The 56651-nt window shown below is 70.6% G+C and carries 56 protein-coding genes and 1 pseudogene (1 of these 57 running past the window's edge); 24 read left to right on the top strand and 33 right to left on the bottom strand.

The features are described from left to right. Nucleotides 1-782, top strand: the 3' portion of a protein-coding gene (locus ACWFNE_RS20420) for a ParA family protein (RefSeq protein ID WP_452124257.1). Its footprint begins 73 nt before the window's first position; the window shows 782 of its 855 coding nt (coding positions 74-855); its start codon lies beyond the left edge, outside the window; its stop codon occupies nt 780-782. A 797-nt stretch (nt 783-1579) separates the two neighbouring features. Here the strand turns inward: ACWFNE_RS20420 and ACWFNE_RS20415 are convergent. The 6 genes from ACWFNE_RS20415 to ACWFNE_RS20390 all read right to left on the bottom strand — a co-directional run bounded on the left by ACWFNE_RS20415 (nt 1580) and on the right by ACWFNE_RS20390 (nt 8377). Beyond that, complete coding sequence (locus tag ACWFNE_RS20415) at nt 1580-3250, bottom strand: hypothetical protein (RefSeq protein WP_452124256.1); 1671 nt, start codon at nt 3248-3250, stop codon at nt 1580-1582. 241 nt (nt 3251-3491) lie between these two features. After that, complete coding sequence (locus ACWFNE_RS20410; RefSeq protein ID WP_452124255.1) at nt 3492-5309, bottom strand: MarR family transcriptional regulator; 1818 nt, start codon at nt 5307-5309, stop codon at nt 3492-3494. A gap of 528 nt (nt 5310-5837) precedes the next feature. Next, entirely contained in the window at nt 5838-6473 is a 636-nt protein-coding gene (locus ACWFNE_RS20405; RefSeq protein ID WP_452124254.1) for an FHA domain-containing protein, read from the bottom strand. Beyond that, the gene (locus tag ACWFNE_RS20400) at nt 6470-7522 is read right to left on the bottom strand and encodes a M23 family metallopeptidase (RefSeq protein ID WP_452124253.1); all 1053 of its coding nucleotides are present in this window, start codon (nt 7520-7522) and stop codon (nt 6470-6472) included. The genes ACWFNE_RS20405 and ACWFNE_RS20400 overlap by 4 nt, the downstream gene beginning before the upstream one ends. A 2-nt stretch (nt 7523-7524) precedes the next feature. Next, nucleotides 7525-8082: a hypothetical protein gene (locus ACWFNE_RS20395; RefSeq protein WP_452124252.1), complete on the bottom strand. Its 558-nt coding sequence runs from the start codon at nt 8080-8082 to the stop codon at nt 7525-7527. Nucleotides 8083-8104: 22 nt separating this feature from the next. Continuing rightward, nucleotides 8105-8377, bottom strand: coding sequence for a helix-turn-helix domain-containing protein (locus ACWFNE_RS20390; RefSeq protein ID WP_452124251.1), 273 nt, complete (start codon nt 8375-8377; stop codon nt 8105-8107). Between the two features lie 136 nt (nt 8378-8513). Here ACWFNE_RS20390 and ACWFNE_RS20385 point away from each other — a divergent pair, with 136 nt between their 5' ends. The 8 genes from ACWFNE_RS20385 to ACWFNE_RS20350 all read left to right on the top strand — a co-directional run bounded on the left by ACWFNE_RS20385 (nt 8514) and on the right by ACWFNE_RS20350 (nt 17082). Then, nucleotides 8514-9146 (top strand): DUF6668 family protein, encoded by a 633-nt coding sequence (locus ACWFNE_RS20385; protein WP_452124250.1) that lies wholly within the window; start codon nt 8514-8516, stop codon nt 9144-9146. Between the two features lie 14 nt (nt 9147-9160). Next, nucleotides 9161-9451: a hypothetical protein gene (locus ACWFNE_RS20380; RefSeq protein WP_452124249.1), complete on the top strand. Its 291-nt coding sequence runs from the start codon at nt 9161-9163 to the stop codon at nt 9449-9451. Between the two features lie 13 nt (nt 9452-9464). Further along, nucleotides 9465-10211: a hypothetical protein gene (locus ACWFNE_RS20375; protein WP_452124248.1), complete on the top strand. Its 747-nt coding sequence runs from the start codon at nt 9465-9467 to the stop codon at nt 10209-10211. Nucleotides 10212-10292: 81 nt separating this feature from the next. Continuing rightward, entirely contained in the window at nt 10293-11861 is a 1569-nt protein-coding gene (locus tag ACWFNE_RS20370; RefSeq protein WP_452124247.1) for a hypothetical protein, read from the top strand. Continuing rightward, entirely contained in the window at nt 11848-13356 is a 1509-nt protein-coding gene (locus ACWFNE_RS20365) for an SCO6880 family protein (RefSeq protein WP_452124246.1), read from the top strand. Before ACWFNE_RS20370 ends, ACWFNE_RS20365 begins: the two co-directional genes overlap by 14 nt. Nucleotides 13357-13424: 68 nt before the next feature. Next, nucleotides 13425-14915: an ATP/GTP-binding protein gene (locus ACWFNE_RS20360; protein WP_452124260.1), complete on the top strand. Its 1491-nt coding sequence runs from the start codon at nt 13425-13427 to the stop codon at nt 14913-14915. Then, nucleotides 14912-16693: a type IV secretory system conjugative DNA transfer family protein gene (locus ACWFNE_RS20355; RefSeq protein WP_452124245.1), complete on the top strand. Its 1782-nt coding sequence runs from the start codon at nt 14912-14914 to the stop codon at nt 16691-16693. Before ACWFNE_RS20360 ends, ACWFNE_RS20355 begins: the two co-directional genes overlap by 4 nt. Then, the gene (locus ACWFNE_RS20350) at nt 16690-17082 is read left to right on the top strand and encodes a DUF4913 domain-containing protein (protein ID WP_452124244.1); all 393 of its coding nucleotides are present in this window, start codon (nt 16690-16692) and stop codon (nt 17080-17082) included. The genes ACWFNE_RS20355 and ACWFNE_RS20350 overlap by 4 nt, the downstream gene beginning before the upstream one ends. Nucleotides 17083-17175: 93 nt before the next feature. Here ACWFNE_RS20350 and ACWFNE_RS20345 read toward each other — a convergent pair whose 3' ends face one another. Then, entirely contained in the window at nt 17176-17898 is a 723-nt protein-coding gene (locus ACWFNE_RS20345) for a hypothetical protein (RefSeq protein ID WP_452124243.1), read from the bottom strand. A gap of 368 nt (nt 17899-18266) precedes the next feature. On the opposite strand from ACWFNE_RS20345, the gene ACWFNE_RS20340 reads away from it, so the two are divergent. The 6 genes and pseudogenes from ACWFNE_RS20340 (at nt 18267) to ACWFNE_RS20315 (ending at nt 22095) form a co-directional block, all read left to right on the top strand. Then, nucleotides 18267-18758 carry a hypothetical protein gene (locus ACWFNE_RS20340; RefSeq protein ID WP_452124242.1) on the top strand — a complete coding sequence of 164 codons (492 nt, stop codon included), beginning with the start codon at nt 18267-18269 and terminating at the stop codon, nt 18756-18758. Nucleotides 18759-18835: 77 nt separating this feature from the next. Further along, nucleotides 18836-19864, top strand: coding sequence for a zeta toxin family protein (locus ACWFNE_RS20335; RefSeq protein ID WP_452124241.1), 1029 nt, complete (start codon nt 18836-18838; stop codon nt 19862-19864). Nucleotides 19865-19894: 30 nt separating this feature from the next. Next, on the top strand, nt 19895-20959 hold the full coding sequence (locus tag ACWFNE_RS20330) for a PDDEXK nuclease domain-containing protein (RefSeq protein WP_452124240.1): 1065 nt from the start codon (nt 19895-19897) through the stop codon (nt 20957-20959). Nucleotides 20960-21153: 194 nt separating this feature from the next. Next, nucleotides 21154-21408, top strand: coding sequence for a hypothetical protein (locus ACWFNE_RS20325; RefSeq protein WP_452124239.1), 255 nt, complete (start codon nt 21154-21156; stop codon nt 21406-21408). A 49-nt stretch (nt 21409-21457) separates the two neighbouring features. Continuing rightward, a pseudogene (locus ACWFNE_RS20320) lies at nt 21458-21703 on the top strand (HNH endonuclease family protein); the annotation flags it as partial. A gap of 71 nt (nt 21704-21774) precedes the next feature. Further along, complete coding sequence (locus ACWFNE_RS20315) at nt 21775-22095, top strand: excalibur calcium-binding domain-containing protein (RefSeq protein ID WP_452124238.1); 321 nt, start codon at nt 21775-21777, stop codon at nt 22093-22095. A 40-nt stretch (nt 22096-22135) separates the two neighbouring features. On the opposite strand, the gene ACWFNE_RS20310 is transcribed toward ACWFNE_RS20315, so the two are convergent. Continuing rightward, a complete protein-coding gene (locus ACWFNE_RS20310; RefSeq protein ID WP_452124237.1) occupies nt 22136-22588 on the bottom strand; it encodes a hypothetical protein in 453 nt (150 codons plus the stop codon). 205 nt (nt 22589-22793) lie between these two features. Continuing rightward, nucleotides 22794-23957, bottom strand: a complete 1164-nt coding sequence (locus ACWFNE_RS20305; protein ID WP_452124236.1) for a hypothetical protein — start codon at nt 23955-23957, stop codon at nt 22794-22796. A 225-nt stretch (nt 23958-24182) separates the two neighbouring features. On the opposite strand from ACWFNE_RS20305, the gene ACWFNE_RS20300 reads away from it, so the two are divergent. Together ACWFNE_RS20300 and ACWFNE_RS20295 are read left to right on the top strand one after the other, a co-directional pair. After that, complete coding sequence (locus tag ACWFNE_RS20300) at nt 24183-24791, top strand: hypothetical protein (protein WP_452124235.1); 609 nt, start codon at nt 24183-24185, stop codon at nt 24789-24791. Between the two features lie 838 nt (nt 24792-25629). Continuing rightward, nucleotides 25630-26673 (top strand): hypothetical protein, encoded by a 1044-nt coding sequence (locus ACWFNE_RS20295; RefSeq protein ID WP_452124234.1) that lies wholly within the window; start codon nt 25630-25632, stop codon nt 26671-26673. Nucleotides 26674-27488: 815 nt separating this feature from the next. Here the strand turns inward: ACWFNE_RS20295 and ACWFNE_RS20290 are convergent. The 3 genes from ACWFNE_RS20290 to ACWFNE_RS20280 form a co-directional block, all read right to left on the bottom strand. Then, nucleotides 27489-28334: a hypothetical protein gene (locus ACWFNE_RS20290; RefSeq protein ID WP_452124233.1), complete on the bottom strand. Its 846-nt coding sequence runs from the start codon at nt 28332-28334 to the stop codon at nt 27489-27491. Nucleotides 28335-28495: 161 nt separating this feature from the next. Continuing rightward, a complete protein-coding gene (locus tag ACWFNE_RS20285) occupies nt 28496-30082 on the bottom strand; it encodes a relaxase/mobilization nuclease domain-containing protein (protein ID WP_452124232.1) in 1587 nt (528 codons plus the stop codon). A 26-nt stretch (nt 30083-30108) separates the two neighbouring features. Further along, a complete protein-coding gene (locus tag ACWFNE_RS20280) occupies nt 30109-30507 on the bottom strand; it encodes a MobC family plasmid mobilization relaxosome protein (protein WP_452124231.1) in 399 nt (132 codons plus the stop codon). 258 nt (nt 30508-30765) lie between these two features. Here ACWFNE_RS20280 and ACWFNE_RS20275 point away from each other — a divergent pair, with 258 nt between their 5' ends. Then, nucleotides 30766-31131 carry a hypothetical protein gene (locus ACWFNE_RS20275; RefSeq protein ID WP_452124230.1) on the top strand — a complete coding sequence of 122 codons (366 nt, stop codon included), beginning with the start codon at nt 30766-30768 and terminating at the stop codon, nt 31129-31131. Between the two features lie 240 nt (nt 31132-31371). Here ACWFNE_RS20275 and ACWFNE_RS20270 read toward each other — a convergent pair whose 3' ends face one another. The 5 genes from ACWFNE_RS20270 to ACWFNE_RS20250 all read right to left on the bottom strand — a co-directional run bounded on the left by ACWFNE_RS20270 (nt 31372) and on the right by ACWFNE_RS20250 (nt 36756). Continuing rightward, on the bottom strand, nt 31372-32145 hold the full coding sequence (locus ACWFNE_RS20270; protein WP_452124229.1) for a helix-turn-helix domain-containing protein: 774 nt from the start codon (nt 32143-32145) through the stop codon (nt 31372-31374). A 67-nt stretch (nt 32146-32212) separates the two neighbouring features. Further along, nucleotides 32213-34099 carry an ABC transporter ATP-binding protein/permease gene (locus tag ACWFNE_RS20265; RefSeq protein ID WP_452124228.1) on the bottom strand — a complete coding sequence of 629 codons (1887 nt, stop codon included), beginning with the start codon at nt 34097-34099 and terminating at the stop codon, nt 32213-32215. Then, nucleotides 34100-35140 carry a peptidoglycan-binding domain-containing protein gene (locus ACWFNE_RS20260; protein WP_452124227.1) on the bottom strand — a complete coding sequence of 347 codons (1041 nt, stop codon included), beginning with the start codon at nt 35138-35140 and terminating at the stop codon, nt 34100-34102. It abuts the gene before it with no gap. Between the two features lie 152 nt (nt 35141-35292). After that, nucleotides 35293-36201 carry a hypothetical protein gene (locus tag ACWFNE_RS20255; protein WP_452124226.1) on the bottom strand — a complete coding sequence of 303 codons (909 nt, stop codon included), beginning with the start codon at nt 36199-36201 and terminating at the stop codon, nt 35293-35295. Between the two features lie 102 nt (nt 36202-36303). After that, the gene (locus ACWFNE_RS20250) at nt 36304-36756 is read right to left on the bottom strand and encodes a peptidase inhibitor family I36 protein (protein ID WP_452124225.1); all 453 of its coding nucleotides are present in this window, start codon (nt 36754-36756) and stop codon (nt 36304-36306) included. A 553-nt stretch (nt 36757-37309) separates the two neighbouring features. Between ACWFNE_RS20250 and ACWFNE_RS20245 the strand changes: the two genes are divergently transcribed. From ACWFNE_RS20245 to ACWFNE_RS20235, 3 genes are all read left to right on the top strand, one after another. After that, a complete protein-coding gene (locus ACWFNE_RS20245; RefSeq protein WP_452124224.1) occupies nt 37310-37927 on the top strand; it encodes a recombinase family protein in 618 nt (205 codons plus the stop codon). Then, nucleotides 37924-38460 carry a DUF1990 family protein gene (locus tag ACWFNE_RS20240; RefSeq protein WP_452124223.1) on the top strand — a complete coding sequence of 179 codons (537 nt, stop codon included), beginning with the start codon at nt 37924-37926 and terminating at the stop codon, nt 38458-38460. The genes ACWFNE_RS20245 and ACWFNE_RS20240 overlap by 4 nt, the downstream gene beginning before the upstream one ends. 197 nt (nt 38461-38657) lie before the next feature. Next, entirely contained in the window at nt 38658-39809 is a 1152-nt protein-coding gene (locus ACWFNE_RS20235; RefSeq protein WP_452124222.1) for an IS30 family transposase, read from the top strand. Nucleotides 39810-40276: 467 nt separating this feature from the next. Here the strand turns inward: ACWFNE_RS20235 and ACWFNE_RS20230 are convergent, their stop codons facing one another. From ACWFNE_RS20230 to ACWFNE_RS20220, 3 genes are all read right to left on the bottom strand, one after another. Continuing rightward, entirely contained in the window at nt 40277-42412 is a 2136-nt protein-coding gene (locus ACWFNE_RS20230; protein WP_452124221.1) for a site-specific DNA-methyltransferase, read from the bottom strand. Between the two features lie 2 nt (nt 42413-42414). Continuing rightward, the gene (locus ACWFNE_RS20225) at nt 42415-45156 is read right to left on the bottom strand and encodes a DEAD/DEAH box helicase (protein WP_452124220.1); all 2742 of its coding nucleotides are present in this window, start codon (nt 45154-45156) and stop codon (nt 42415-42417) included. A gap of 316 nt (nt 45157-45472) precedes the next feature. After that, entirely contained in the window at nt 45473-46027 is a 555-nt protein-coding gene (locus tag ACWFNE_RS20220) for a hypothetical protein (protein WP_452124219.1), read from the bottom strand. A 302-nt stretch (nt 46028-46329) separates the two neighbouring features. Here ACWFNE_RS20220 and ACWFNE_RS20215 point away from each other — a divergent pair, with 302 nt between their 5' ends. Then, a complete protein-coding gene (locus tag ACWFNE_RS20215; RefSeq protein ID WP_452124218.1) occupies nt 46330-47886 on the top strand; it encodes a hypothetical protein in 1557 nt (518 codons plus the stop codon). Between the two features lie 96 nt (nt 47887-47982). Here the strand turns inward: ACWFNE_RS20215 and ACWFNE_RS20210 are convergent, their stop codons facing one another. The 7 genes from ACWFNE_RS20210 to ACWFNE_RS20180 form a co-directional block, all read right to left on the bottom strand. After that, nucleotides 47983-48315, bottom strand: coding sequence for a hypothetical protein (locus tag ACWFNE_RS20210; protein WP_452124217.1), 333 nt, complete (start codon nt 48313-48315; stop codon nt 47983-47985). Beyond that, a complete protein-coding gene (locus ACWFNE_RS20205) occupies nt 48312-48872 on the bottom strand; it encodes a hypothetical protein (RefSeq protein ID WP_452124216.1) in 561 nt (186 codons plus the stop codon). Before ACWFNE_RS20205 ends, ACWFNE_RS20210 begins: the two co-directional genes overlap by 4 nt. Before the next feature lie 152 nt (nt 48873-49024). Beyond that, complete coding sequence (locus ACWFNE_RS20200; RefSeq protein ID WP_452124215.1) at nt 49025-50107, bottom strand: hypothetical protein; 1083 nt, start codon at nt 50105-50107, stop codon at nt 49025-49027. After that, on the bottom strand, nt 50104-50247 hold the full coding sequence (locus tag ACWFNE_RS20195; protein WP_452124214.1) for a hypothetical protein: 144 nt from the start codon (nt 50245-50247) through the stop codon (nt 50104-50106). Before ACWFNE_RS20195 ends, ACWFNE_RS20200 begins: the two co-directional genes overlap by 4 nt. Nucleotides 50248-50365: 118 nt before the next feature. Next, nucleotides 50366-50731 carry a ribbon-helix-helix protein, CopG family gene (locus ACWFNE_RS20190; RefSeq protein WP_452124213.1) on the bottom strand — a complete coding sequence of 122 codons (366 nt, stop codon included), beginning with the start codon at nt 50729-50731 and terminating at the stop codon, nt 50366-50368. Nucleotides 50732-51088: 357 nt separating this feature from the next. Next, nucleotides 51089-51628, bottom strand: coding sequence for a nuclease-related domain-containing protein (locus ACWFNE_RS20185; RefSeq protein WP_452124212.1), 540 nt, complete (start codon nt 51626-51628; stop codon nt 51089-51091). Between the two features lie 508 nt (nt 51629-52136). Next, the gene (locus ACWFNE_RS20180; protein ID WP_452124211.1) at nt 52137-52721 is read right to left on the bottom strand and encodes a hypothetical protein; all 585 of its coding nucleotides are present in this window, start codon (nt 52719-52721) and stop codon (nt 52137-52139) included. A 134-nt stretch (nt 52722-52855) separates the two neighbouring features. Between ACWFNE_RS20180 and ACWFNE_RS20175 the strand changes: the two genes are divergently transcribed. Beyond that, nucleotides 52856-53137, top strand: a complete 282-nt coding sequence (locus tag ACWFNE_RS20175) for a hypothetical protein (protein WP_452124210.1) — start codon at nt 52856-52858, stop codon at nt 53135-53137. Between the two features lie 31 nt (nt 53138-53168). Next, a complete protein-coding gene (locus ACWFNE_RS20170) occupies nt 53169-53429 on the top strand; it encodes a hypothetical protein (RefSeq protein ID WP_452124209.1) in 261 nt (86 codons plus the stop codon). A gap of 23 nt (nt 53430-53452) precedes the next feature. Here ACWFNE_RS20170 and ACWFNE_RS20165 read toward each other — a convergent pair whose 3' ends face one another. The 6 genes from ACWFNE_RS20165 to ACWFNE_RS20140 all read right to left on the bottom strand — a co-directional run bounded on the left by ACWFNE_RS20165 (nt 53453) and on the right by ACWFNE_RS20140 (nt 56091). Then, nucleotides 53453-53686: a hypothetical protein gene (locus tag ACWFNE_RS20165; RefSeq protein ID WP_452124208.1), complete on the bottom strand. Its 234-nt coding sequence runs from the start codon at nt 53684-53686 to the stop codon at nt 53453-53455. A gap of 137 nt (nt 53687-53823) precedes the next feature. Next, the gene (locus tag ACWFNE_RS20160) at nt 53824-54159 is read right to left on the bottom strand and encodes a hypothetical protein (RefSeq protein WP_452124207.1); all 336 of its coding nucleotides are present in this window, start codon (nt 54157-54159) and stop codon (nt 53824-53826) included. Nucleotides 54160-54192: 33 nt separating this feature from the next. After that, the gene (locus tag ACWFNE_RS20155; RefSeq protein ID WP_452124206.1) at nt 54193-54900 is read right to left on the bottom strand and encodes a hypothetical protein; all 708 of its coding nucleotides are present in this window, start codon (nt 54898-54900) and stop codon (nt 54193-54195) included. A 177-nt stretch (nt 54901-55077) separates the two neighbouring features. Beyond that, complete coding sequence (locus tag ACWFNE_RS20150) at nt 55078-55599, bottom strand: hypothetical protein (RefSeq protein ID WP_452124205.1); 522 nt, start codon at nt 55597-55599, stop codon at nt 55078-55080. A gap of 89 nt (nt 55600-55688) precedes the next feature. Continuing rightward, nucleotides 55689-55820: a hypothetical protein gene (locus ACWFNE_RS20145; protein ID WP_452124204.1), complete on the bottom strand. Its 132-nt coding sequence runs from the start codon at nt 55818-55820 to the stop codon at nt 55689-55691. A gap of 1 nt (nt 55821) precedes the next feature. Further along, on the bottom strand, nt 55822-56091 hold the full coding sequence (locus ACWFNE_RS20140) for a glutaredoxin family protein (protein ID WP_452124203.1): 270 nt from the start codon (nt 56089-56091) through the stop codon (nt 55822-55824). Nucleotides 56092-56651: the final 560 nt, after the last annotated feature.

Genomic DNA, 56651 nt, shown 5'->3' with positions numbered 1-56651 from the left:
CCGCGCTCGCTCGAGCGGGGCGGCGGGTCCTAGTCGTCGACATGGACCCGCAGGCGAACGCCACGAGGCGGCTGGGGATCACCTGGGATCCGGAGGAGCCGTTCGCGACGATGTCCGAGGTCTTGAAGGCTGAGGCTGCCGGGGCAGGGGAGGGCGCGGTGCTGGGCTGCGCCTGGACGACCGCGGAGGCTGAGCACATAGACGTGCTCCCGTCGCGGTTCGACCTGATCAACCGCGAGAGCGAGGCGGGGGTCGTCGGCGCGACGTTCCGGCTGAAGAAGGCGCTGGCTGGGTGGACCGGGGAGTACGACGTCGTCCTCATTGACACCCGGCCAGATCTTGGGCATCTCGTCCAGATGGCGATGGCGGCTGCCGACACGGTCCTCATCGTGGCGGCGCCGGAGTACGACGCTGTCGAGGCGGCGGTGCGCGTGCGCGACTTCGTGGTGCGGCACGCAGCAGACCTCGCGAACCCCGGCTTGAGCGTCGGGGGAGTGCTGGTGACGATGCGCCGCCCGACCGCGGAGCACCTGTTCCAGCTCGAAGGGTTGGCTGAGACGTTCGGGGACGTGGTGTGGGATCTGCGGACGACTCGTCCTTTGCTCGACGGCTCAGACGTCGAGGTCACGCCGTCCCATGTGCCAGCGTGGTCGAGGTTCGCTGAGGCTGACAGTGCTGCAGCGTCGCTCGCGGCGTGGACCGATACGCGGGGTCGTGAGACGACCGCGATCTTCGATGTGCTTGGTGCGCGGTTCGCTGACCGCTTCTTGAAGACGGCCTAGGGGAGGACTGGTCATGGCTGCACCCGTACGTCGCCGTCCCGGCGCTGGTAGCCCGTTGGCTGTGGAGGTCGAGCCGGTGCGCACGCCGGCCACGGTGCCGGACCCGCCGGCGGCGCCGGCGGTCGAGAAGGCACCGCTCGCCGACGCGCCAACCCCGGATGGCCCGACGCCGGCGGGAGAGTCGCCTAGGGCCGCGACCCCCGTGAAGCGTCCTCGTCGCGTGTCGTCCGCTGCGTCGCCGATGACTCTCGAGCCGTCCAGTGAGCCCGACCCCAAGTCGGCGGTCACCGTTCAGCTTCGGACTTCTCTGCGGCAACGGGCGCAGACGGCGGTGCTGCAGACCGCTGGCCGTCCAGGTGGGCATCGCTCCTTCGCGGCCCTGATTGACGAGGCGCTCGAGCGTGAGTTGGCGCGTCTGGCGACGGAGTTCAACGACGGGGAGCCCTTCGAGCGGAACGCGGGTCAGTTCCGGACTGGGCGGCCGTTCGGAAGTTAGCTTCGTGGCCTGCAAGGGGGAGCACCCTGGGTACAGCGGCAGTTCGGTCTGAAGGCGGCGCTCGGCGCTCCGTCCCGGTCGACGTTGGTTGCCGCAGCCTTCGCCATGCGAGCCATCAACCGGGGTTCCGACGGACAAGTACGTCAACGCGCACGACCGATTCCTGAACTACCTGGGCGTGCGCACGGGAGTGCTGCGCACCCGATCGCTGCCCTGAGCGTCGTCGCACCCTTCGCGACGGCGCTCGTCACGGCCCTCGTCCCCACGGAACCGACCCGCACCTGGGGGGCGTCAGACCCCGTCATGGCAGTGCCACGGTCGCTGCGGAGGTCCCGGCTGCGGCTGTTGCGGTGTTGGAGCCGACGGTACCGGCCTGTCCTTGCTTGATGAGACGGAAGAGGAACTTCCCGGGTCGGGAGGGGTCCTCTTCCACTATGCGGGTGATGACGAAGCCGGATGCGCGCACGGTCATCCCGATGGACCCGGTGCGGTTGTCCAGGAACGCCCAGAGCTGACGGATCGTCTGTCTGCCGGGTCCACGGGAGACGACCGCGCGTGGCGAGCTGTGCTCGTCGTCAGACGGCATGAGGGAGGCGAGCAGGAGCCCGCCGTGGTCGCCCAGGCCGGTGCCGGTGAAGCAGCCGTCCTCCTCGAGGAGCTCGACCTGTTCTTCGTACTCGATCTCGTCGAGGGAGTTGATGGAGCGCCCATCCGAACTCCAGCGCATCTGGGCGAGCATCCCGACGTTCGCCTCGTCGACCGGACCCTGCAGCCGGGTGCTCATGTCTTGCATGATCGCCGCGACCGCGAAGCCAGCGCTGCGACCGACGGGCAAGACACCGAGCGTCGCGGTCAGCGCGAGCGGGGTTCCGGCGCGGGGGAGTGTCTGCCGGTCTCCGGCGACCGCGATCGAAGTGGTCGCGTCCGTGATCAGGATGGAGGGCGCGCCGTCGAGGGTGACGGTGCCTCCCCGTCCTTGGCCGGCCGCGGCGACAGCGATCGGGCCCATCGACGGGTTCCAGCCGGTGACCTGGACGGGAACGTCCACGACGCCCCCGTCCGGGAGCCGGTCCGGCATGGGGACCGGTGTGTTGGGTGCCCGGACCGGGCCGAACTCGACGCGCGGTGTGGGGGGCACCGGCAGTGGAGGTGGAGGCGGGTCGTCCGGCCGCGGTCGCGGTCCCGGGCGGGGCTCCTCCCCGTCGTCCGGGACAGGCGTCGGGGTCGGCACCTCGATCGGTAGGGGAACGGGCCGGTCGATAGTGCCCCGCAGCAGCGAGACGATGAACAGCACGATCGCCACGATCACCGCCGCGATCAGCAGGAGCTCCCCGACGGTCAGCGCCGCGATGGCGGCCGCGATCGCCTCGAGCGCGGCGATGATCGACGGCAGCGCGATCGGCAGAGTCCCCACGGCGGCGGCGGCCGTCTCGGCCGGCGCAAGCGAAGGCAGGAAGGCCCCGGTCACCGAGGACAGGCGGGCGAGCTGACCGTTCAGGCTCGCCAGCTCACCCGGGGTGAGCACGACGCCCTGCGCAGGCAGGCTGCCCTGCAGCCCGGACAGCTCGGCCAGCAGGCGTTGCCGCTGAGCCTCCGCCGCCTGCGCCCCGAGACCGCCGCCGGCGGCCTCACCCCCGCCGCTCGGGCCGCCTTGGTCCGGCGTGACCGTGTCGAGGACCGTGTCGGCGACATCGGACACGACTTCCGTCGCGCCGGCCGCGACGTCGCCGACCGCCTCCCCGACGTCGCTGAAGGCCTCGCCCACAGTCTCGGCGACCTGGGAGGAGAGGTCACCGACCGTGTCGGCGACCTCCGAGGCCGCGTCTCCGACGGCAGTCAGGACGCTGTCGAAGAAGCCCCCGCCCGACTCATCGTCGTCACGCTGCACCGCGACCCCAGGCGCGCACGCGGCGGCCCGGCCACGCGCCAGGTGCGCGCCGACCGCGGAGTTGCCCGCGAGCCGCTGCAGCATGAGCACACCCGCGGGCCCGAGCGGCGGCCCGGGCTGCCGGCGGACACCCCCGGGACCTGGCCCACCCGGCTCGGCGCCGTGGCGTGTCCAGCCTCCGTCGTGAGTGCGTGCACCGGTCCAGGGTGGGATCGCCCAACGCACCGGTTCAACGACAAAGCGGATCTCTGCCCTCGCAGCCGACCGTGAGTGTCCGCTCGGGTGACCGAGCGGGCACCCAGAATCGCCCCCGTGGACCTGCCAGTCAGGCGGTGCGGGCGATCAGGTGACCGACAGTCCAGGTGACGTCCTCCGCGTCGTCGGGGGGCCACCACAGGTCCTCGACGACGCCGGCAGCGGGTTCGCGCTGCTCGGGGTCGTGCCGAGCGAGGTAGGCCCGCCAGAGTTGGCGGTCGCGGGCGTAGCGGCGCAGCTGGGCAGTGACGGCGTCGAGGGTGCCGAGGAGCTCGGCGACGGCGCGCAGTCGTTCGGGGTGGGCGGTCAGGCCGGTGGGGGAGCGCTCGAGCAGCCCGTGCGCGGCCAGGACGTCGACGGCACGGGTGACGGTGTCGCGGTGCAGCCCGGTGGCGGGCACGAGGGTCCTGACGCTGTGGGCGCGGCCGGCTTCGACGGCCTCGAAGACGAACGCCGCGGCGTGCCCGAGCTCACGGAACGCCGGCCGCAGCGCGTAGGCATGCCCGCGATCCCACCGCAGGTCAGCGGCGGTACCGGCGAGGTCGGTCGGGATGGTCAGGGCGTACAGGTCGGCCCGTTCCCCACGGGCGGGCTCAATCAGGTCGATCCACCCGCCGGGCTCGTCGGCCAGGCGGCGCAGCACGGCCGCGACGGAGGAGTACTCGGTGCCGGTGGCCACCGCCAGGGACCGGGTCCCGAACGCGACGTAGCGGGAGCCGGTCTTGTGGGCAGCTTCCCCGAGGGCTCGCAGGATGAACCGGGCGAGGTGGTTGCGGCGTCCGGGGAGGCGGTGCAACTCGAACGCGCGGAGCAAGGTGCGCCAGGTGCGGATGTGGTCGTGATCGTCCTGCGTCTCACCGAGGGGGGAGCCCCCCGCTAGTGATTCTGAGGGGCTTGTGTGTGATCTACCGGTAGGGCTCTGCGCGCCCTCGCCTGCGGCTCGCTGCGAGGTGAGGAAGCTGCGGGCCTTGGCCCAGTCGCTGGCGAGGGAGGTGTGCCGGCGGGTGGGGGCGTACTTGGCGTACAGGGCCGCCAGTCCCGGCCAGCGCCCGTCGGCGACTCGGGCGGCGACGTCGGCGAGCTCCCAGCGGGCGGCCACGGCCGCGGTGATGACGCCCTGGCGGGCCTCGGACGCCGAGGCGTACCCGTAGCCCTGCCACTGCCCGGTCTCGGCGATGTGCCGCACCCGCGCCCCGATCGCCCGCCGCGCCCCCGTGGGCGCCTCGTCGACGTCCGGGCGCGCCGCGGCGACGCCGGCGGCCCCGTCCGGGTCGGTGGGGGAGAGGGTGGCGTGCCAGGCGGCGATCTCCGCGGCGAGGTCGGTGCGGATCGCCTCGAGGACCTCGGGGGCGTTCGGGCGGCGCAGCACGTCGTACGCGGCCGTCAGCGACATGGTCAGCGTCTGGTGGCCGCCGGACTTGTGCGCCGAGCCCGGGGGGCGGATGCACCCGGTCTTCAGCGACCGGTGCGGGCCAGCGTCCAGGGTGGGGTGTGAGGCGGCCAGGGCTTCGACGATCTCCCGGGCGGTCTCGTACGGCACGCGCTCGCGCAGCGGGACGTAGATGTGGATCCCGCCGCTGGGGGAGCGGTCGGTCACCACGCGCGCCCCGCGCGCGGTCAGCCAGGCGATCAGGCGGGCGGCGTCGGCCTCGACCGCGTTCGCGCCGCCGCGGGAGGCGTCCAGGTCCAGGCACAGCGCCGCGCAGCACCCGTCCGGCCCGTACACCCGCACCGCGGCCGGTGCCTTGGGCAGCGCGAGGGTCAGGGGCCGCTCGTCGCGGCTGCGGTACTCCAACCGGCCCCGCGAGCTCACGACCCCGATCCGCATCCGCGGGGTACCCGCGATCCCGGCCGCGCACGCCGACCACATCGCGTGCGGGGTCGCCAACGACGGGCGTTCACCCGGCGTGTCGCTCGGACGCGGGTGTGCGGAATCGATCGCGCGGGTTATCGTGTTCTCCAAGCGCTAGACACACCGAAGGGTGCGTCGACTGGAGTCCTTCACCTGGGGCCGGCAAGCATCAGGGTGAGGAACTCTTGGGATTGGGCCCGCCCCCTCCGGGGGGCGGGCCTTCGCTTTGTCTCCAGCTATGCGGACCTCTGGAGCTGTCCACCGCCCTTCACGATCGGCAGCTCGCCCTGCCCGGCCGCAGCGGGCCGGGGCGCGAGTTCAGGCATGCCCTCGTGTTCAGCGAGGACCGCCGCGACGTAGTCGGTGTACGACATGCCAGCCGCTGCAGCCTTCGCGCGGATGGCATCACCAACGGGGCGTGCGACACGCGTGATGAACTGGTCGCGATCCCCCTTGTGGATGCGCCCGGGGCGCCCTGGTCCAGCCATGGGCCCATCCAACACCGACGCGAATCAGATTTTGGGCAAGTTGCTCCGCGTGTCGCGGCTCTTCCTGGACGGCTGCTCATCGCGGTGACTCCTCGGTCAGCGGCTCGACGAGGAGCTCGAGGTCGCCGAGCAGGAGGGTCGCCTCGTGGGGGAGAACGAGCGAGGCGCCTGCGCGCAGAGGCCGACGGGTGCCGTGGAGGCGGATGGCGGTGCCGTTTGTGGAGTCGCGGTCGGTGACCGTGACTGAGCCGCGGTCGTCGATGTCGAGTCGGGCGTGGGTCTTGCTGACCTGGCGTCCGGTGTCATGGACGGCGAACAGGGTTTGGATGCTCTCGCCTTCGGCGGGCTGCGGGTTGCGACCGATCAGCGCTGAGCGCGTGGGCTCGCTGGTCCGCCCGTCACGGGTGCGCAGCCGGAACATGCGGTCTGATGCCTGCTCGGCGGGGGAGTGGTGTGTATCGGCGGCGGTGACGTGGCCGTCGGGGTGGACGATCAGCGGCCACGTCCCGTCGGGGTCGTGCGCGGTGACGCGGACGGGCCGGCCCAGGGCGATCGCGGCACGCAGCGTGACCATGCCGAGCGCGGCTTGCCGGGCGGCGGGGATGTCGGCTCGGGCGGGGATGGGGTGGGAGATCCCTTGGATGGTGACTTCGCCGCTGGCGTCGGGGTGGATGGTGACGGTGACGCGGGGGAAGTCGGGGACGCCTGTCATCGGATGTGCACTCCGACGGCGGCGAGGTAGGCCTCGGGGGCGGTGTGCTCGCCGTTGAGGTAGACCTCGAAGTGCAGGTGGCAGGTGGTGGAGGTGCCGTCGGACCCGACGCGGGCGATGTTCTGCCCGCCGGTGACGCGGTCACCGACGTCGACGAGGATCCCGTTGGCGTACATGTGGGCGTAGCGGGTGCGCAGCCCGCCGCCGTGGTCGATCTCGATGACGTGCCCGTACCCGGACGCCTCGCCGGCGCGGGTGATGACGCCGTCGTTGGCGGCCCAGATGGGCCCGTCGCACCCGCCGCCGTCGAGGTCGATGCCGGCGTGCAGGCGCCACTCGTGGTGGATGGGGTGGAACCGCATCCCGTAGTCGCTGGTCTGCGGCCCGGCGGAGGGCTGGGCCCACCCGTTGGGGTTGACCTCCCCGGGCACCCCGGGAGTGCCGGCGCAGACGTTGCCGCCGTTGCCCGGGGTCAGGCCCGTGGGGGAGCCGGTGACGGCTTCGACGATCTGCACCGCCCTGTCCCAGTACTTCTCGTAGTGGTACGGATCGGAGTTCCGCTGGGTGCGGTGGGCCACGATCGTCGGGGCGAGAGACTCGCGGTTCTCGATGCGCATCATCGCGCGGAAGAAGTTCGTCGAGGAGATGTAGGGGTCCATGCGGTCCTCGTAGCTGCCCCACGCGCCGTTGGCGCGCTGCTGGAACAGCCCGCGGCTGTCCGGGCCGGCGGTGTCGCCGTAGTCGATGACCCGCAGGCTCGACTCACCCATCGCGGTCATCACCCCGATGGTCTGGTCCCGCACCCCCAGCCCGAGGTCGGCCCCGGCGCGCAGGACGTAGGCGGCGTTGACCAGCTGCTCCCCGCTGTACCCGGCCACCGACCCCTGCGGGACCGTGGCTGGGTCGACCACCACGGTCGGCCCGCCGGTGGGGTTGCAGGTGCTGGCCTGGGCGGCGGTGCCGAGCAGCAGGAACGTCAGTGCCCCACCGATCACCGTCAGCGGGATCAGGCCCACGGCGATCACGGGCCCGAGCTTGGGGTTCGCCACGCTCAGCCCAGGCCCTCGGGCGGGGTGATCCGCTCCACCAACCATCCCTGGCCCGCGCTGGCCCGGGACAGGACCACGGTGTAGGGGCCGACGTCGGTGGGGACCTGTACCCCGGCGACCGACGCGCTGGCCTCGTCGACCAGGACCGCGGGGCCGGTGACGGCGCGGGCGGGGACGTTCGCGGGGTCGACGTACTGGTAGTCCATCTGCGCCTGCACGCTCAGCGCCGGGGCGAGTTCGGCCCACCACTGCTCGTACGGCAGGCCCGGGCGCGCGAACGCCGCCACCGCCCCGGTCGCGGCCGCCACCGCCGCAACGCGTGAGGCCTCGTCCCACACCGGGTCCGGCTCACCCGGTGGAACGGGGGACCCGTCGTGGTACTCCACGGTCCCCGGCGGTACCTCCATCGGCGTCGGGGTCGGCGCGCCGCTCGAGCTCGCGCTGCTCGTCGGCGGCGCCGACGTCGCACCTGGCGTGCCGTCCTGGCCGGCGGGAGCGCTGGTGGCGCACCCGGCCAGGAGCACCCCGACGCCCAGTGCCGCGACCCATGTCCTGCTCACCTGCGTCCCCTGCCCTCTCACCTCAGTCGCCCGCCGGCCCCTCCGGGTCCTCGCCGTCCTCGGGCGGGTCGTCGACGGGGCGGTTGCGGTTGGCGATGAGGTGGTCCTTCACCTCGTCGCGCACGATCACCCACGCCTGCCGGCCCGCCTCACCGCCCCCGACCTTGTACCCGGGCACGTACCCCCGCTGCAGCCACCGGTAGGCCGTCTGCGTCGTCACGCCCAGCACCTGCCCGAGCTGCTCAACGGTCAAATGCGTCGGAAGTGGGGCGAACAGATCATCTAGCCTGCTCATGCGACCCCACCACCGACCGCTGCGATGAGACACTACAAGCAACTAGGCGACTATGGGACAGTAGGGGTGGCATCAGGGGCGTCCAAAGGTGTCGGGGGCGTGCGGTACATCTTGGGCCAGCAACAGGGGGCAGGTCATGAGCGAGTCAAACCCGTGGCTGTCCGTGCGCACCGTCGCCACGGACGCCGGCCCCGCCGTACCCATCACCGACCCGCGTGACGCGGTCGCCGCGACCGGCCCCACGGCTCCGCAGTCGGGCATCGCGGTGCCGGATCTGGTTGACCAGCTCCCGTTCCGGGACCACGGCACGACCGCGGACCTGTGGTGGGTCGGGGTGCACGGCGGGGCGGGGGAGTCCACGCTCGGGCGCCTGGTCCCGGGGTGGAACGCCGCCGGGCATGCCTGGCCGCGCACGAACCCGTCCTACTCCATGACCCGCGTCGTGCTCGTCGCCCGCTCCCACACCGCCGGCCTGCAGGCCGCCCAGAAGGCCGCGACCCAGTGGGCCGCCGGGGCCGTCCCGCTCACCGAGCTCCTCGGCCTGGTCATCGTCGCTGACGCCCCCGGACGCCTCCCGCGCCCCCTGCGCGACCTGGCCGCCCTCGTCTCCGGCGGGGTGCCCCGGACCTGGCACCTGCCCTGGGTCGAGTCCTGGCGCCTCGGAGAAGACCCGCACCTGGAGTCCTCCCCGCGCGAGGTCCGCCACCTCGCCCGCGACCTCACCGCACTGCTCCCACCCCACGGCTCCGCCACCGGCGCGAACCGCTAACGAGAGGACCCTCCATGGGCATCCTGTCCACCGTCACCCTCGCCACCGCGCAGGTGATCACCGCCATCCCCGACCCCGACGCCGTCCAGCCCCCCGGCACCCAGGGCCTGACCGACATCCTCAGCTGGGCCAAGTGGATCGCCCTGGCCGTCTGCATCGCCGGGCTCATCGCCGCCGGCGCGATGATGTCGATCAACTCCCGCCGCGGAGAGGGCGGGGAGCACGCTGGACGCATCGGCATGGCCCTCGGCGGCGTCGTCGTCATCAGCGGCGCCTTCTCCATGGTCAGCTTCCTGGCCACCTGAGCGGAACCGACCGATGTCGACCAACGACACCGAGCCCAGCCCCTGGACCCGACCCTCCTTCATTACCGCCGCCATCGTCGTGGCGATCGTCGTGATGCTCGGTGCCGCCCTGGCCATCCGCGCTCTCAGCAAGGACGACGCGAACGCCGCGCCTCCCGAGCCCACAGCGTCCGCGTCCGCGGAACCCAGCCCGACCGCCGATGACGGCACAGCGGGTACCGACGCGAGCATCTGCGGGCTTGACGGCGTGGAGACCACCGGCACGGTCACGATGGCACCGGCCGCGGAGTGGGCCTTCCAGGGCACGACCGCGTACCCGACCTCGCCGGAGTTCGGCCCTGCCGCGACGACGACCGAAGGTATTCGCCACTGCTTCCAGCAGTCTCCGGAGGGGGCTCTGTTCGCGGCCGCAAACGCACTCGTCCAGGCCACCGATCCGACTCACTCGGCAGCATGGGCTGGCTACTTCGTCTCGTCTGGGCCGCAGCGCGACAGCATCCTGAGCGAGGCTGGCCAGCCCTCGTCCGACTCCGACGTGCGCATGAACATCGCCGGTTTCCGCATGCTGGCCTTCGACGGAGACGCCGCGACAGTCGATGTAGCGGTCCGGGGCTCCTCAGACGGCACCGCGATCGTGGGCTCGTTCGTCTACGAACTCGTGTGGGAGGCGGGCGACTGGAAGCTCGATGCCTCCACTCAGACGCCCTTCAAGTTCGCCGCGATCCCTGATCTCGCAGGCTACGTGGCCTGGGGGGCCTGACCGATGGCCTGCGGGTGGCTCACTCCAACCGACTGCGTCGGCGATGCCGTCGAGTCGGTTGCGAACGACGCGATCGAGAACATGGCCAAGGCGGTGATCGAGGCGGTCGGTCGCGCTGTGGCGTCGCTGGGCACGGTGTGGGTCAACATCGGCACCCCGAACCTGACGAGCACGGGCGGATGGTCATCGGTCGCAGCAGGCTCGAGCGCGGGGAACGCCGGCAACATCACAACGGTCCTCGGCTACATCACCTGGATCTCGCTGGCGATCGCGCTCATCGCGCTATTCATCCTGGGTGGGTTGATCGCGACACGGATGCGGTCGGGTGAGGGCATCGCAGCGGTCGGGCGCATCGGCCTGGTCCTGACGGCCGTGGTCCTGGTGTCGGCGGCGAGCTCCCTGGTGGGCGCGCTGCTGCCGGATCGCCCCCAGCGGGTGGCCGGCACGGTGGCGTTCTTGCAGTCGTCCCTGTGGTGGTACATGGGCGCCGCGGCGGTGCTGTCGGTGATCATCGGCGGCTTGCGGATGGCGTGGGAGCAGCGCGCCGAACCCGGCCGCGACCTGCTGCGCAGCCTGGTCACCCTGGTGGTGGTCGCGGGCGCCGGGGTGGGGATCATCAACCTGCTCGTCGCCGCGGCGGACTCCTTCGCGGTGTGGATCCTGGATAACTCCCTGGAGTGCGACTTCACCGCGGGCGGTGCGTGCTTCGGGGAGAACATCGTCCGGCTGCTGAAGATGCCGGCCGACGTCGGCGCCGGTGCCGGGCTCGGCCCGCTGCTGCTGATCATCCTCGGGCTGCTGGCGATCATGGCGTCCGTCACGCAGGTCCTGCTGATGGTGGCCCGGGCCGGGATGCTCGTGATCCTTACGGGGATCTTGCCGCTGGCGGCGGCGGCTACGAACACCGAGATGGGCCGGACCTGGTTCCGCAAGGCCGTGGCCTGGTTGGTGGCGTTCATCCTCTACAAGCCCGCGGCCGCGATCGTCTACGCCGCGGCGTTCCAGCTCGCCGGCACCGACCTGTTCACCGACGACGGGTCCGGGCTGCTGTCGGTGCTGACCGGGCTGATGCTCATGGTGATCGCCCTGTTCGCGATGCCGGCGCTGATGCGGTTCGTGACCCCGATGGTCGGGGCGATGGCCTCCGGGTCCGGCGGCGCCGCGATGGGCGCCGCGGCGCTGGCTGCGCTGCCCACCGGCGCCGCTGCAGCGGGGCGCCTGGGTTCGGGCGGTGGGACCGATGCCTCGAGCGGATCGGGGCAGCCGGGCGCGACCGGGAACCCGGGCACCGCGGGTCCGACGTCCAACCCGCCAGGGTCGACCTCGGGCGGCCAGTCCCCGACGACCCCGACCGGACAGACCACCGCCAGCAATGCCCCGGCGAAGACCGGGACGTCGAGCGCCGGCACTAGCACGGGCGCGGCTGCCCCGAGCACCGCCGGCGCCGGAGCGGGCGCGGCCGGCGCAGGTGCTGGTGCTGGTGCCGCGGGTAGTGCTACTGCGGCGGGTGCGGCGGCGGGGCCTGTCGGGATCGCGGCGGGTGTGGCGTTGGACGCAGCGAAGGCAGGCGGGCAGGCGGCCGCGGGCGCCGCCCGCGCGCTGGGGGAGCACAGCACCGGTGAAGGGGAGGGGCCCAGTGGCAGCCGTTGACGAGGTCCGCGCACCGCGCACGTACGGGAACTGGCGCCGCCCCACCTCACCGGGCCTGCTCGGCCTGGGATCGGTGGGGACCGCGATCCTGCTCGGTGGGCTGATCTTCGTGGTGATCACCGTGATGATCGCCGGGCTCCTGCGCGGCCTGGTCGTGGGCGCCGCGCTGGGCCTGGTCCTGCTGTTCCTGCTGAGCAAGGACCGCCACGGGCGCAGCCTCCTGGCCCGTGCGGCGACCCGGGTGGGGTGGGCGGTGAACCGCAACCGCGGCTCCCACCTGTACCGGTCGGGCCCGCTCGGGCGGGCCCTGTGGGGCACCTTCCAGCTCCCCGGCCTCGCGGCGCCGTCGAGGCTGAGTGAGCACACCGACTCCTACGGGCGGGCGTTCGCGCTGTTGCATGTCCCCGCGACCGGGCACTACAGCCTGGTCATCGGCACCGAACCCGACGGGGCGGCGCTGGTGGACCGGGAGCAGATCGACGCCTGGGTCGCCGACTGGGGCCACTGGCTGGCCACCCTGGCCGACGAGCCGTCCCTGGAAGCGGCGTCGGTGACGATCGAGACCGCCCCGGACTCCGGGTCCCGGCTGCGCCGGGAGGTCGAGATGAACATCGACCCGAACGCCCCCGCGTTCGCCCGGCAGATGCTCGCCGAGGTCGTCGAGCGCTACCCCGTCGGATCCTCCACGGTGAAGGCCTACGTCGCCCTGACCTTCACCGCCGCCCCCCGCACCGGCGGCAAGAAGCGCACCCCGGGGGAGATGGGCCGCGAGCTGGCCTCCCGGGTCCCGGGCCTGACCGGGAGCCTGCAGGCCACCGGCGCCGGCGCCGCGCACCCCCTGTCCGCCCAGGAGCTGTGCGAGGTCATCCGGGTCGCCTGCGACCCGGCCGCCGCGGCCCTGATCGACGAGGCCCACGCCGCCGGGCAGACCCCCGAGCTCACCTGGCCCGAGGTCGGCCCGAGCGCGCACGAGACGACGTGGGAGGCCTACCGGCACGACTCGGCGGTCTCGATGACGTGGTCGATGACCTCGGCCCCGCACGGCACCGTCCAGTCCGGGGTCCTGGCCCGCCTGCTCGCCCCGCACCGGGACATCGCCCGCAAGCGCGTCACCCTGCTCTACCGCCCGATCGACCCCGCCCGCGCAGCGGCGATCGTCGAGGCGGACCTGCGCGCCGCGGAGTTCCGGCAGACCTCCACCGCCAAGCCCTCGGCGCGCAACATCATCGCCGTCCGTGCGGCGGCCGCCACAGCAAGTGAGGAAGCCTCGGGGGCGGGGCTGGTGAACTTCGGGCTGCTGGTCACCGCCAGCGTCCTGGACCCAGCGGGCGCCGCGGACGCCCGGGCGGCGATCGCGAACCTCGCCGCCACCGCCCGGTTGCGGTTGCGGCCGGTGTACGGGGCGCAGGACTCCGCGTTCACCGCGGCCCTGCCCCTCGGCCTGGTCCTGCCCCGGCACCTGAAGGTGCCCGCCGAGCTGCGGGACAAGCTGTGAGCCCCCGCAAGAAGAACGCTGCGCTGACAGCTGCGGAGGAGAGGGCGCCGCGGGTGCTGCGCCCGTCGATGCGCGGGTGGCTGGGGCGCGGGCGCGGGGAGGCGTTCATGGTCCAGGCCGCCGATGAGTGGCGGGGCACCACGGTGCAGGTGTGCGGGCTGTGGCCCTACGCGATCGGCACCGGCACCCCGATGATCGGCGCCCCCATCGGCCGGCACACCCACACCGGCGCGACCGTGTGCTGCGACCCGATCTCCTGGTTCCAGCGCGCCCAGCTCATCTCCAACCCCTCGGCCTTCGTCCTGTCCAACCCGGGCCTGGGGAAGTCGACCCTGGTGCGGCGCATGGCCACCGGCCTGGCCGGGTACGGGGTCATGCCCCTCGTGCTGGGCGACCTCAAACCGGACTACGTGGACCTGATCGAGGCCCTCGGCGGGCAGGTCATCACCCTCGGGCGCGGACGCGGGTACCTCAACGTCCTGGACCCCGGCGAAGCCACTCAGGCTGCTGAGCGCCTCACCGGCACCGCCCGCGCCCAGGTCCTGGCCGACGCGCACGGGCGCCGGCACACGATGGTCGCCGCCCTGATCACGATCATGCGCGGCAACCCACCCGGCGACCGCGAAGAGACCATCCTCGACCGGGCCCTGAAGGTCCTCGACGACCGGCACACCGGTGTCCCGGTCCTGGCCGACCTGCTCCAGGTCATCCGCGACGCACCCCCCGAGCTGCGCGCCGTCGCCCTCGACCGCGGATCCGACGCCCGCTACGGAGACATCACCGAGAACCTCGAGGCCTCCCTCATCGGCCTCGTCGGCGGAGGCAGGTTGGGGGAGACGTTCTCCCAGCACACCACCAACCCGATGCGCCGGGACCGGCCCGTGGTCTACGACGTGTCCGCGATCGACGACAACGAAGCCGACCTGCAGGCCGCCACCCTGCTCGCGTGCTGGTCCGCCGGGTTCGGGACCGTCACCGTCGCCAACGCCCTCGCCGACGCCGGCCTCGAGCCGCGCCGGCACTACTTCGTCATCCTCGACGAGCTCTGGCGCGCGCTGCGCGCCGGCAAGGGCATGGTCGACCGCGTCGACGCCCTCACCCGCCTGAACCGCCAGCGCGGGGTCGGCATGGCGATGGTCTCCCACACCATGTCCGACCTCCTCGCCCTGCCCACGGAGGAGGATCGGATGAAGGCGCGCGGGTTCGTCGAACGCTCCGGCATGGTCATCACCGGCGGGCTGCCCCCGGCGGAGATGCCGAAGCTGAACTCCGCGGTGCCGTTCTCCCGTGCCGAGCAGGATCTGCTCACCTCCTGGGCGGACCCGCCCGCCTGGGACGCCGCCACCGGCCGGGAGACCGAACCCCCCGGGCGCGGGCGGTTCCTGATCAAGGTCGGCGGGCGCCCCGGGATCCCGGTCAAGGTCGAGCTCACCCCCGCCGAGGCCTCGATCAACGACACCAACAAGCGCTGGCACACCCAGTCCCGCGTCGGCACCGACCCAGTCGGGCTCGACACGGACACTCGGCCCACGCCCCGCGTGCAGGCGGCCGCCCGATGAGCTCGACGTCCAAGAACCGCGGCAGCGGCCCCGAGCCCGAGACCGCGCTGCTGCTCGGCGCGCTCGGTGCGCTGGCGGGGGTGGCGGGGTTGCTGTGGGTGGCCGTGCACGTCGGTGCCCGCATCGACGGAACCACGGTGACCGGGGACCCGTTCGAAGTCGCGTTCGCCGTCGTCGGCGGGGACCAGCCCTGGCCGAAGTCCGTGACCTGGGTGCTCGCCGGGCTGTTGCTCCTTGCCGCGGTGGCCGGCGTCGCAGCATACCGGGTGTGGCGATCCACCCGGCGGGCGCGGTCGCGGGTGGACGGGGCCGCGGTGCACATGGGCCGCGGCCGCGACATCGACGCCCTGTCCCTGGCCACGGTCACCGCGACCAACACCCGCCTCGGCGGCCCGGCCGCGTCGCCCGGGCTGCCGGTCGCGCGGACGGTGGCGGGTGGGCGGACGTTGTTCGCGTCGTGGGAGGACGTCGCGGTCGACATCTGGGGCCCGCGCACCGGCAAGACGACCTCGAGGGCCATCCCCACGATCCTCGCCGCCCCAGGCGCGGTCCTGGTGACCTCGAACAAGCGCGACGTCGTCGACGCCACCCGCGACCCCCGCGCCGCTGCCGCGGGGGAGGAGCCGTGGGTGTTCGACCCCCAGGGCATCGTCGACGAACCCGCCACCTGGTGGTGGAACCCGCTCACGTACGTGGTGGACGAGGTCAAGGCCGCGATGCTGGCCGACCTGTTCGCCACCGCCTCCCGCGACCCGGGCGCCCGCACCGACGCCTACTTCGACAACGCCGCCACGGACCTCCTCGCCGGCCTCCTCCTGGCCGCCGCGAGGGACAACCGGCCGATCACCGACGTGTACCTGTGGCTGACGGACTCGACCAACGACGAGCCCGTCGAGATCCTGCGCGCCCACGACTACCCCCTCACCGCCGCCGCGGTCGCGGGGGTCATTCATGCTCCGGAGAAGCAGCGCGGCGGGGTCTACGGCACCGCCCAGCAGATCGCCTCGTTCCTCACCAACCGGCAGGTCGCTACCTGGGTCACCCCCACCGGCGGACCGCACCGCCGCGAGTTCGTCCCCGCGGAGTTCGTGCGCTCGTCCGGGACGCTGTACTCCCTGTCCAAGGAAGGCCGCGGCTCCGCCGGCCCCCTCGTCACCGCCCTGACCGTCGCCGTTGCCGAGGCCGCCGAGGAGCACGCGAAAACCCAGCCCGGTGGGCGCCTGGCGGTGCCGATGGTCGCGGTGCTCGATGAGGCGGCGAATGTGTGCCGGTGGCGCGAGCTCCCCAACCTCTACAGCCACTACGGGTCCCGCGGGATCTGCGTGCTGACGATCCTGCAGTCCTGGTCCCAAGGCGTCGAGGTCTGGGGCCGGGACGGGATGCGCAAGCTCTGGTCCGCCGCCACCGTCAAGGTCTACGGCGGCGGAGTCACCGAGGTCGAGTTCCTCTCCGAGCTGTCCCAGCTCATCGGGGAGTACGAACGCCCCACCACCTCCACCTCCACGTCCAAGCAGGGCCGATCCACCTCACGGCAGACCACCCGCGACCGGGTCCTGGACGTCGCCGACCTCGGCGCCCTCCCGAAGGGCCGCGCCATCGTCCTGGCCTCCGGCTCCCGACCCACCCTCGTACGCACCACCCCCTGGATGACCGGACCGCACGCCGCCGCGGTCAACGCCTCGATCCTGGCCCACGACCCCGCCAGCGCCCGCACCCTGGCCGAGGCCGCGACCGAGGTCGAGCGCGTCACGCACCTCGAGGACACGGTGGCCCGGTGAGCGCGCTGGGGGAGTGGGACGACGACATCGACCACCACGCCGACGTCGACACAGGGGACGGGCCGGGGTTGTTCTACCCGGACGTCGCCACGTTCGTCGCGGACTTCCTGCTGCCCATGTACACCCGCTCTTCGCGCACCTGGTGCCCGCAGTGGTGGCGCCACGCCGAAGGCATCTACCGCCTCGAAGCCCTCTGGCGCGCCTGGGAACACCTGCGCCTGGACCCCGCCACCGGCGCCTCGATCTGGCTGCGCGACCACGCCGACCCCCACATGACCGTCCTCCTCAGTCCCGACGGACCGTTCAAGGGCTGCACACCGGACACCGGCCACCGGGCCCGCAACCGCCCGCTCCCTTCCGAGCCACCACCGGCTGGCCTGTTTGCCTGATCATCGCGGGGGGTGCGAGCCAGCGCTTCACGGATAGCGAGACGCCACGAGGCACGGGTTCCGGCAGGCGGGCGGCAGGTGGTACCGCACGGACTATGCCGGAGCTATCTCCGAGAATCGGAACTTGAAGCCGGGGGTTTCCAGCCCGCCGGTGAGCGTGAGGCTCGCCTCACGGATGCACCCGTCGCTGGATCCGTCTGCAAAGGTCCCCGAGAAGCGCACGATCTGCCCTTCCGTCAGCGTCAGCACGGATTGAAACACCGGGGAGGACGCCTCGATCAAGGTCTCGTCGCCGGCGTCCGAGAGGAAGTTGTTCCAGGTGCCGACCTCGACGTCCTTCGCGACGTCCAGGTAGATGATGCCCTTGCCTTCGCCATTGGCGTCGATGCCCGTGACCTTCCCCGTCCAGTTCACGACGCTCTTAGTAGGCAGGAGCCCACAGATCGCCTGATCGCGCTCGGCCTTCAGGGCAGCGATCTGCAGGTCGTTCTCTGCCTGAGCCACCCCCTGCTGCGCCTTCTGAACGGCCTGGATGAAGGCGACCTGGTCGGCTGGCTGAGACCCGTATGCGGCGGCTGCGGCAGCGGCCGCTTCGGCTGCCGCAGCCGCAGCGGCCGCTGCGTCGGCTTCGGCCTTCGCCGCCGCGGCCGCCTCGGCCTCGGCCTGCGCAGCTGCGTCCGCCAACGCCTGCTCCTCCGCACTGATCGTCGGATCGTCGGTCGGTGCCTCGCTGGCAGTTGCCGCCGGAGCGGGGGAGTCGTCATCGCCCAGGGATCCGAGGAACCCGATCGCCAGGACGGTGGCGATCGGCAGCACGTATCTCTTCTTCTTGTACCAGGACCGGCCCGCGTTAGCCGCACCTGGGGGCGCCGACATCGCAACCTGTCCGTATGGCTCGGTCGGTGCGCCATCGTCCACGACGAGCTGCCAACCAGGCGGCGCAGCTGGCCATGACGCGTCTGGCTGCCACCCGGCGGGCGGCAGCCAGCCCTCGGGAGCGGAGGGCCAGCCAGGAGCGGGGTTGAAGCGACGAGCCAATGGAAGTCCTTGCGTGGAGCGGGTTGTGCGCGGGCGCAGCGCCGAAGCACATGGATGCGGTCACTCGTCCATCGACCAGCAAGCACTTGAACTTGAGCAACGCGCTTGAACAGTGAGTATGCTTCGAGTTATAGGAGGTGGTGGTCGTGAGCGACACACTGGAGCAGTTACGCGCGGTGCGCCGCGAGCAGTTGAGGCAGAGCCTGGCCGAGCGGGACAAGTTGCGCGCGGTGCGTGCGGCGAGCGAGGCGGGGATCACCCAGAACGAGCTCGCCCGGACTTTGGGCGTCACGCAGCCGGCGGTGGCGAAGATGCTCGCTCGGGCCGCGGAGCGCGTGCCGGCCGTGCGTGAGGGGTTCAGCTCGGCGACTCCGCTCGAGGTCGCGGAGCGGTACGCCGCCGGGCTGATCACCCGAGAGCAGATGCGCGCGGAGCTGTCGGCGTGGGACTACACCTCCCGAGAGCGACCCGACGGGCCGTACGACGAGATCTGGGTCGTCGACGACCACTCCTTCGAGAACGTCAGCACCGCCACCCGCGAGGGATATCTCGACCACGAGGACTACGAGGTGATCTTCGACGCCTACGGCGCACGCGTGCGGGCCGGCGAGCTGACAGGGCTCACTCCGCGCGACTAACGCCCCAGGTCATGGCATCGGCGCTCTAGGCTGGCCTGCGCGCGACGACGCCCGAGCGTGCGCGATAGGACCACCACGTGATCACGCCCGAGGCGCTCGAGCGTCACCGCGACCACCTGACGTCCCTGTCCGTCGACGGCGAACCGCTCTCCCCGGCCAGCCCGCACGCCACCGTGCACAACCCCGCCTGGTTCGACCAGGCCACCGGCGCAGCCACCCCCGTCCGGCAGCGACTGCACGAGCGGATCCTGGCCAGGGCCGCCGAGCGCTCGGCGCACGTCCCACGCGAGCGGCAGGCCATCGTGCTCGCCGGTCCGCCCGGCGCCGGCAAGACCAGCGTCCTGACCGACGTCCTGCGCGCTCGACGCGGCCCTGAAGCCCACCTCGAGAACTGGCGCACGCTCAACAGCGACGACTTCAAGGACGAGCTCCTCGAGCACGCCCATACTGACGGCAGCTACGAGGCGTTTCTCAAGCCGCCCGCCGTTCGCGACCTCGAAGCCCGCGGCGAGAGGTTTCATCCACGTGATCTCGCCGCACTCGTCCACGAGGAGTCCTCCCTGCTGAACCGGCTCGCGTTCACCGACGCGGTGCGCGCGGGCCAGAACATCGTCATCGACGGCACCCTGTCCAAGGCCAGCCGCGCGGACCAGATGCTGCACGGCCTGGCCCTGGCCGGGTATGAGGTCACCGTCGTTGATGTCGAGGCCCCCCGCGAGGTGACTCAGCAGCGCGTGGCGAACCGGTGGCGCGAGGGCTACCTCGACGCCGAGCAGCGCACCGCCGCGGGGGAGGAGCCCGGCATGGGTGGGCGGTGGGTGCCGACGTCGTTCTCCGGGTCGCTGTACGGCGCCGGGCGTGACGACCGGTCTGTGTGCGAGGACGTCGCCCGCCAGGTCGCCGAACGCCACCCCGTCGTTCGCGAGCTCCACGTCTATCGCGTCAACGCAGTAGAAGCCGCCCCCGTACCCAGCGACGTCCGTGGGCGGGTCGCCGGCGGACCACTCATGGACAGCGAGACGTACGCCGCACGGCGCGCTGCAGCCCGGGGGACACCCGCCTCCACCCGGCACCGGTCACCGGCCCCACCTGACCTCGAGCGCTGATCCGCTGGCTACGTCCGGCAGGATGCAGGGGTGAGCACAGCGGCGAAGTCGAGCAGCGGTGACGTGGAGCTCGCCGGGTACGCCGAGCTCCTCGAAACGCTCAAGCAGCGCGTCCGCACCGCCCAGGTCCGCGCGGCGCGGGCAGCGAACACCGAGGTGCTGCGCTTGTACTGGTCGATCGGACGGGACATCCTCGACCGGCAGGAGCAGGCCGGCTGGGGAGCAAAGGTCATCGACCGGCTTGCCGGGGACCTGCGCGCCGAGTTCCCCGACCAGCGCGGGTTCTCCGTGCGCAACCTCCACTACATGCGCGCGGTCGCCGAAGTGTGGCGGGCCGAGGCGGACTTTCTGCAGCAGCCCGCTGCACAACTTCCCTGGACCCACCTCACGACCCTGCTCGACCGCCTCGAGGACCCCGCGGAGCGGCACTGGTACGCCGCACAAGCCCTCGAGCATGGGTGGTCCCGCAACGTCCTGACCCACCAGATCATGTCCGGGCTGCACCGCCGGATCGGGGCGGCGCCGTCCAACTTCACCGCGACCCTGCCCGCGCCAGATTCCGACCTCGCTCAGCAGCTCACTCGCGACCCCTACGTGTTCGATCACCTCGGGCTGACCGCACCGGTGAACGAGCACCGGCTCGAGCAGTCGATGATGGACAAGCTCCAAGCCACGCTCACCGCGTTCGGACACGGCATGGCCTTCGTCGGACGCCAGGTCCGCTTCGAGGTCGGCGACGACGAATTCATCATCGACCTGCTGCTCTTTCACCTCACCCAGCTGCGCTACGTCGTCGTCGAGCTCAAGATGGGCCGCTTCCGCCCCGAGTACACCGGCCAGCTCGGCACCTACGTCGCCATCGTCGACGACCTCGTCCGCGACGACGCGATCCACGCACCCACCGTCGGGATCCTGCTGTGCCGCGACCGCGACGAGCAGGTCGTGCGCTACGCCTTGTCCAGCACCGCCGCACCAATGGCCGTTGCTGACTACACCTACGACGCCCTGCCCCCCGAGGCACGCGCCGCTCTGCCGAACGTCGCCGAGCTCCGAGCGGCACTCGACACGGCCACAACCACCACTGACCGCGCGTAGCGCGCAGCACCGCTGTATATGGCGCAACGGTTCCTGGCGCCCTCGTCGCCGCGCGCGGAGATGCGTGCCGGGACGCCGGCGTGGGCAGCAGGAGGGTGAAACCTCGCTGAGGTCGCCCCAGACGTCGCCAGAATGGGCGGATGTCCTGGTCACGGTCGCCTTCCCCACGTCCCGCTGGACCTGCGTGGAGGACGGTGCTGCGGCGGCCGTCGGTGTGTGTTCCGGCCGTTGGCCTGCTCCTCGCGGCGGCGCTGTCCGTGGCCAGCGGGCAGAGCGCGTTGACTGCGCTGGCGGCGCTCGAGGTCAAGGGCCGCGCACCCAAGTCCGGCTACGACCGGGACGCCTTCGGATACCGCGCGGTGGACCTGGACCGCAACGGGTGCGACACCCGCAACGACATCCTGCGCCGCGACCTCGCAAGCGTCGCTCTCAAGGCCCGGCACCAATAACTGCGTCGTAGCCACCGGGACACTCGCTGACCCCTACTCAGGGTCGCCCATCCCTTTCACCCGTGGACAGGCCACCTCCGACGACGTGCAGATCGACCACGTCGTCGCACTGTCCAACGCCTGGCAGACCGGCGCCACGGGCCGGGACGGCACGAAGCTGCACGGGTTCGGCAACGACCCACTCAACCTGCTCGCGGTGTCCGGCCCTCTGAATACCCAGAAGGGCGACGGTGACGCCGCCACGTGGCTGCCGCCGAACAAGGCCTACAGGTGCCAGTACGTCGCCCGCCAGGTTGCAGTGAAGTACGCCTACGGGCTCTGGATCACCGAGGCCGAGCGCACAGCGATCGCCGGGGTCCTGGCCGGATGCCCCGACGAGCCGCTGCCGGCCGGGTCGACCCTGCCGCCTGCTTCCATCCCCCAGCTCCCTCCGCAGATCCCGCGCCCGCAGCGCCTGCACCGGCGCCTGCGGCCCCAGCTCCCGCTGCCCCCGCTCCCGCGGCTCCGGCTCCCGCGGCTCCGGCTCCCGCCGAGCCGGAGCCAGACCCGGCCAGCGCGACCGATCCTCGGTTCGGCAGCTGCAAGGAGGCAATCGGGGCTGGCTACGGCCCTTACTACGCCGGCGTCAACCCCGAGTATGGCTGGTACCGCGACGGTGACAACGACGGCAAGAACTGCGAGTCATGACCACTCCGCCTACTTGACACCCTTGCGGCGAGCGTCGAAATCAGCCCTCCGCCTCAGGGCACAGAAACCTGCTGGACTTACCGATGAGCTCGAAGGCGCCGTCTTGCGGCAGATAAGGCGCTTCGATGGCGATACTCTCCCAGGCGTCCCCGAGAACGAGGCGCTCGCACGCATAGTCGCCGAATCTAAGGTACTGCGCCGCGGCCTCTTCGCTGAAGTTCGGCAGAATTCCCGTGGCCTCGGCGTAAGAAGGATTCGTTGCGGCCGTGCGAAATTCTTGGATGAACGCTTTCTGCGCAGATGTCCACGACGAGAAGTCAGAGTACAGCGGCGACGGACTGGCGCTCGGGAGCATGGTCTCTGCCGCAACAGGGGCCGGAGTTGCAGGCAGGGAGGTGCAAGCGGTCGCGAAAACGACCAGCGTGGAGGAGATTGCCACGGCCCTAACCAGTCGAGCCACTTCGTTTTTCCGCTTTGACCACTTGGAAACCATAAAGAGACAGGCTAGCGTCGGCGAATGGCGCCCACGGCTAGCGATTGAGGGACAAGAGTCACTCGTTGGGGCTCAGCCGCAGCCCGGAGGTGCATGGGGAGGGGGCGGTGCGTCGGAGGCGTCGAGACGGGTCGGGTCGGGTCGGGGTGTTGGGCGCCGCCGAGGCCCACGACCGGGCTCACGCCTCCCGGGGCGCTGCAGCGTGTCAGGCAATCGCAGACGGAAGCGCCTCCATCTCTGCGCCGACGAGCGCTCCCTCTGGGAGGTGGGCGCGGAGCAGTGCGGGAAGGTCACCCACCTGCCCGGGAAGCACCGTGATCAGGCGAAAGCCGGCAAGTTCTGCGAGTTCTTGCTTCTCAGCCAGCCGGTCGAGATAGGCCTCGCTGTTCATACCCGCCGCCTCCACTACGACGCGCCCGGGCAGCAGCCAGTCTGCTCGCCGCCGCCCAGTCGGGTTGAGGGAGTGGTGCCACGGATACACCGGCTCGAGTTCGTGCCGGACCTCGTTCGCGCTGAGGAAGTCATCGATGACAAGCTCCAGGAGCGAGCGGCACGGGTGCCCGTCCTGCGCGGTGACAGCAGTGCCTCGGGACAGGCGGGCGATGGGACTGATCACGCCAGCCGTCTGGAGCCAGGTGGTCCAGGTCCGTCCGTCTTGCAGGTAGGACAACTCGTCCCTGTGGGGGAGCGCGATGCGGGCGAGGAGCCAGGCGTCGGCGAGCACCGGCGGCATGTCTTCTGGCTGCGGAGTTTTCGGCATCAGCAGACTTGGGTGGTCTTGGATCGACGCCATGTGGCGGATCGCCTCCAGGGCGACCTCGTCCGTCAGATCGGGCAGTTGACCCCAAACCTCTGGGTCGGGCTCATCGTCGTCCCCGAAGTAGCCGAAGTTCTTGTACGGTGCAGAGGCGCACGCGGGACACCATCGATCGGCACCCCAGGCAACCACCGAGTCATAGCGGCAGTGCCGCAACGTGAAGTCCTCGCCGCAGATTGTGCACGCCACCAAGTCAGCGTCCTGCCATGTTCGTCGCTGCACGGTCCGACGCCACAGCGCCCCAGCGAGAAATCCGGCAATCTGCGAGTCGGTGTCATCGGCGAGGGTGATTCCGAACCAGGACTCCGGCCTATCTCGCTTCTCCCAGGCGGTCGCAGCGGCGGACCAGAGCTGCGGGTACCGGTGCCGGGCTCTGAAGCCAGCGACTACAGCGAAGAATGAGTTGTGCCTGTCCAGAAGCTCGTCGATCCACGCGTCCACGTCGTCGGGCCAGGGGAGCGGCGTTTTGATGCGCCGCACATCCCGCGAGTCCAGCGAAGCGCCGCGCCGGGCGTCTGCGGCGGGCCACCATCCGCGGTCCGGTTGGTGCACGCCACCGAAGTCTGCGAGCGTCCGCTCAGTTTGAGCTTCCTGGCAGTGCATTGCCTGGTGGGCTATCCGGAGCCAACCTGAGACCCTCAGACGCAACTCCGTGGGGAGCGCCTGGACCACGGGGAATCGGCAAGAGCTCGACCAGCCAGCCCAGTCCTCAGCTGGCAGTCTTCGTTCGAGGCTGGAGGGCGGGCTCCCGTCGCCGTTCAGCACAGCGAGACGGTTGTGGAACAGCTGAACGGCTCGTCGCAGGAGTCGATGGCGTTCAGCCTGGTCAGCGACAGCCTTGAACGCGATGACCTCGGCGCGATCTTGCGCGAGCGTGCGGCGCTGTTCAGTACCCGCGAAGACGGAGCTCCGCGTGCCAAGAGGTGTTACGCCCATCCGCTGGAGCAAGTGCTCGACCGGCGCGCGGTGACGCTCTTCTACGACGTCGAGCTCGACGGTGGCTCGGAAGTACCTTCCGATGCGCTCGTGCCCGCTTCGGCTGGGGAGATCGTCGTCGTAGATGTCGACTCTGTCGTCGGACGGCCATGCGTTGAACCAAGGGCCGGTTTCAAGTGCCGCGATGACGTCCGAGTGCGGGGCCTGGACGACGACGCCGATCGTCTGCAGGGCGCCGATGATCTGAGGCCGGGCCGGCTCCCATCCGGCATCGAGGTACAAGTGCTGCTCGTCGAGGACGAACCCCACTCGCTCGCCCTCCGCGCTGCGGATCAGCAGTCGCTGCTGCCGTTCGCAGTGCCCCTTGCCACGCGGCCATCCGCTCCATCGTCGAAGCCGCAGAGGGAGAGCCACCTTGGTATGCAACTTTGGCTCGTCAGCTTCGTCTAGGCCGCCCGGGACCGTTGGTGTGTTTGACACCCCTGCTGCATCGGCCGAGGCGCCGCCTTGCTGAGTCAGTCCGGGCCGAAGCGCACTGTCGACGCCCTGGCCATCTGTCATAACGATCATTATCGGCGCGGGACGTTGGCGTCAGAGTGACCTGGTCACAGCGGTCGGAGGCTGGAATCCCGGCGCGCGCAGCCGATAGGGAGGTGTGCGACGTGATGCAGATTCTGCCCGGCCTGGTAACGGTGCCCTAGCAGGGGAACTACCCGTTGAGGAGGCGGAGTTTCGCGTCTGGATGCTGTCCGCTGGCGTGCCACCGGGCGCCCGGATCACTGCCGACCTACTTCTCGCCTTCGACCGCATGACGGGCCGAGCGGTAGATGGGGCATTCCTCGAGACGCTTCGACACGTACCCCTCCACGTTCGGGACTTCATCCGCGAGGGTGGCGGGTTGCTGGCGGCGCCTGAACCGCCGGAGCCGCCGTTCACCGACGCGGAGCGCGCAGCGGGGTACGGGCCTCGAATGCCGCTGCTCGGGCACGCACCGCGCCTCGGGCAGAGCGCGCGCACCAACGGACGCGATCTCCGCTGGTCTCCGGATGTCCCCTACGGGCTCGTATGGGTCTCAGAGGGCCTAGTCGTCGTTCCGCGCGATGGGTTCGGCGGATCCGTGGCAGTGACGGCCCCGTCCTTCGAGGGCACGCTGCCTACGCGACTCATCCCCAGCCCGTACCGCCTGAGCCTGTGCACTCGCGCCCCTGCCAACGTCTACACGGCCTTCGAAGGGCGGGAGAACGTCTGCGACTTCCGACTTGTGTGGGATCCGCTACACGATGCGCTCGTGCGCGATGCCGAGAGGGCCAAGGAACTACTCGGCGATGTTCCCGCGGTTCCGTTCGACGGGATGTACCCGGACGAGATGCTCGCAGAGCTGCGCAAGACCACCCGCTCCAAGCGCGCCCTGGCGAGCTGGCTGTCAGCGGCCGAGGCCGCCATCGCGGCATCTGTAACAGCGCTGCGGTCTGTGCGAGAGACCACAGCGGTAGGGGTGCGCGGTGAACTTATTTTCGAACCCGGGCTGCCAGACGCCTGGGTGATCTATCCCCCACGCCGGTATGGGGTGTTCCTCGGATACAGCAAGCACGAAGAAGGCCCGTTTCGTCTGTGTGCATGCGCCCGAGCAGCCTTCGATGCGGTCGCACACGGCGACGAGGCCTTCGACGCCGACGGCGTCTCACAAACCCGGCGAGACGTACCTGTGTCTCCCGCGGTCCTCCAGGGCCGATCGTTCGATGTCGTCTTAGACGACGACGACTCGTGGGGCACCAGCCTGTGCCATCGCTGCAACAGTCAGACACCGGCCCTCCGCTACCGGTCCACCCTGAGTCGATTCCGCCAGCACCACGAATGGTTCATCGCTCAGGAGTGGCTCGCGAGTGACACGGACGGAGTTGGCGAAACCGAAGACATGGTTTCTCAGCACGAGGTTGAGAACACAGTTCGCGCTTCCTTTGGGGTGCCGGCGATCGGAACATGGAAGGTTTCCGAGACGCTTCTGTATGAGATGATCAAGCAACTTGTCCCCAGCGAGCGGGTGGAAAGATGTGTGCGACCATCGTGGCTCGGCGGCCTGGAGCTAGACATCTGGATACCAGAACTTTCCCTAGCGGTTGAGTATCAGGGCGAGCAACACTTTCGACCGGTGGAACACTGGGGAGGAAAAGACGCACTGGATCGACAGCAAGAGAGAGATGCACGGAAGGTTGCCTTGTGTCGGGATCGAAAGGTGACGCTCATCCATTTTGATTATGACGAGCCGTTGACGCCTCAGCATGTGCTAAACCGCCTCGGTCCTTTCATCGGGCCGCCTCGCGTTCGCCCATAACGACTCGCCTAGGACGGCGTCGATCTGCAGCGCCCGACACCTCCGCCAGTGGAAGATCTATGGGACGACCCCGTGTTCATTGGCGAGCGCCCCCCGTCGGGGTCAGCCGTGAAGCGTCATAAGGTTCATTATCGGCGCGGGGTGAGTTGGGCTGGGGAGTCTCAGCGACCGCACTCTCTGGTCGATGTGCCCGTGGTGACTGATGCCCCCTCGGCAACTCCGAGCCCCGCTGGTTCTGGTCTGAGTGCCTGGCACGCCAAGGCGATCGCTGCGGGAGCGCCCGTACTGCCGGACGGCTGGAGGTATGCGGTCAAGGCTTCGGGCGGTCTGACGGTTGTCACAGTTCATGACCGTCACCATCAGGTGGGGCGCGCGAGCGACCTGGGGAAGCCCGAGAGTCTCGACGCGCCGACTTTGCGGCGACTCGCAATGGCCGCTCACGCCGACGTCCGGCGGAGGATCGTGGACGGCAGCATCTCGCTCCGAGATCCGGCGGCTGGTCTTCACAGTGGCCCACAGGTGACGCTCAGCAGCTCAACGGCCGGCAGTGCCTGGACGTTCGGCTGCCTCGGCATGGTTGTGCTCGGGGTGATCGGGATGGTGTGGTTGACAGTCGCCGGCCCGGTGTCCAGTGGTGGCAATGGCGGCGGCGCTTCGACCGGAGTCCAGCCAGACCGCACGTCTGCATGCCGAAACTCGTACGACACCGTGTACCAGGACCGATACACGGCCGCAGACATGGGGTGGCCGGCGTACGCGGCCGAGGTCTGCGCACTGAGCGTGAACGGCTAGGTCGCCGACGCAAGCTGCCTCCGTCATCGCCCAAGTTCGACCTGACGATGCTGACGCCCCTGCTGGACTGGGCGTGTGGTCGACTTCGCGCGCGACGGCGAAACCACAGCGGCCGCCGGCGCGGCCGCGAAGCCCATGTCGGCAACGACGCGGGCATCGACGATCTCGGCGTCGACGCCGGCGTGCGCGAGCCGGTCCGCGAGCTCGCTGCGCCGTTCGGCGCTGTCGTAGAGCGCGACGCCGTGGACATCGTTGCTCGGGTCGCGGTCGGTCAGGATCGCCACCGCGGTCAGCTCGTCCGCGCGCGCGGCGGTGCGCGCACGCGCGGCTTCGCCGGCAGCCTCTTCGAGGGTCGGGCCCCTGCCCACTGACAGCTCGGCGCCGCGCTCGGTCGCGGGACGTGACTCATCGCGCCCACGCTCCTGCTCCCGGACGGTGTGGTCGCGAGCCAACCCCAGGCTCCCCTGCACCGCGAACGTCGGAGCCCCGTGCCCCAGCGCAGGGGAAGCGACGCCAGACTCATGTGCAGGCAGGACCCGGTAGGGGTCCCGGAGGTCCGCGCGCCGGGTGTCGGCGCCGACGGGGTCAGCCGGTGCGGCGGCCGCGAGGTCGACGCCGTAGCGGGCCTGGGCCTGCGTGCGGATGGTCTGCGCTGCCGCGGCGGCGTCCTGGTCGAGCGGTGCCCACGCGGTCGCGACCGTCCAGGCGCGAGCGACGTCTTGCTGGGTCGCCTTGTCCCACCACTCGTCCCGGGCGACGACGGCGAGCTCCGCGCGGGCGGCCGCACGCTCGGCGGCCACTCGCTGCTCGAGGTCGCGGGCGCGTTCCTCGGCGCGGGCCTGCGCCTGGCGCCGCTCGTCGGCGACCATCCGCAGCAGCGGCTCGGCGACCTGACTGGCCACCATCACCGCGGCCCGCGCGCTCTCGTCGAGGAGCTCCTCGACCCCATCACTGTCAGCCATCGCGCTCACCCATCCCTTCCCCCTGCATCGACTCACCGCAGCCTGCGCCGGCGGTGATCTGACCTGACCTACCGTTCGTGCCCCGGACCGCCCTCATCGAGGGTCGGCGCGGTGTGCGCGGCCTCCCGGGCCCGCTCGAGCGTGTTCGGGACCGGGGACCCGATCGCGGTGGCGGGTGCCTGCCCGGTGGACGCGATCCGCCGCGCCCGCGCGACCTCGCTCTCCCGCACCAGGTGGCCGTGCGCGCCGATGGCCGGCAGCCCAGCTGCGACGGTCGCGAGCTGCCCGCGGACCGCGCGCTCGATCTGCGCAGCGGCCTGCGCCTGCCCGATCGCCCGGTGCGCCTCGTACAGGGCGCGGGTCAGGTTCACCATCTGCCGGAACATCACCGCCTGCGCGGTCTTGGACTGCCCGCCGTGGGCCGCGGCCAGCAGCATCCAGGACGCACCCTTCACCGCCGCCGACGGCGAGACCTTCGGCACCCGGCTCGGCCGGATGGTCCCGAACCGGGCCAGGGCATCGGAGGTCGCGGCGAGCGGCCCGGGCACGGGCTCGACGCGCGTCGACCAGGCCGCGAACGCCCCCGAGGTCTCCCGGGCAACCTGCGCCCAGGTCGCAGTGTCGTCCACCGGCACCGACCGCAACCGGTCGCGCAGCTCACCGATCTCGGTGGCGTACTGCTGCCACAGCTCGGGGTCCGGCTCGGCGTGCTCGCGCCCTGGGGCGACGGGACGCTGCCCGCGGCGGGCGGCCTTCCACTCCGCGACCGCCGCGGTCGCGCCCTGCGGGGTGTCCGGCCACTGCTCCCGCAGCCGCGGCAGGGTCAGGTCACGGGCGAGGTGACCGCCGCCGAACCACACCACCGTCTCCCCCGCCGGCGGCCGCACCGCCACCGAGTACCCCGCCACCACGTCCTCACGCCCGGCAGCGAACCGCGGCCGGATCAACAGCCCCTCCCGGCGGGCGCGGCGGACGAACTCCGCCTCATCGACGCTCGCCGTGGCCACGGCCCGCACGCGGCGGGCGAGGGTGACGCGCTCGGGCTCGGGGGCGCCGGTGCGCTCCTGGCGGGCCTGCTCCCCCGGCTTGACCCCCCGGGCGCCACGGGCGGCCTCGCGGGACTCGAGCACGACCAGGCCGTGCTCCTTCTCCAGCTCCCCCGCGATCCGCTGAGCGTGCCGGCGGTCGTTCCACACGCTCGCCTTGGTCCCGTCCTCCCGGACCAGGTTCACCGCGATGTGCACGTGGTCGTTGCCGGCCTTCGACAGCCCGTGACGGACCGCGACCCACCGGCACGCCGCCTTCCCACCCGACTCCGTGAACCCCATCCGGTCCACGAACGCCGCCGCGATCTGGCTCCACTGCTCGTCGGTCAGCTGACCCTCGTCGGCGCGCAGCGACAGCGAGCAGTGCCACACGTGCCCGTCCCGGTGACCCACCACGTTCCCGTCCGCGTCCTTGTCCGCGACCAGCACCTGCGTGCCGAACACCCGCGCGGGGTCGTCCAACTGACGGGCGATCGCCAGCGCGGACGCCCGGTCCAGGACAGCGTCGTCGTGCCACGCCATGATCGCCGGGTCCCCCGCGACCAGGTGCGGGTCGGTGTGCTCGTTCGCCCGCCCGTCGCCGGCGAGGTAGACCATCAGCCCACCCATCCGGCCACCCCGGGTGATGTTCGGCATCACGAGACGCGCAACCCCTCGATCACGCCGTCGACCCGCTCAGCGGTCCGCCGCACCGCGGCCAGCGTCGCCACCAGCTCCTCGTGCACCTCGCCCGTGGCGTTCGTCGCCCGCGCGATCTGGTTGACGTTGTTCGACACCGCCGCCAGCAACCGGTAGACCCGGAACAGCTCCGCCGCGGCGTTGCGGCGCTCGCTCACGCTCCCCGCCGACCGATCGGCCAGAGCCGACTCCACCAGCAACCGCGGGACGGTCGTCCCCGCCTCACCCGCCAGGGCGACCAGCCGGTCGTTCTCCTCGTCCGAGACCGTCACCTTGTACGCCTTCGGCCGGCCCCCGGCCACGTTCGCCTGCCGCCGGCGCCCGAACCTGCGGGCGGGCAACGCCTCCTCAGCCATGCCACTCCCCCGCTCTTCCCGGCCCAGCGCAGCGACCCCGCGACCGCGGGGACCACACGACCAGTGTGCCCGCGCCGACCCCTCCAGGTCGAGCACTCAAGCCACTTAGGGAACCTAAGTGTATAGCTTGCTCCGCTTCGCACGCTTCGCACGCTTCGCACGCTTCGCACGCTTCGCACGCTTCGCACGCTTCGCACGCTTCGCACGCTTCGCACGCTTTGCACGCTTCGCACGCCGAGGCAGCGGTAGCCTCACCGCATGGAGGCGGCCGGAGGGTCGATCGGCGCAGCCGATCCCGACACAGCGCTCTGCCGTGTCATGACCGACTACGCCCGACGGGTGCTGCGCGAGGACGCGCGCACCTACGACCTCTGCCTCGACGCGTGCGGAATCCTGACCGACACGGACCTGGTCGTGGACGCCACGCACGGTGGAGCCGCGTACTGCCTGTGGGGGGAAGCCTCGGACCTCTACGACGATCCCCGACGGCCCGACTTCGGGGACACCGGCCGCACGCGCCAGCTCGAGGAGCACGCGCGCCGCTTCGCGCGCGACTGGCTGGATCTCGACCCCGCCGACCGCAGAGCCGTCGCCGAGTTCTTCGAGCGCTGGGCCTCCCGCTGACCCCTCGCCCACCTGGGCACGGCCCGAGCTCCATCGCTCCGCGGCTCGGCCCGCGCACAGGGGGACGACGGGACCCAGCCGACCGCCCGCACACAACCGGCGCCCTCACCACGCCGCTGTCAGCTCACCTCGCGCAAGCGCCGGCTGTGCACGGCCTCTGACGCGTAGCCGGTCGCGTCCCACAGACGCGAACGCCCCACGGGCCGATGGGCCGCGGGCGTTCGCGGTCACGCTCGAGCGCTACCGCTGTCCCACCCCCGCCGCGACAGCGGCGGGACGCTCCGCAGCCGGCGCCTGTCCCGTGGTCTGCAGGATGCGGGACACCGTCGACTTCGACACCCCGACCTGTTCGGCGATCGCCCGCTGGGGCAACCCCTGCGCGGCGAGGGCCGCGATCGCAGCCTCCCGGGTCGCGAGCTCCGCGACCCGGACCACCGTGCGGGGGCGTCCCGTCGTCCCGCCCGTCCCAGCACCGTCCCCCACCAGCGCGGGACGGGCGCCAGACCCCGTCGTCCCGGCGAGCTCGCGCTCGTCCGCGGTGTCCCGCTCGGAGATGTCCCGTCCGCTCGGCGACGGCGCGCTCTCGCGGGGCAGGGTCTCGGCGCCCGCCCCACCCGGCTGGGACGGGCGCGCGTCGTCGACGTGTGTCCCGCCGCCGGGAGGGTCCTCCTCGTCATCGCGTGCGTCGTCGACTATGGGCGGGACGCGTCCGGTGTCCGGGACGACGAGCGCGCCCCGTCCCGCCGCGGTGTCCCGTCCCGCGGGACGCACCTCCCGTCCCGGAGCGCCGGCGTGCAGGTGTCCCACCGCGGTGCCCGCGGGCAGCACGTCGACCGCGCCGACCGCGGCGAGCACCACCGGCAGATCAGCGCCCGGCGGGACGACCTCGAGGGCTGCCGCTGTCGCATCTCCGCCAAAAGGACAGCGGGAGCCGGGCGCGCGCTGGCGCCGGCGGAACGCGGGACAACGTCGATCTCGACCCTCGACCTGCTCCACGATCGCACGCTGCGACATCCCTGCTCGACGAGTTCGACAGGTGGTGACCAGCATGCAGCCGCCAGAGACGCCGATTCGCGGAGGGCTACAGGCGGAGCGCGGCGCTAGGGTCAATGCGCGCAGCTTGAACCGCAGCCAGCAGTCCAGCGAGCGCGCCGATGGTGATCCCGACCCCAACTGCGAGCGGCGCAAGAACTAGGTCAAAGACGGGCGCCCAGTGCTGGTAGATGGTGATAGCGAGGACCGCGGCCAGTCCGAGACACAGGCCAGCCGCTCCACCCGCTGCGCCGATCAGCGCCGACTCGTGAAGCACGAGAGCGATGATGTGGCGCGCGCGGGCCCCGATCGCGCGGCGCATTCCGATTTCCTGGCGCCGCTCGAGCACCGACATAACCATGGCATTCATCAGACTGAGGATCGAGGCGATCACCGCGACAAGGCTGAGGACCAGGAGAGTGGCGCGTACGTCCGACTCCACCTCAGCGCGCAGTGTGCTCGGGTCGACGGGAGCACTGACGTCGAGATCCAGCTCGCCAGCCGGATCGAGAAAAGCCGCCGACTGCCGAGCGACCTGCTGCGCCGCTCCAGCGACGGTCGTGAGAACTGCGCGGCGGTAGCCGGTACTGCCCAGTTTTCCGCTGTCATCCAGTGTGACGGCCACGGCCGCGACCGCTTCGGGGACTCTAGTCGAGGACTCGATGACGCCGGCCACGCTGACCTCGCGCCCGTCCAACAGCACGCGGGGTCTGCCGGCGAGCGGTCCAAGTCCCACCTGGGTCGCGAGCGTGCGGCCGAGGAGGACTTCATCGTTCCCTAAGACACGGTCTTCGCCTGTCCAAGTGATCTCCATCTCGGCGGCGTCAGGCAGCATCGCGGAAATTCCCACGACAGGATGATTAGTGGGTTCGCGCTGCGGTGTCAGCTGGAGCGTATGGGGCCCAAGGTCGTCGACAAGTCCGGCTTCAGCGACGCCCGCAAGTCCGTCGAGCCCATCCACCAGCACCTCGCCGTCACGTCCCCACCCGTCCGGGAAGGACGTCGGTGACCACGCCACAGTGACCTGCTTGTTTGCGTGGGCGTCGAAGCTAGCAGTCACCTGGCTCCGGGCCGACTGGGAGAGCCCTGTCGTCGCGGTGGCGAGACCAACACCAACTGCGACAGCCGTCACGAGACCGAGGGTGCGGCCCGGTCTGGAGGCGAGCGACCCAAGGGCGTCTCGGAGAACGTCCCCTCGCCTGAGGACCGCCCCGCTGCCCGGAGGAGGCTCCGGGGCGGGAGTGGGCGGCATACTCGCGGGGGCACGGACTTGCTCTACCAGTCGGCCGTCGCGAACGAAGACCCGCCGGTCTGCCGCCTCCGCGACGGCGAGGTCATGAGTAACGAGAACTACTGTGATCCCAGAATCGTTCACCTGACGTAGATACTCGACGACGGTGGCGCTCGTGGCCGAGTCGAGGTTTCCGGTGGGCTCGTCCGCCAGGAGCACCGGAGCAGTCGTGGCGAGGGCGCGCGCCAACGCCACCCGTTGGCGCTCGCCACCGGACAACAGGGACGTATCCCGCTCTGCAAACCGCTCGAGGCCCACACGGCTGAGCGCGTCGCGTGCTAACTCTTTGCGTCGCCCAGCCTTCACGCCACGATAGATGAGCCCGAGCTCAACGCTGGCGGCCACAGGTCGCCGTTCGAGCAGATGAAACGCCTGGAAAACAAAGGAGAACGTGTCGCTCCGGTGCTTTGTGCGTGCACCGTCGCTCATTCCGGCGGTGTCGACCCCGCCGATGAAGTAACTGCCATCGGAGGGCGCGTCGAGGAGCCCGAGCAGATTGAGCAGCGTCGATTTTCCGCCCCCGGAGGGGCCGACAATCGCGACAAACTCCCCTTGGGCGATCTTCAATGAGATGCCGTCGAGCGCCGCAACTGGGGGGGCACCGGGAAATATGCGACGAACGTCTCTCAATTCGAGGTCAGGCACCTAGTCCATCCTAACCAGCGACCCGACAGCTAGGGCCTCGGGCTCGACCGGGGCAATCGCAGTCCTACCTCCCAGTGAGCCGAGTTCTGTCACAGGCACCGAGCGAAACGAGCCGTCGTCCTCCAGACGCAGCACAGTAGGCGGCCCGTTACCTCCCGGAACCACGGCCGCAGTCGGGACGACCAGCGACTCACCCTGGACACTCTGCAGGACAAAAACGGCGAGTACGTCCGCGCCTAACCAGTCAGGAGAGAATCCCGCGGCCGGCCGCACGTTGACCATCACCTCGGATTGGTCGCCCACAGCCGGCAAAGTGAGAGCAGTGGCCGCCACCTCTTGCCCGTCGTCCCGCGAGATCGTGATCGGGGTCTCGTCGGTCAACCTCACTAGTAGCGAGGCCGCAACGTTGACGTGTGCGATAAGGTCGCCCGAACTCAAGGTGACGGCAACGGGATCTCCGCTGAGGGAAGTCCCGACCGCCGGCACGGTGACAGCGGTCGCTGGGAGTGTGCTGATCGCCGTGATCTCGCTCGCCGGGACGACGATCTGGCGCACCGGCGCGACGGGAGTAACCGGCGCCTGCGTGGCGGGTAGGTCTGGCAACGGCCGTTCGGCCGACGAATCGGCGGCGTCGTTAGTTGGTGATTCGGCCATGACCTCGTCGGGTACCTTGTACCCCGCGGCCCGGTAGAGCGCTCGCACCGCGCGTTCCGTGCTAGGACCAAAATCTCCATCAACGCGAACTGCATAGCCAGCAGCCGCAAGCGCGGACTGCAGCTGCGAAACATCTGGTCCTGTAGCCCCGGGCGACAGATTGCGGTAGTACGCGAACCTCCCCTGCAATGCGATCACCGGTCGGCCGTTGATCTCGGTCAGAACTTGTCCGGACGCCACCGTTGAGCCGGCTTCCACAAGCGCATCTGTCACCACCGCGTTCCCGTCGCCTGAGACGAGGGGCACCGCCTCTGTCGCCGCCTGAACTACGGTCCCTCGTGCGGACGCCGTCTCTTCCAGTGCCTGCGAGACCACCGGCACGGTCACCGGTCCGGGTGCAGGAGCGGACGCAGCCGCCTCACGTTGCGCGGGCGACTCAAGATGTGAGGCAGCGATCCAACCCGCCGCCACCGCGGCGATCACCGAGATGATAAGTACCCCAACGCCCACCCGGCGCCTGTGAGGGCTAGCGAGCGACATCATCCGAGCCCGCGTTCTGCGAGGACTGCCAGCGCCCGAGCATCGACCTCCTTGTGCTCGGCCAAGATTCGCTCAAGCGCATCAGCGTTCTCCTCCACGGCCGTTACCTGCCGCTCCCACTCTGCCTCATACCGAGCTTCACTCCACCCGGACGAGTCGCGGCACGCCGCGTCGAACGTCGCCACCTCGATCTCACGCGCGCTTGCGCCCTCCCCGCCGCGATCGGCGTCGGCTTCACCGTTCCCGGCCCGACCGAACTCGGCTCTCAGCGAGTCCGAAGGCATCCCCTCTGGCCCATCAGGCAGATCTGAAACGCCCAACGGCTCCATGCACGTGCGCCACTCTTCTGCCGCGGCTAGCACGTCGTTGTCCAGTCGGGCCGCTTGATCGGCAGCCATTCCAAGTGACGCAGCGAAGTTCCGGGCTTGGCTGGACTCGAGTGGTAACTGATCCGCGCGCACATCAGCGATGCACTGCGTGAACGTGCCTTCCGATCCTTCAGGCAGCTCCTTCGTCGTGGCAGCCTGCTGCGCCGCAATGTTTTTCTGCGTGCTAGGCGCCGGGAGGTATCCCCAGTTCGCAGCGGTAGTCCGATTAAATAGCACGCGATTGACCGCGTTTCGGGTAGGCGAATCCGGAGCATGAATGTCATATTCCGGCACAGTCCATGTGTACCCGGCAGCCGCCATGCACTCACTGATCAAGACATTTTCAGCATAATCGAGCATTGGCTGATTCTGTGGCACGTACTGGTCTACCGGCATTGCCCATCGATCAATGTCTTGGGCGGGCAGAGCAGCGGCACTTGCGGATCCATCACCATCATCATCGGCCGCAGGGCCCGAGCATGCAGATAGCGCAAAAGCGGCGACCAGCAGAGCGCTAGCCAAGGAAAGGCGGAAGCTCATCGCGAGATCAACTTTCGTAAGCATTCATTGCGTTCCGCGGCGTGGGCGAGCAGTGCGCCCACGCCGCGGCTCAGCACAAGACCGGATTAAATCGTCCAGTCCTCAGTAGCAGCTACCAAGGTAGGAGTCGAAGGACGCGCTCGTGAGGCCGTTGTTGAAGCCGTACAGACTGGCGCCTGTCACGTTGCCAACGTCGTCGCTAAGGTTACCATCCCCGGTGTTCTTCGGGAGTCCGAAGCTGTATCCCGTGCAATTGAGGTGGATGAACGCGTACATCGTGCTCGTGACACCGTTGTTCGAGATCGAAGAGGCGCTGTCATTAGTGTTAGTGCCGCTGATCGCGTATGTGAATGAGCGGTAGTCCGGGACATACCTCTTGAATCCGAAATATTCCGCGGTATTCCCGTTGCCTTGGTAGTTGTACCCGTCCCAGGTGCACGTGTATGAAGACGGGCAGGCAGTCGCGGAGGCCGCGCCCGCCCCCGCTACCGCAGCCGCCACCGCCACGAGAGTGGTCGCGGCGATCGCAACGACCCTATTGAAAGTACGCTTCATGCGTTGCTCCTATGATTGGTGTCAAACACTCGTGAATGAGGGCGTGCCGCGGCAGCGCTGCGCCATGCATATTTCATGGCGACACCTAGAAGCACCTTCTTCTACGCTGGCAGCAATATTGGAATATGCATCAGCTAAAAGTTCGCCCCCTGCCGCAAAGCATCACCGTGACCGGTTTAAATGACCGTCGTCACGACGACGTACGACACGGTAGCAGCCCTCGATGCAGCTCCGTAGGCCTACACGCGCCTCTCCAATCAATGGCGACCAGACGGTAGCTTTTCTGGTTCCTGGAAGGGCTGCCCCCTAGCAAGGTGCGGCGGGACGCCAGCACGGCGGAGGTCCCGGATCGCGATGATGGGGCGACCATTTCTCGATTGCTTGCCTGCCGCTTCTCGGACGCCGATGTCGTGTCTCACTTGCTTGGAAGTGAGACGGTCCGCGGCAGCCGCTCCCCCGCGCCGACGGTGACGGAGTGTCGCGCTCCAGAAGCCCTCGCTAAACGCGCGTCGCAGAACACCGCCACGGCAACGAGTTCCGCTACGGTCGGCGCATGGAGCTGGGCTACGCGCGGGTCTCGACCGCGAAGCAGGATCTCGAACGCCAGATCGACGCCCTCACCGCCGCCGGCATCCCAACCGAGCGGATCTTCGTCGACAAGAAGTCTGGCGCCCACACCGACCGCCCCGGGCTGACCGCGCTGCTCGACTACGCTCGCGCCGGCGACGTCATCGTCGTGCACACCCTCGACCGGCTCGGACGCACCGTGCGCGACACCCTCAACCTCATCCACGACCTCACCGACCGCGGCGTCGGGCTGCGCAACCTCGCCGACCCCATCAAGGTCAACTCCGCCGACCCCACCGACCCCATGGGGCAACTCGCCCTCGTGCTGCTGGCGCTCTTCGCCCAGATGGAACGCACCTACATGCTCGAGCGCGCCGCCCACGCCCGCGCCGTCGCCGCCAAGACCGGCCGGCGCACCGGACGCCCCAGCGTCGTCGACCCCGACAAGCTGACCTACGCCATCCACCTGCGCGAGGCCGGGCACACCATGGCCGAGATCGCCGCCAAGACCGGCATCACCCGCGCCACCCTCTACCGCCACATGCCACCCCGACCCGCCACACCCGTCACCGCCGCCGGGTCACCCGAACCGGAGCCACGGTGACGCTGCCCGAGGGCGCCGTCCCGCCGAGCCACGCGCCTTCACGCTCGCTGACCTATCGCGAGATCGGCGCCTCTCTGGCAGCCGAGCTACCGGACGGGTACCGCCACCGGAGCCATCGCGTTCAGCTGGGGACTGGGCGGGCGCTGTTCGAACACTCAGCAGACGCGGTCGTGGGCTGGGAGCTGCACCGCCGCGCCGGCGTGCACCCGACCCCCGGAACCCCACCCGCCCGGGTCGGGCTCGTCGTCGATCTCACCGCCCGGGTCGGGCCCGTGGCGCTCCGCGCACCCTGCCGCGTTGTCGCGCTGATCGACGATCGGGCGCGGCGCGGCTTCGCCTACGGCACGCTCACCGGCCACCCGGAGTGCGGCGAGGAAGCCTTCGTCGTGCGCATCGACCAGCGCGCCACCGTCTGGCTCGAGATCACCGCCTTCTCCCGGCCGGCCAGCTGGTACGCCCGGCTCGGCGGACCTCTCACCCACGCCGCCCAACGAGCCGCCACCCGCCGGTACCTGCGCGCACTCGCCCCATGAGAGCCCCCCGCGCACCCCGCTCCGGCACTGTCACACAACTCGTCCACGCTGCGCCCGAGCGGCCAGCGGTTGCGTACGCGAGTTCCGGACACCTGCTCGACGCACGGCAGCCCCGGCCTCCGCGCACCGTGCGCAGATGATGGCGGTCTCAACCGGTCAACGCACCGCACGGGAGGATTCCGGGCGGGAGGTCGGGCGTGGAGCTGGTGGGGTCGGTCGAGGACCGGGTGTGGGCGGGGTGGCGGACCGGGGAGTCGGTGCGGGCGATCGCGCGGTCGGTGGGGTGTCACCCGGAGACAGTCCGTCGGGTCCTGGCCGCTCACGGTGGGGTCCGTCCGCCGGTGCGGCGACGGGACCCGCGGCGGTTGAGCGCCGCGGAGCGGGAGGAGATCTCTCGGGGCCTGGCCGCTGGGAGATCGTGCAGGGCGATCGCTGCTGCGTTGGGGCGGTCGGCGACGACCGTCTCAAGGGAGGTCGCCTGGAACGGGGGTCGAGCCGGCTACCGAGCGGTGGACGGTGACGCGGCAGCGCTGGTCCGAGGTCGGCGACCGAAGCCGACGAAGCTCGCGATGAACCCGGCGCTGTCCCGAGAGGTGCGGGCGAAGCTGGAACTGGACTGGTCACCGCAGCAGATCGCGGCGTGGCTGTCCAAGGAGCAGCAGGATCCGGTGATGCGGGTCAGCCACGAGACGATCTACCGCACGGTCTATGTCGCGGGCCGTGGTGAGCTCGGGGAACGCCCGGCACGGCATCTGCGGACGGGGCGGTCGCTGCGTCATCCGCGGATGGTGCGTCGCCGCGACGGGCGGGGCCGGCTGCGGAACATGACCTCGATCCATTCCCGTCCGCACGAGGTCGCCGGGCGCACCGTGGCCGGGCACTGGGAAGGTGACCTCGTCATGGGCCGGCGCCCGAGCGCAGTGGCGACGCTGGTCGAGCGACAGACCCGGTTTGTGCGCCTGGTGCGTCTGCCTGACGGCTACAAGGCGGACGAGGTTCGGGCGCGGCTGGTCGACGACCTCGCCCAGGTCCCGGCGCAGTTGAGGCTCTCGCTGACCTGGGACCGCGGCCGGGAGATGGCCGAACACCAGAAGCTGACCGCTGCGTGCGGGACGGCCGTCTACTTCTGCGACCCTGCCAGCCCGTGGCAGCGCGGGTCGAACGAGAACACCAACCGGCTGCTGCGCCAGTACCTGGCCAAGAACGCCGACCTGCGCACCCTGACCCAGCGCGATCTCAACGACATCGCCGCCAGGATCAACGCGCGCCCCCGCCGAGTCCTGGGCTGGGACAGCGCAACCGACCACTACCAGCGACTGCACCAGCGCCTGACGGCCGACGCACGCTGAGCCCGTTCCCCTCCTCTCCGCTCTACGGCTAGAGCCGCAGCCCTCGCCGCTCCAACTCGGCCTCAGCCGACTGCAACTTCGCGCGCCACATCCGGCCCGCCTTCGGATTCCGACCCATACCTCGAGCGACAGAGTCCCCGGCGTTCTCCCGGGCCATACGCACGCGGTCTCGGACGCCGTCGTCCGAGAGACCGGGCAGGTCCTCTTCCCACTTGTCGATCAGTCGGCTCCTGGACACCGCCACCCACCCTCGCGCTCGCGCACCTCACGTCACCGTGCCTCTCCACCGGAAGCACCCGCCTGTCGTCCTCGAATCCTGGTACATGTGACGGGGCACGTGGTGCGTTGACCGGTTGAGACCGCCAGCGATATCGGCCACCATGGCGAAGGTCGTCACACCCGCGGACGCACTCACGTCGCCGACGGCGATGACATCACAAACCCGACGTCGTCGGTCACGGCTCGGGCTAGCTTCGAGTGTTGATCTCGAAACTGCGCAGGTAGTCGGCGTAGAGCCGGGCCGTCCGGAGAGACGGGTCGAGCCGCGCCACGACCTGCTGGTACTCGACGAGCGAGTCGGTGACGATGAACGCGTGCGTGAGGTCGTCACGCCGCGCAGCCGCAGCTACGAAAGCGCCCCACGTGCTGGTGTCGAACAGGACCCCGTAGCAGGCCGCCGGGGGGATCGACCAGCCTTCCGCGGCCACCTCACCGATGCGCTCGCCCCGCGCGCCGGCCTGCAGCCAGAGCAGTGGCGCGATCGCCTCGAACCGGCGCCCGAGCGAAACGAGCGTGGGGTCCTCATAGGTGAGGGTGAAGAACTCGGCGTTCTCGCGGAACCCGTCGGCCATCGCGAACTCGTCGACGAACCGGTAGTCGCCGCCCACCGCCGTCCCTGTCGCAGCCGTGCCCGTGATGGCGGCTCGGATGCGCGGCTTGGTGATGTAGTCGCAGATGCCGAGTGCTTCCCACTCCTCGTCGCCGGGCTTGAGCCCTCGAGCGCGCAGCGTGGCCTGTTCGGCGACGCCGACCTCGTTGTTGGTGACGCAGATGCTGCGGCGGCGACCGCCGTCTTGGCGATTCAGCCGCATGACGGCGTGGGTGGTCGTTCCTGAGCCGGCGAAGAAGTCGAGGACGAGCGCGTCGGGCTTGTTCGCGACGAAGAACCGCAGTGCGTCCTCGACCGCGTAGAGCGCCTTGGCGAACGGGAATGTGCGGTCAGGCAGGAATCGCGCGAGCAGACGGCTCCCGCTGTTTCCGGCGTCGTGGCTGGTCAGCCGCCAGACGTCGTTCGGAACGTAGCGCGCCTGGTATCCGGAGCCGTCGGTGATGACCGACCCATCGGAGCGGCGGCCCGTCACGGGGAAGGTCCCGTCGTCGACCTTCTTGCGCTCACCCTGCTTGAGGTAGCTCAGCGAGCTGCTGGCCCCACGCCAGGTGCCGATCCGGGCGTAGCCGAGGGTGATGAGCTCGCGCAGCGCGTCGGGCGAGATCTGCCAGCGACCCTCCTTGCCGTCCTGACGGATGGGCCAGACGGCCTCGCAGCCAGCAGGCGGCACGACGTCCTGCCAGCCGTCGCCGTAGAACGGCTCTCCGACCGAGTCGAAGACGGGGCCGTCCGCCGCGTACCTGACGAACACTGGGTAGAAGAGGTTCGGATGCGTCGTGCGGAACGGCTGCGTGCCCGACCGCATCAGCATGTTCCACCGGATGTTGTTCTTGTTCGCCGTCTTGACGGGGTTCCACTCTTCTCCGAGGTGGAGCGGGGCGGGGTGGGAGGCGCCCAGCTGCACGAAGAAGATGTACTCAGCGGACCGGGCGAAGGTGCCGGTCCGCGTTGAGCCGCCAGCGTTGATCGACGCGGTGACCATCGTGATTCGGGCGTCGGAGAAAACCTGCTCGAGAAGCAGTCCGAGGCGCAGGTACTCCTTCTCGTCGATGGTGACGATCAGGACCGAGTCCGCGGGGTTGAGCAGCCGCTTGGCCAGCAGCAGCCGGCGCTCGATAAAGCTGAGCCACTTGGAGTGGCGGTAGGGGTCGGCGTCGTCGACGTAGTCGTTGTTGTACTTCCAGTCGCGGGCGCCGGTGTTGTACGGCGGGTCGATGTAGATCGCGTCGACCTGGCCCTCGTGGGCGAAGAGCAACGCCTCGAGCGCGTGGTAGTTCTCCGCGTTGATGACCGTGTGGAACGGCTTCCCGCCGTCGTCGCCGTCCGCGTCGCCCCCACGCACAACGCGGCCGGTGGGCAGCAGGCCCGGGTAGATGGGATCCCCGAACTCGCGCGTGGCGACCAGGCGCCCGCTGCTGACCTGCCGGGCTTCCCCGTTGCCATCGCGCAGCTGGGTGTGCGTGGCCCCGACGTCGGTCACAGTCCAGACGCCGGAGCCGTCGATGTCCGCTGGGTCGTCGGAGCCGTCCGCAATGACCTGGACCTTCTCCCCCTCCCGGATCGCGAACCCGGGAAGGACGACCGACTCGGGCAGGTGGCGGTCGAAGACCAGGCCCAGACGCCGGCTCTTGGTGACCTTGTCGTACTCGGCGCGCAGCGCCGTGCGCAGCTGGGGGTCCTTGATCGAGTCGATGAGGTTGTCGATGTGCGCCACGGTCAGTACCTCGTCCCGTGCGCACGGAAGAGCTCTCGCGAGTCGGTGCCCTCGAAAGCCATGACGGCGGCGCGGATCAGCGGGTCCTTGTGGTTGAGCAGGAGGTAGTGCTCGTCCACCAGCGCCACGGACTGGATCCGGTGGTAGGCGTCCGCGTGAGTCGCGGCGTAGGCGGCGAGCCCCTTGAGCTTGTCGACAGCGTCGGCGAGGTGGGTGCCGTGCGGGTCGACGAGCGAGGCGACCAGCTGACCAGCGACCTGGTCGACGAAGACGAAGTCGGGAGCGAGCCCGCTGATCCCACTGGCGGTCGTGTACGGGATCTGCAGCGAGTGCCGGCCGGTGGACGGGTTGCGGTACCAGGCCACGGCGCCGGCTGCGAGCTCGGTGCGCAGCACGTGCTCCTCCCAGCCCTGCAGCTCGGTGCGGTACAGCCCGTCTGCGTCAGACAGGATGTGCCGCTCCCATGCCGTGCCGGCGGAGCTCTCGGTCTTGTTACTGGGCAGGGTGATCGTGGTCAGCAGGGGCCGGTCCGACTCGCGCTTGATGCGGTCGAACCGCTCTTGCTCGGGTGCGGGGAGCCGGGTGATGGCGCCGCCGTAGTCCTTGAACCACTGCTCGACGATGTGCGAGGCGCGGTTCTTGAGCGCGGTCGGCAGGGTGGGGTCGCCGGCCAGGGCGATGGTGGTCAGCTGAGCCTGGCGGATCTGGTCGTCGCGCTCGGCCAGGCGCTTGACATAAGCGTTGGCCAGCCCCTGCGGGAGCAGCGCCTCGGCGCGCTTCATCAGGATCTGCACGCCGCGGGCGTCGAGCACGAGCTCGGAGCTGGTGTCGGTGCTGACCGCCTTCGGGTTGGCGAAGCCCACGGTGCGCTCGAAGAGCCGTGTGACGCCGGCGCCGCGCACGAGCTCGTCGAGCTCGCCGGACTCCTCAAGAACCGTCCGGCGTTCGTCGGCGACGGACAGCAGCGCGGCCCGGGCCTTGATCGGCGCCTTCGCGTCGATCGTCACGCCGTCGTGCTCACCGGCGAGCAGGATCGCCATCTGGGTGAGCCGGTCAATGGGCGAGCGCAGCGTGCGCCGCGGGATCGTGTACGACGGCAGCGCGGCGATCACATCGAACACCGACGTCGGTGCCGCGACGCTCAGGTCGTGCACCGGTGCCGCGTCGGCGGCGAACAGTCCGCCGGCCTCGATCAGCTCGCCGCTGCCCGCGCTCGTCGTGCTCGAGTGCGTCGACTGCGCAGCCTCGGTCGGTGAGGCGAGGGCCGCGCTCGTCTCGTCGACCGACGCCAGGCCGAAGTCGTCTGAGTTCGGGGCCACCGAAGAGGACGAGGTCGTGCGGGGCGCGACGTCGAGGGCTGCTGCCGGCGCCGGTGCAAGGGTCGGGTTCCGCGCGAGCTCGACGGCATCGATGATGACGGCGGTGCCGCTCGCGAGGGTCTCGTCGTCGCCGACGCGGAACCGTTGGGCGATCGCCTCGACGGCGGCCTTGTCGAACTTCGGCAGGATGCAGTGGACGGCGTTGAGGTCCTGGTCGGTGTCGATGCGCCTCGCGAGGGGGGTGCGGACCATCCGGCCCATCACCTGCGTGATGAGGTCGAGGTCACGCGCCACCCGGAAGGAGAGCAGGACCTCCGCGCGCGGGCAGTCCCACCCGGTCGTGATGGCCGTCTTGCACAGCACGACCCGGACCTCGGTGCGGTCCTGGATGTCCTCCGGCGGGCACCAGGGGATCTCGTAGCCGCCCGCGGTCACCGCGGCGTGGTCGGCGAACGTGTGCACGACCGCCTCTGGCCCGATGCCAGGCCACTCCTCAAGCACCGTGCCGATCAGCGTGGCCAGCTCGACCGGCGTCGGCTTGTCGGCCACCTGGATGACCAACGCGGGATGGACGGCCGGCTCTCCCGTCGACGCGGTGTACGCGGCCCACTTCTGGTCGTACAGCCGCACGCGCTGCACCGCGAACCGGACGAGTGCCGACTCGGCGGCGTCGATGCCCTGGGTGTGGCCCAGGACGATCTGCTCCTTGAGAAGCCCCGAGGCGCGCACATCCTCGATGCGCACAGTGTGCTGCTTCGTCGTGCGCCCGGCCTCCGCCATAGCCCCAAGGAACCGCCGAGGCGTCGCGGAGATCCCCCACACGACGGGCGCCGCAGGGCGACCGGTCGTGCCGCCGCCGATGATCTGGCTGACGATCGTCTCCCTGTTTCGCCCTGACGCGGCAGCCGTCGTTGTGCCCCGGTGGGCCTCATCGACCACGACGACGAAACCGTGCGGGCGCTGCACGATCGTGTTCGCGATCGTCTCCCATAGCGAATAGGTGCGTCCGTCGACCCGCGACCTCGACAGCGTCGCGTTGGTGCTCAGCTTCTGGATGTTCAGGAAGTAGACGCGCCCAGGGGCCAAGACCTCTTCGTCGAAGTCGCTCTCGATGATCGTCAACCGGTTGAGCTTGAGGTCTGAGGAGGAGTCGTACATCTTCTGCAGCGTCTGCCGGTTCAGCGACGGGTCGTCGGTGACCCACAGGAACGTTGCGTCCTCGACGCCCGGGGTCGCTTCGTCCCCGTCCAAAGACGCCTCGATGACCCCGGTCGCGATGACGGTCTTCCCCGCACCGGTCGGTGCTGCGAGCACGACAGCGGACCGCTCGTCGGGATCCTCGTCGTGGTCGCGGGTCGCGCGGATGAGATGCTTGGTGAGCGCCGCGACGGCGTCCTCCTGGTAGTCGAACAGCTCGTACTTCACACACGCTCCCTCGCCGGCCTGCCGCCGGCCGAGCCTATCCGCGCGGTGGCGGCGCTCACGCCGCTACGGGCGGCCGACGACGTAGCCCTTCGGCCAGGTGGGTGAACCATAGGCAGGGGCAGGCGGACGATCAGGGATGAAGGACACGTCGGTGCCGCACGTGGACCCCGACGTGGGCGGCGCGCGCCGGGCTGTCACGTTGGGGTGCACCTCAACGCCACACCGTTCGATCCCGTCCGTGCAGCGTCCAGAGTGCGGTTTCTTGACGCCTGTCGCCTCATGTTCACGGTCTGCAATGCGATAGCGACACCGCCCGTCAAAGCTCGATCGGTCTCACGCCGGGCAGCTCGGTTGGCGGTAGCTCCCACCCGTGCTTCGTGGAGATGGCCTTGATCTGACCTTCAGCCGATGCCTGGAGTTGCGCCGCGGCAGCAGGGTCGAATCCAACCTTTCTGAAACGGCGCAAGTTGTGGCCGAGCACCTGAGCCCATCGTTGGTAGGGGTCGAGGTTGGCCAGCCGCTCGTCGACCGAGGCACCTGGTCGGGCCGACTCCATCACTTGCCGACCGAGGATGGCGCCGAGGGCGCGCTCTGACTCCAGCCACGTATCGAGCCCTGCCCAGTCGTCCAGTTCGTCAACGAGGGCGATCGTCGCGATACGAAAGTCGGCGAGGCGATCGCCGATCGGCTCGATGGTCGGATCGAAGCCGATGAACCGCTGGACGGCCTGCTGGACGTCGGACCAGAGAGCACTGGCGGCAGCCTTGCGCGACTCGTCCAGCGCCTCCTTGGATCGCTTGTTGGCCAGCGCCGTACCTACGACGGCGATGACTAGTGACAGACCGGACAGGATCACGGCCGCGAATTCCATAGCTGGATCGTGGCACGCAATCCTCAGTCCGTAGCCCATGAGTTGGGGACGGCTGCTCCGTTCAGCCGGTCAGCACGTCAAGCGCGCGGGTGCCCAACCGCTGGCCGGATCGCGCGCTGACGGGGCAGCCGCGTCGCGTCAGCTCGTGGGCCAGTCGGGCACCGGAGATGGCCGGGTCGGCGCGGACGCCAGCCCGTGTCCGTGCGCTCTGCGAGACTCCGAGAGCCGTCGCTGATCATCGCTACTCGCTCTCCGTGCGGGCGCCGGGATCGCGACGCGTTCCGATTCGAGGGTGGTTCGCTGTGCAGCTGCTGTATGCCGTGGAGTTCGACGTCGCTTGTCCGCCAGAGCGTGTGCCAGGCGATGTCTTGCGCGAGCACTTGGCCAAGTGGTTGAGCAATCGCGCCGCAGAGGAGGTCACCGCGGACGACTTGCTCGCGGATGGCGTGTCGTGGATGGGGCCAGCGCCGGACGGTCGTGAGCGCGCCGTTCAGTGGAGCGCGCTGGGTAAGGAACCGCGTCGGGCGACCCGGGTCGAGGTTCGCCAGGTGTCGAACGACGTAACGTTCGTGACGCGGGTGACCATCGGAGAGATCGATGGGCGGACGACGCTGCGAGTCTCGATGGGTAGGGAAACCAGTTCGGTGTGGCTCACGCCGGTCGCAGCCAGTCAGCTTCGGCAGCCGGCGTTGGTGGCCCAGGTGGCCAGCGATGCCGACCTGGAGCTAAGAGTGTCGGGTCAGCGTCAGAGCACTCGGTATGAGCGGGCGGCGAATGAGGCGGCGGCCGAAGAGGTCGCTCGCGCACTGAAGATCAGCACACGGTTACCCGTGGCCTTGCTTCACGCGCGGGCGCCCGGTGACTGGGCCACGGCTCGATCGCTCGCGAACGGGCTGGTGGGGCTCGCGACCGTCGTCACCTTGAGTCGGCTCGCGGCGGACGTGGTGCGCCGAGAGTTCCCGGCCGTCTCCCTGCCCTACGGTGGCGGCGCCCTCGTGTGGAGTGATCCGGGCGCGCGTCCGTTGATCTTCTCGCCCGCTCAGCTCGCCATGCTTGCGCCCCACGGGCTGCGTGACCAGCTCTTCCGACAACTTGGCGAGCTCTCGGTCTACGGGCGCGGGACGGACATGGCTTATCGGGACGCACGCGCTTCGGCGCAGGCAGGTGCCCGGGCCAGGGCCGCAGAACGCATCACCGCGGCGGCGGTCGCGCAGGACTTCCAGGGCCAGGTGCACGAGCTGTCCGCGGAGCTGGCGCGTGAGCGGACCGATCGCGAGTTCTGGGAGAGCGAAGCCACCACGTTGCAGGAGCAGGTCAACCAGCTCGCTGCTGCAGCGAGCCAGGCCGAATACTGGCGCGAGCAGTATGAGACGGTGCGCGCCGCGACTTTGGAAGTAGATCAGTGGCAGCACGTGCCGCTTCTCCAGCCGAAGCTCGCCGGCCCTACTTTCGACGCACTCGAGAAGGCTTCGAGCGGGAGGATCGTCTTCACAAGCGAAGCGGAGAAGTCCTGGCGGAAGTCGGGGTACCCGCGGCCAGAAGCCATGACCGAGCAGCTGATCACTCTGGGTCGAGCCGCAGGCCGGCTCTACGAGGAGCCACCGTCCCCGATGCCTCGCCTGGACTCATGGTTCAAGGTCGAGTTCGGCCTCAACGTGTCGACGAACGATGACACGATCGAGAAGGACAAGCGTCTCCGGTACTTCTGGTTCGACGACCAGCAGCATGACCAGGTCCCTCACGTGAAGGTTGACGATCACGTGAAGCCCAACGAGGTCGGGCGCATCCACTTCGCCCTCGACTCAGACGAAGGGCGGTTCATCGTCAACCACGTCGGTTTGAAGCTCTACGGCACCTGAACCCGAGAACTCGGACGGTCATGCTCGGCTGCGCCCCGGTGCGCAGGGGGCTGACACCGGGGCGTCCTGAGCACGAACGTACATCCGTGCCCGCGTCTACTTGCCCTTCACCACGATCGCGGGGTGAGCGTGCGGCGGGTAGACGTCCGCGCTGTCGTTCTCGTCCCCGCGCACCTCGGAACGGCGGTAGGTGTTGACCACGAGGCTCTGGCCGCGGCACGCGACAAGCAGCCGGGCGACGTGCCGGGCGATGTCGTCGACGTCGTACAGCTCGACGTCGATCCCGGGGCCAGCGATCGTCACCTTGGCTTGGGTGTGTTCCACGTCCTCGCTCACGGCCACGGTGTGCGTCACCGCTCGGTCGTTGATGAATTGAAGGGTGTCGGCGTACCGCCCGCGGGTCCCGGGGTCGACGTAGAAGCGCATCATCGCTGGACCTCGGCGGGCGCCGTGGTGCGGCCGTTCTCGTCGACGTCGGCGGACCACACGAGCATGCGCCACCCGTCGCCCTCCGCGGCCGACCCGACGTAGCCGGGGTCCGTGCCGGGGTAGGTGACCGAGATGCCGCGCTGGCCCTTGACGGGCGCGTCCAGGGAGAACGTCAGCGCACCGGGGTAGTAGCGGCGTACCCACGCCTCCGCGCGGGTACGTGCGGCGTCGTGGGCAACGTGGTCGCCTTGGCCGTCGTGGGCTTCGGCCGCGGCTCGGTACTCGGCCCACAGGGCGTGCGCCTCGCGCTTCTGCGCGCGCTCTGCGATCAGCGCCGGCAGGCACCCGCACGGCTCGTTCTCGCCGTGGTGGTACCCGGTGCACCGGTCGTCGGTACAGCCGCACACATCACCGCGCCACTGGTCGGAGGGCACCCACCGGGTGCCACCGTCGGCGTCGGTGATCTGCTCGAGCCACCCGCCGAAGGCGATCCACTGCGCCGGCGTGATGCCGGCAGCGTCCAGCGCGACGATCGCCGCGGGGCTGAGCGTGCTCATCGTGTCCTCCAAGTGTTCTGTGCTCATGATGACGGGTCGCGCTGACGCCCCCGCTCGGCTCATCGATAGATCGATGCAGCCAGGGCGGTCGCGGGCGGGCGTGTCCGGTCACGCGGCCCACGTCCGCGGGGCCTGACCGGACACGCGGATCCTCACCCGACGGGCGCGGGGTCCATGTGCTCGAGGGCGCGGGCGCGCAGGCGCCGCCCGGTCCGCGAACTGATCGCGTGGCCACGGCGGGCGAGCTCGTCGGCCAGCCGCGCACCGGACACCGACGGGTCCTCGCGCAGCACGGCAACCGCGAGGGCGAGCGTGTCCGTGGCCTGGCCGCTCTCGGCGTCGACGTCAAACAGTGCGTCCGCCTCCGCAGCATCCTGAATCACGGCTCTGACCTGCGCAGTCACCGCGTGCGGGCGGTGGGTGTCCGATGCGACCACGCGTCGGTTGGCCAGCACTGGCACCTCCGCTGGCGCGGCCACGGCCACCGCGGCGCCGACCTCCTCGGGCGCGGGTTCGGCCGGTCGGGGCGTGAGGGGTGAGACGGTCGTGGCCGCGGGCAGGTGGTCCACCTGGCCCACCGCGGCCAGCACCCCGGCCAGCGTCGGGGCAGGCGGGGCAACCCGCAGCGCGGCGACGTGCGCGCGGTCCAACCGCCGGCGTGCGCGCCGGGCCTGCCGCGCCGCCCAGCGGCTGCCAGTCGCGGCGTCCAGGCGCCGCACGGCCAGCGCCGCGCGCGCGACCTCGAGCAGGCGCCGGTCGCGCCGGACCTCGGTGAGCGTGCGCTGGGCGTGCTCGGCGCGGGCGGCCTGCAGCACCCGCTCCCACAGCCACGCCGCGACCAGCGGGGCGACGGCTCGCACCGCGGCCGCCAGGAACGCCGCCGGGTCGGTGTTCCACGTCGAGGAGCCGCCCGGGGTCGTGGCGACGAGCTCGTGCACCCCGGCCAGGACCCCGGAGGTCGCCGAGACAACCCACACCGCGACCGCGTCCGCGCCGCCCGGGCGCCCGGCGAGCGCCGCGGCGCGGGCGAGCAGCGCGGAGGAGACGAGCGCGAGCTCGAGGAACGACGCGAGCGCGACCGCGGCGAGCAGGTTGAAGCCCAGGACGTCCACGGCCAGGGACGCCATGCCCTGCGCGGCCAGGACCGTGGGGACCGCGGCGCCGACGGCGGCCACGACGGTGGCCTGCCGACGCGCCCGGGCCGCCGCCGCGAGCACGGGCGTGGGGGCGCTCATCGGGCCGACCGCCGATCACGCAGACCGACCACGACGGCCAGGGCGTCGCGGTCCTCGTCGAGCTCGTCGACGTCGCCGGGGTCGTTCGTGCGCGACGGGCGGTCAGGGCCGATCCGGCCCACGTACGCGAGAATGCGCATGGGAGTCCTCCAGTGCTGTTGGTGGGTTCCTCGCCCCGGCGGTGTTCGAGCACCGTCGGGGCACTTCTTCAGTTGTCAGGTCACGTCGACGTCGTCCACGTCGTGCGGGCTCTTTCCGCTAGGCGCTCTGGATGTAGGTCTCGACGGCCTCGCGCATCACGTCGCTGGGAGTGCGGCCCTTGTCCTTGGCCAGGCGCACGAGCTGCGCGTCGAGGTCGGCGGGGAGCCGGACCTGGCGCTTTGGTGAGGTCCCCTTCCCGGACAGGCTCGGTCGCCCGGCCCGGCTGACCTTGTCCAGCTCCCCGGCGCTGACGAACTGCTCGAGGAACGCCCGGCCCGCCTCCGGCCCGGCCGGGGCGTGCACGACCGCACCGTCCGGCAGGTCGAAGTCGTCGGACGCGGTCCACGCGCCCAGGGCGTTCAGGGCCGCCTCGGTCGCGGCGTCATCCGCCGCCTGCGGGCGGTCGGCGGGCTCTCGGGTCACTTCTGCATCTCCTTGGCCTTGGTGAGGATCTTCTGGCGGGCGGGCATGACGTGGAACACCCACAGCACCCGTGAGGCTCGATCGACCGATGCCATCACCTCCAACAGGCCCCCCCGCGCGCGACGGGCCGATATACAGGTCCGGATCGGCCAGACCCGGCACCCGCGACACGTCGAACGCCGGCACCACGTAGACCGGGTGGAGCATCGCGTGCAACGCGTCCGCCTGGTCCACACCATGCTTCGCGCTGCTGTCGGTCCACCTGATCGCCATACTAGTAGTGTAGTCCAAAATAGGCTAGAGCGCTAGGCGCTTGGCCATGTTTCTGCACGTCACCCGGGGTTTTCGACCCCCGGGTCAGGGTGCGGCGGGGAACCGCTCGGCGAGGTAGGCCGCGACGGTGGCACGCTCGTCAGGGCTGAGATCGCCGTCGCGCTTGAGGATCTTCCCGAGCGCGCGGCGCCCGACGAGCGGGACCTCGCCGATGCTCTCCCCGAACCACGGAAGTTCGGTGCCGACGAAGCACAGGGCGCCGCGCACCGGTACCGCGGCGTCGACCGCCTGGAGCTGGGCGCGGACGGCGTCGACCTGGCGGGCGAGCCCGTCGAGCAGGGAGGTCTTGTCCCGCCCGGCGATGTAGAGCCGCTCGACGCGCGGTCGGAAGAGCCCGCCGGCGCGGCGGACCTCGAGGCGGCCCTGGTGGGTCTTGGCGTCCACGACCCACACCCCGGACGCCGCCACGACGATGTGGTCGATGTTGGCCTTCGACAGCCGCCCGTCGGGGCGGCGCATCGACCGGTCGTGCAGCACCTCGACGAACTCCGGGGACAGGTCGTCGAGCTTGGCCGCGACCGCGCGCTCCCCGCGGGCGCCCTGCGCCCACACCCGGGTGTGCACCGGCTCCCCCGCCAACGCCAGGATCAACCCACCCAGACGCGGGTACCGGGCGCGCACGCGTTCCTCGTGGCGCGCGGAGCGGCGCTCGTACTCCGCCTGCGCCGAAGCACCCGCCCGGCCCCGCTCCGGGGACACCGCTGGGCTCGGGACGACCGCCACCGGCGCGGCCGCCGGCACCTGCACCTGTGGTTGCGGTGGCGCGTCTGGTGCGGCTGCTGCAGGGGGCGGTGCGCCGGGTTCGGCGCGCGGGGCGCACTCCAGGCAGCGCACGGTGCGGGTGGAGGCGTCCCAGCTGGCGCGCACACCGACCTCAAGCTCGCGCGCGCAGCCGGCACAGACCCCTGGGCGCCGCAGCGCGAGAACCTTCACCCCGGGTACATCGGCCAGGGCGACACCGGCCGTGAGGTGGACTGGGTTGCTGGCGGTCGACCACGCCAGGGCCGTGGGACTTGCCGGCGACTGCGCGCCGGCTCAGGTGCGCCCCGCGGCGCTCGGTTCGACCCTGACCTCAGGGGGCCGACGTGCTGGTGGACTGGCGGGTGTCGGTGCCCCACCGTTCGCGTGCGGACTGGCGCGTGATCCCGACGGCGCGGCCGACGTCGACCCAGGACAGCCCCGCGGCCCGCCCGGTGCGCACGGCCTCGTCGAGCACCTGGCCCGCGCGGCGCGCCGCAGCGGCGGCGTCGGCGATCGCCTTCTCGGCGAGCGCGGGCTCGCGGTGGGCATCCCACAGCGCGAACGCGAGGTCCTGGACGTCCTCGCGGTCCGACAGCGAGGACGCGGCCCAGCGCCCCTCCGCCAGGAACCGGCCCGCAGCGGGATCCTCGGCGCTGGGGGGTCGCACCCGCTCCCAGGTCGCCAGGACCGTGGTGTCCACCCGCGAACCGGTCGCCGGGCGGCAGTCGCAGCACACCCGCCACCCGGTGATCTCCTCCTCGGGGCGCCACTGCCAGTCCTCGATCGCGAGCCGGCGCCCGTCCGCGTCGACGTCCGCAGCCACACCTTCGCTGCTTGTGGTTCCCCCGCTCATCCCGTCGGCGAACACCGACGCGATGTAGAGCTCATGCCGACCGTCATCGTCGTGCCAGCTCATCCCGGCGCACCTCTCGCTCGACAGGGTTACCTGTCCAGGGTGCTACCGACAGGAAGCCCTGTCAACGGAGGTTCACCCGGCCCGACGGGCCTGCGGGCTCGACATCGAATCAACTCTTCTCGTACACGTGTTCGATGGGTGAACAGGCGATGCTGTCGTGGAACTCCGGTGCGCCGCGCTGGCAGCGCCTAGCGAACGAGGTCGACGTCCCGCCGGCACGCGAGCAGACCACCGCCCCGGCACCGGTGCCGTGCATGGCGCGGCTGATGTGGGAGGTCGACGGGCCCGAGATCGTCGAGACCGAGGCGATCGGCTGGACGTCGGCGGCGGTGCTCGTGCGGGTCTACGACCGGCGCTGGCGCCTGGGCGGGGTCTGGGTGCCGGTCAGCGATGTGCGCCGGCGCGGCACGGGCTGAGCCTGCGCCGGCGTGCGGGATGCTGGGGTGCGTGACCAGCGACTCGACTCCCGAGCCGGACTGGTACGACCTCATCGTCACGGTGGGCGACCCGGCGGGGAAGCCCGAGCTCCTGCGCCCACCACGGCGGGCGCGCGTGACCACGACGAACTACCGCGGCGAGACCGTGGTGCTCGAGCTCGACGTCGTCGCCCGCGCCCCCGGCCATGTGCTCGTCGCTCAGCCTCGGGAGGGCGGGGAGCCCTGGAACGCTTGGATCCGCTCGAGCGACGCGACCCCCCTCAGCACCTAACGCTGAGCTCGGGAGTCAGCCGGTCAGGGGCCGGGCGTGGCGAGCCGTGCGCGACGCTCGGCCAGACCGCGACGGATGAGTCGCGTTGGGAACCAGACGAGCTGCGCCAGGGCCGCCACTCCGATCGCCGCCACGAAGACGATTGTCGCCGAGGCGTCGCCCGCCGTGAGCGCCCGGCGCAGCATCACGACCACGACTACAAGCACGGCGACGCTGATGAGCGCGAGGTACACGGCAGCAAGGAACCAGATCAGCACGGGGTGCCCGGTTCGGTCTCCCCATCGAGTGACTTGGTCCTCGAGCCCGCTCGTGCGGTCTGCAGGTGCGCCATCAGGCACGGGATCACTCCTCCAGTCATGGGTCGGGCAGAGCCATTCCGGCGGCTACTGCTCGCTCAGCGGGCGGCTCGCGCGAGGTGGGCCTCGATGACCGCGACCGCGAGCCAGTGCCCGCTGGACCGCGCGAAGTCGAGCGCTGTCCCGAGCCGCGGGGTGGAGACGAGGGGGTCGGCGCCTCGTGCGAGCAGGTACGCCGTCGTGTCCACGTGCAGTGGGCCTCCACTCTGGGTGTGCCCATCGATCTCGACATCGATCGCATGCTGGAGCAGAGTCACTCCCCCGTCGATCTCGATGTCGCCCCCGTGGATCTCCTCGATGTCGGCGCCGCTGTCCAGCAGCTCGCGCAAGAGAACGAGGTCCTCGTTCTCCACTGCCAGGTGCGCAGGCTTCATCGCACCCCTCCTGCAGGCAGGCGGTTTGAGAGGTCAGGCATCGGGGTTCTCCTTGAGCCAGGCGTCCAGAATGAGGCGGGTGATGCCAGCCCGGCCGGCGATCTCGGTCCGGGTGAGGATGCGTGCGGCGTCGACGCCGCGCACAGCCTGCCGTACGAGGACGTCACTGCGGGCGGGGCCGCGGGCGGAGAGCTCGAGCAGGAGTCGGGGGCCGTGGGTGGCGTACCAGGCGGCGGCGAGGGCTCCCGGGGTGAGGGGGGTGTGGTCGAGGGCGTAGGTGGCGAGGTGGGCGGTGCTGGGGACGAGCTGGCGGTTGCCGGCGTGGGTGAGCCACGCGGAGACCAGGCGGGTCTGGCGGACGGCGTCGTCGTGCTCGTCGTCGGGGACGGCTCTGAAGGTGCGGCGCAGGTCGAGGGCGGCCTGCATGCGGGTGTCCCAGTCCCAGGAGTTGATCGCGGCGGTCGCGGTCGCCAGGGCGAGGGTCCAGGGTTCGGCGCGGCCACGCTCGACCCGGTCGATCGCCCGCAGCCGGAGGAGGTGGGCGGCGTACTGGCCGGCGTCGGCGGTGCGTCGGGCGGCGGTGTACCCGGTGCGGATCGGGGTCTGCCCGGCCTCGGCGGCGTCCCAGGCCCCGTCGTCGTGGACGAGCGGCGCGGCCGCGGCGCGGACCTTGGCGGTCAGGCTGAAGATCGGGATGGCCCAGGCGTTGTCGAGCGCGGGCAGCGTGGTGGTGGTGGGCATCGACGCTCCCCTGCTCGTGGCCACGTGCCGGGTGCGACCGGCGGGTCTTGTGCTCGAGGTTACGGGCGTGCGCCCACGGGCCTTCGGCGGCATCCACAGGGGTGTCGGGGCGGTCGTCGTGGTGCTGGTCATGGGTCGGTTCTCCTCTGGGTGGGGTGGTGCTCGGGACGGGGTTGGTCAGGGCCGGTCGAGGTCGTCGACGTCGGGCAGGTCGTGCTGGTCTTCGTGGTCGCGGGCGGCGCGCAGCTCGCGGATGAGGCCGGCGGTGGTGCGGGGGCTCTCGGGGGCGCCGGCGAGGGTGGGTAGGTAGGTCAGGACGTCGCGGGCGCGGGCGAGCAGCTGCGGGTCGGGGCGCCCGTGGGCGCGGGCGTTGATCCCCGCGACGGGGCACCGGTAGGGGTTCGCCGGCTCTGGGCCTTCTCCCCCGCCCAGGACCCAGTCGCGGTGTGCGGCGGCGGCCGCGGCGACGTCGCCGGCCACGGTCAGGACGTGCTCGAGGATGGAGGTGACCCGGTCTTCGCCGTCGGCGGGGGCGTCGGGGTGGGTCTGGTCGTGGTCGACGATGAGCGCGGCCAGGGCGGCGCGGGACCCGAACATCCACACCGGCACGTGCGGGCGCACGATCCCCGCGCTCCGCCGGGACCAGAGCATGCGGGTCAGGACCTGCTCGGCGAGCTCGCCTGCGTAGGTGGTGCACACGGGGTCGACTCCCTTCCTCTCGGGCGTGGGGGTGGTGGGTGGTTGCCGGCGCCCCCGCCGACCTGTGACCGGCAGACGGGGGCGGGCGCTCATGTGGGGGTGGTCGTGCTCTCCTGCGTGCTCGGGGTGTTCGCCGGCGTCTGTGTGGTGGGCAGGTACTCGACCGGGGCGTCCAGGTCGACCGGCCACCACGGCACCGGTGCGTCGACGTCGGGGTGCATGTCAGGCGCTCAGCTGCTGTGCGGCGGCCAGGTGCTCGACGAGGGCCTTGATGTGCTTGTCCCGGTACCCGTCCCAGGTGCCGATCGGGGTGACGACGACGGGCATCTGCATCGCGCCGCGCGCGCGCAGCTCGTCCTCGAGCTCGGTGTTCCCGGTGGTGTCCACGACCTCGTAGCGGATGCCGGCCTTGTCCAGGGCCCGGAACGTGAAGCGGCACGCCTGGCAGCCGGTGCGGGTGTAGACGGTGACCTGTGCGGTGGTGGTTCCCATGACGACTCCCCCTTGAGCTGCTGGCTGCTGCTGTTGGTGTGTGACCTGACCTGCGAGAACGGGACCCGGACGCCCTGACCTGATTGGTGCTGCCCTGCTGCGCCGAACGTCTTTCGGCCCCTCCTGGCAATCGGAGATGAACGCCGGTATGAGCGGGTGGAGCGTCAACCCGCAGGGCGGGTGCGGCGGCGAGTTCGGCCGGGCTCAGTGAGCGCAGCGAACGCAGGTCGGGCTCGTCGCCGTGCCCGGCGGCCGGAGGCCGCTTGCGTGCAGCCCGCGCCGGCGATCATGGAGAGCCAGGAGGGGACACAGACGACCGCTTCTCCGACAGCCGGAGCCCGCGCAGCGGGCGACGTCCGTGTGCGGTGCGGCGCTTCGTCGCCGCGGCGCCGCTTGTGCCCTCCTGCTCGGTGCGCCGGGCGCGCGAGCTCGTGCCGCGCCCTGCTGCTCCGCTGGCCGGCCCGGCCTGCTCCATGCCAACCGGACGGGTCCCACGCCCAGGGTGAGGAGCCCACCCAGGCGGATGGGGGGACTCCCGTCGGCGGCTCCAGGAACGGTGG

This window comes from Cellulomonas sp. NPDC055163 (assembly GCF_053607065.1).
Note: the sequence above shows the minus strand (reverse complement) of the source record. Positions and strands in the feature narration are given on the sequence as shown.

Bases quoted from the DNA above. Each gene is read 5' to 3' on its own strand.
- ACWFNE_RS20255 (WP_452124226.1), bottom strand. From the start codon at position 36,201: ATGAGCTTCCGCCTTTCCTTGGCTAGCGCTCTGCTGGTCGCCGCTTTT.
- ACWFNE_RS20195 (WP_452124214.1), bottom strand. From the start codon at position 50,247: ATGCGCATTCTCGCGTACGTGGGCCGGATCGGCCCTGACCGCCCGTCG.
- ACWFNE_RS20140 (WP_452124203.1), bottom strand. From the start codon at position 56,091: ATGGGAACCACCACCGCACAGGTCACCGTCTACACCCGCACCGGCTGC.
- ACWFNE_RS20315 (WP_452124238.1), top strand. From the start codon at position 21,775: ATGCCCCGACGAGCCGCTGCCGGCCGGGTCGACCCTGCCGCCTGCTTC.
- ACWFNE_RS20285 (WP_452124232.1), bottom strand. From the start codon at position 30,082: ATGGGTGGGCTGATGGTCTACCTCGCCGGCGACGGGCGGGCGAACGAG.
- ACWFNE_RS20175 (WP_452124210.1), top strand. From the start codon at position 52,856: ATGGGTGAACAGGCGATGCTGTCGTGGAACTCCGGTGCGCCGCGCTGG.
- ACWFNE_RS20360 (WP_452124260.1), top strand. From the start codon at position 13,425: ATGCGCGGGTGGCTGGGGCGCGGGCGCGGGGAGGCGTTCATGGTCCAG.
- ACWFNE_RS20160 (WP_452124207.1), bottom strand. From the start codon at position 54,159: ATGAAGCCTGCGCACCTGGCAGTGGAGAACGAGGACCTCGTTCTCTTG.
- ACWFNE_RS20155 (WP_452124206.1), bottom strand. From the start codon at position 54,900: ATGCCCACCACCACCACGCTGCCCGCGCTCGACAACGCCTGGGCCATC.
- ACWFNE_RS20405 (WP_452124254.1), bottom strand. From the start codon at position 6,473: ATGACAGGCGTCCCCGACTTCCCCCGCGTCACCGTCACCATCCACCCC.
- ACWFNE_RS20200 (WP_452124215.1), bottom strand. From the start codon at position 50,107: ATGAGCGCCCCCACGCCCGTGCTCGCGGCGGCGGCCCGGGCGCGTCGG.
- ACWFNE_RS20370 (WP_452124247.1), top strand. From the start codon at position 10,293: ATGGCCAAGGCGGTGATCGAGGCGGTCGGTCGCGCTGTGGCGTCGCTG.
- ACWFNE_RS20180 (WP_452124211.1), bottom strand. From the start codon at position 52,721: ATGAGCTGGCACGACGATGACGGTCGGCATGAGCTCTACATCGCGTCG.
- ACWFNE_RS20280 (WP_452124231.1), bottom strand. From the start codon at position 30,507: ATGGCTGAGGAGGCGTTGCCCGCCCGCAGGTTCGGGCGCCGGCGGCAG.
- ACWFNE_RS20390 (WP_452124251.1), bottom strand. From the start codon at position 8,377: ATGAGCAGGCTAGATGATCTGTTCGCCCCACTTCCGACGCATTTGACC.
- ACWFNE_RS20210 (WP_452124217.1), bottom strand. From the start codon at position 48,315: ATGATGCGCTTCTACGTCGACCCCGGGACCCGCGGGCGGTACGCCGAC.
- ACWFNE_RS20310 (WP_452124237.1), bottom strand. From the start codon at position 22,588: ATGGTTTCCAAGTGGTCAAAGCGGAAAAACGAAGTGGCTCGACTGGTT.
- ACWFNE_RS20220 (WP_452124219.1), bottom strand. From the start codon at position 46,027: ATGGAATTCGCGGCCGTGATCCTGTCCGGTCTGTCACTAGTCATCGCC.
- ACWFNE_RS20380 (WP_452124249.1), top strand. From the start codon at position 9,161: ATGGGCATCCTGTCCACCGTCACCCTCGCCACCGCGCAGGTGATCACC.
- ACWFNE_RS20275 (WP_452124230.1), top strand. From the start codon at position 30,766: ATGGAGGCGGCCGGAGGGTCGATCGGCGCAGCCGATCCCGACACAGCG.
- ACWFNE_RS20290 (WP_452124233.1), bottom strand. From the start codon at position 28,334: ATGGTCGCCGACGAGCGGCGCCAGGCGCAGGCCCGCGCCGAGGAACGC.
- ACWFNE_RS20145 (WP_452124204.1), bottom strand. From the start codon at position 55,820: ATGCACCCCGACGTCGACGCACCGGTGCCGTGGTGGCCGGTCGACCTG.
- ACWFNE_RS20270 (WP_452124229.1), bottom strand. From the start codon at position 32,145: ATGTCGCAGCGTGCGATCGTGGAGCAGGTCGAGGGTCGAGATCGACGT.
- ACWFNE_RS20385 (WP_452124250.1), top strand. From the start codon at position 8,514: ATGAGCGAGTCAAACCCGTGGCTGTCCGTGCGCACCGTCGCCACGGAC.
- ACWFNE_RS20250 (WP_452124225.1), bottom strand. From the start codon at position 36,756: ATGAAGCGTACTTTCAATAGGGTCGTTGCGATCGCCGCGACCACTCTC.
- ACWFNE_RS20415 (WP_452124256.1), bottom strand. From the start codon at position 3,250: ATGCTGCAGCGGCTCGCGGGCAACTCCGCGGTCGGCGCGCACCTGGCG.
- ACWFNE_RS20375 (WP_452124248.1), top strand. From the start codon at position 9,465: ATGTCGACCAACGACACCGAGCCCAGCCCCTGGACCCGACCCTCCTTC.
- ACWFNE_RS20205 (WP_452124216.1), bottom strand. From the start codon at position 48,872: ATGAGCACGCTCAGCCCCGCGGCGATCGTCGCGCTGGACGCTGCCGGC.
- ACWFNE_RS20245 (WP_452124224.1), top strand. From the start codon at position 37,310: ATGGAGCTGGGCTACGCGCGGGTCTCGACCGCGAAGCAGGATCTCGAA.
- ACWFNE_RS20355 (WP_452124245.1), top strand. From the start codon at position 14,912: ATGAGCTCGACGTCCAAGAACCGCGGCAGCGGCCCCGAGCCCGAGACC.